Below are 57,671 nucleotides of genomic sequence, written 5' to 3' on the forward strand. Positions count from 1 at the left end.
GGGTGGCGAGTTCGCCGAGGTTGGGGACGAGGACGTCGACGGCGGACAGCACCTCCGGGGCGACCGGCCGGGCCGGGGCCGGGTTGAGGACGACCGTGCCGCCCTGCTCCCTGGCCCGCAGCACGGCGGCGGCGACCACCTCGGCGGCGATCTCGTGCTGCACCAGGACCACCTCGCCCGCCGACCGGGCCAGCCGCTCCGGCAGGTCCGCGACCGACAGCGCGGCGTTGGCTCCGGGGTTGACCACGATGGTGTTCTCGCCGGCCCGGTCGACCACCACCGAGGCGATCCCGGTGGTGCTCTCCGGCTCCGGGCGCACCGCCTCGACGTCCACCCCTTCGGCGGCGAGCGCCCGCAGGATGGTGTCGGCGTCCGCCCCGACCCGGGCGACCAGGCGCACCTGCGACCCGAGCCGGGCCGCCGCGACGGCCTGGTTGGCGCCCTTGCCGCCGACGCCCTCCACGAAGCCCCGCGCGAGCACGGTCTCGCCCGGGCGCGGCAGGTCCCCGACGGTCAGGACGAGGTCGCGGTTGACCGAACCGACGACGGTGATGGGCGGCATCTGGACTCCTTGGGAGATCGATCTCCCACACTGTGGACCAGCCCCCGGAAACCGTCAAGTACCCTCGTGCTGCGCATTCCGCCAGCTCAGCCGAGCCCGATTCCGACCGCGAAGGACCGCCCACGTGACAGCGCCCCGACTCCTCGACGTGGCCGCGGCCGCCGGCGTCTCCCGCGCGACCGCCTCACGCGTCCTGGCCGGCACCCCGCGCAACGTCGACCCCGAACTCGCCCGCCGCGTCGAGGAGGCCGCCCAGCGCCTCGGCTACCGCACCAACCACTCCGCCCGGGCGCTGCGCACCGGCACCACGGGCACCATCGGCGTGGTCGTCCCCTCGCTCGCCAACCCGTACTTCGTCCAGCTCGCCGACGCCATCGCCCAGCAGGTCCGCGCCGCCGGCGGGCAGTTGGTGGTCTCCGACGCCGCCAACGACACCACCGTCGAGGCCGAGCAGATCGAGACCCTGCTCGGCGGCCGCGTCGACGGCCTGCTCGTCGTCCCCGTCTCCGCCGGCGCGTCCGGCCCCGCCATCCGGGCCGCCGCCAAGCGCGCCCCCGTCGTCCTCTTCGACCGCTGGGCCACCGGCTCCGGCACCGTCGCCGTCACCCTCGACAACACCGCCGCGATGCGGCTGCTCCTCGACCACCTCGAAGGCCTCGGCCGCCACCGGATCGCCCTGGTCGCCGCCGACCAGGCCTCCTCCTCCGGCGCGGAACGCCTCGCCGCCTTCACCGAGGCCCGCGGGGCCGACGCCACCACCGTCCTGCTGCCCAGCTTCACCACCGATGCCGGCCGCACCGCGGGCCGCCGCATCGCCGAACGGCACGCCGGGATCGACGCCGTCGTCTGCGGCGCGGACGTCCTCGCGGTGGGGCTGGTCAGCACCCTGCAGCGCTCGGCGGTCCCCGTTCCCGGCCGGATCGCCGTCACCGGCTTCGACGACACCGAGATACTCGAACTCCTCGACCCGCCCATCACCTCCATCCGCCACCCGCTCACCGCCATGGCCGAACGAGCCCTGACGCTCCTTCAGGCCCCCGCCCGCGAAAGGACGGAGCGCGTGGAGCGCTTCGCGCCGCAGCTGGTGGTGCGCTCCTCCACGGACGCGAACGCCTGACCCCGAGCAGCCGGGCACGCCCGCCGGGCCACGGCCGCGCGCACCGGTCACCGCGCCGCGCCGCCTGCGCGACCGACGGACACGTCGAACGGTTCGAGCAACCACGAAGTGGTACCGGTGCGCGGCGAACCGCAACCGGTACCACTTCCCGGCAAGCAGCCTCGACCGGCCGGGACGCTCAGGCCTGCCGCCGCACGGCGATGACCACCGCGCCCAGGACGCACGCGACGGCCGCGGTGACGTAGGCGAGGTGGTAGCCGGCGAGCTGGTCCCCGCTGGTCGCCGCGACCAGGACCATCACCGCCACGCCCGCACTGGCGCCGATCTGCTGCGTCACGACGTTCACCGCGCCGGCGACGGCGTGCTGCCGCTCCGGGACACCCGAGAGGCCGGCGGACGTCATCGAGGGGAAGTTCAGCCCCTGGCCGATGCCGCTGACCACCAGGCCGGGCAGCACGTGCAGCACGTAGCTGCCGTCCTGCGGTGTGCCCAGCCACAGCCCCGTGCCCACTCCGATCAGGACGAGACCGACGGCCATCAGCGTTCGCGGGGAGTACACGGCCAGCAGACGGCCGGTGGCGAAGTTGGCGGTGAGGAACACGGCCAGGGACATGGGCACCAGCGCGACACCGGACTCGAAGGGCGAGTAGTGCAGCATGCCCTGCAGATACAGCGGCGCGAAGAACAGCATCCCGACCGAGCCCATGTACTGGAGGAACGCCGCCAGGCTCGCCTCCCGGACCGAGCCGATCCGGAAGAGGCCGAGCGGAAGCACCGGGTCGGCGGTGCGGTGCTCCCGCACGACGAACAGCACCAGGGAGACCACCGCGGCGCAGAGGATGATCCACGCCGTCGCGCCGCCGGTGCTCACGCCGACGACGAGCAGGGTGAGGCCGAGCGTGCCCGTGATCGCGCCGGGCAGATCCAGCCGACCGCGGTGCCCGGCACCGTCCGGCAGTCCGATGCGCGTCGCGGCCAGCACGCCGAGTCCCAGCAGCACCGAGAACCACAGCACCGAACGCCAGCCGAAGAACTCGGTCAGGACGCCGCCCAGCAGGACCCCGCCGCTGAAGCTCGCGGCGCCGACGGCCGCGTACACCCCGAAGGCCCGGTTGCGCGCCGGACCGGCCGGAAACGTGTCGGTGAGCAGGGCCAACGCGGCCGGCCCGGACAGGGCGGCGCCGATGCCCTGGACGGCGCGCGCCCCCAGCAGCGTCGCGGTGTTCGGAGCCACTGCCCCGACCAGCGCGGACACGGCGAACAGGGCGACACCGACCTCGAACACCCGCCGCCGCCCGAGCACATCGGCCAGCCGGCCACCCACCAGCAGGAAGCCGGCGAACGTGACGGCGTAGGCGGTCATGACCCACTGGAGCGTGGTTTCGTCGAGGTGGAAGCGCTCTCCGACGGACGGCAGGGCGGCGTTGAGCACTCCGAGACCGCTCACGTCCAGTGCGAGCGCCCCGGCCAGCACTCCGAGCGCCAGCCCCGGCCGGCTGACCGACTCGATCGCGGTGTCGGTCATGCGGGCCTGCCCGCGAGGTCGCGGCCGGCGAGTGCCCGGCCAGGGGGGTCGCTTCGCCGCAGCCGGGTGGACGGCACACGGCGCTGCGGGAAACGCCCGGCTAAGGAGCTGTCGGCATTGTCTGATGCTGCATCACGTTTCTCAACTGCCATGCGGCCAGCTTGCATTGGTCGCTCATCCGCTGTCCACCCCGCCCGGCGCGCATGATACCGGCAGTGCGCGCTCCGCGGAATCATTCGCCCACCATCGACCGAGGCCCGACGACAGCGGGCGAGGCACCTCCGAGCCGGGGCGCCTTCGCCCCGGGTGCGGACCGCCGCGGGCGGGACGGCTGATTTCGGCCGCGGGGCCGGGAATTCCGCACATCCGTCCCACCCGAGGAGATCGAATCGGACACTTTGGCGATCAAATCCCGCCACCGCTTCAACCGGCCCTCGAAGTGCGCAATCCTGTAGTCGATGCACTCGTAGTCGATACACCTCTGCGCACCACGGGCGGATGACAGAGAACCAGCGCTGCGCAATCCTCAGCAGCGGAATTGTCTGGCAGGCCGATCGGCAGGAGCCGCACGCGTCGGCGAGAATTCCACAGTGAGCCGCTGACTGGTGAGCCGCCGACGTGCGACCACTCGAACAACCCCGAAGCCCCTGGCCCCCACCCTGCATTGCCGCGTCGCGCGGTCGGCGCCTCAAGCCCTTCTTCCTGCCACGAGAGGAGCAGCGTTGCCCGACCGCAAGCCCATTCATGACATGCCCAGGCCCAGGATCTCGCCGGGCGGACGTCCGCCGTCCCAGACGTGCACCCAGGCCGCCCAGGGACGGTTCGACCACGACATTGACCGCGCGCACCCCGGCCCCGAACTGCCGAAGAAGGCTGCGAGCGCACACCGGATACGGCCTCCCGGTCCTTGACGGGAGCGACGCGCAGAACCAATCATCGAGGGGTTCATCGCCGGCAGCCGGAACGAGCCGCGCCGGCAGGGTGAAACGGCGTCGCCCGAACCGTGATCCCCGCCCGCTTCGCCGGGTTTCCCGTTCGCTCTGAACGCGGAGACAGAAAACACCGGTCCCGTCCTCACGCCGCCCGCCGGCTCCACCACGACAATCGGCGCGGCGAGAGGTCCTTCCACGCCTTGATCCGTCCCTTTTCGGCTGCCCGGACATCGACCTACCCCCCCCCGCTGGCCTGCCGTGAAGCTCCACCGTCCTTTCCATCCGCCCTGCTGAGGGAGTCGCCATGCCCCAAGAGCGCGCAGCGCGAGACATATCCGCCGTAACGGATTTCCTGCTATCCCGTTTTGCCGAGCTGATGGACCTGTCCGCGAACTCGGTGGACCGCTGGGCGCCGATGCACCGCTACGGGCTGGACTCGTTGAAGTCGGTGAACCTCGCGGCCTCCCTGTCCGAGTTCCTCGGCTGGCAGGTCCCGGCCACCTGGATGTGGCAGTACCCGACCGTCGACGGGCTGGCCCGCGCCCTCGTCGACGGTCCGCGTGCCGCGCAGCCCGCCCCTCGCGCCGAGCGCCGCAAGCCCTCGCACGAGCCCGTCGCGATCGTGGGCATCGGCTGCCGGTTCCCCGGAGGACCGGACCCGTCCTCGTTCTGGCGGCTGCTGGTCGAGGGCGGCGACGCCGTCGGGCCGGTGCCGGCCGCGCGCCGCGAGCTCCTGAACGACCGGGTGCGCTGGGGCGGGTTCATCGACGGCATCGACCGGTTCGATCCGCTGTTCTTCGGCATCTCGCCCCGCGAAGCCGTCCAGATGGACCCTCAGCAGCGCCTGGTCCTGGAGTTGTCCTGGGAGGCCCTGGAGGACGCGGGCATCGCGCCGCACAGCCTCGTCGGCAGCGACACCGGCGTGTTCATGGCCTCCTGTTGGGGCGACTACGCCGCCCTGGCGCACTACCGCGGCCCCGACAGCCAGATCACCCCGCACACCGCGACCGGCATGCACGACGGGATCATCGCCAACCGCGTCTCCTACATCCTCGGCCTACAGGGGCCGAGCATGGCCATCGACGCCGCCTGCGCCGGATCGCTGGTGTCGGTGCACGTGGGATGCCAGTCGATCTGGCTGGGCGAGAGCGACCTGGTGCTGGCCGGTGGCGTGAACCTGAGCTTCGTCTCCGACTACTACACCGCCATGGACCAGATGGGCGCACTCGCCCCGGACGGCCGCTGCAAGTCGTTCGACGCCCGCGCCAACGGCTACGTCCGCGGTGAGGGCGCAGGCGTGGTCGTGCTCGCCCCGCTGAGCGTGGCGCTGGAGCGCGACCTGCCGGTGTACTGCCTGATCAAGGGCAGCTCCTCCAACAACGACGGTCTGAGCAACGGCATGACGGCGCCCAACCCCCAGGCGCAGGAGAAGATGCTCCGCACCGCGTACCAGCGGGCGGGCATCGCACCGCACCTCGTGGACTACGTCGAGTGCCACGGCTCCGCGACACCGCTCGGCGACCCGATCGAGGCCAACGCCATCGGCGCGGTCCTGGGCGGCGACCGAGCGGAGCCCCTGCGGCTCGGCTCCGTCAAGTCCAACGTCGGGCACCTGGAGGCGGCCGCCGGCATCGTCGGCCTGGTCAAGCTCGCGATGTCGATGCGCAACGGCGTGCTGCCGCCGAGCCTGCACTACAGCGCGCCGAACCCGCAGATCATGTTCGACGAGTACAACCTGACCGTCCAGGACCGGCTGACGCCGTGGCCGCGGCGGTCCGACGCCCGTCGCGGTGGCGTCAGCTCGTTCGGGTTCGGCGGCGCGATCTGTCACGTGGCCGTCGAGGAACTGCCGCGCCCCGAGGCCTCGCTCCTCCTGCTGGCCGCGGACTCCCCCGAGGCGCTGGCCGAACAGGCCCTGGCGCTGCGCGACGGGAACGACCTGCGCGCGCTCTGCCGCCGGACGCCCGGCGACGGCCCGTTCCGGCTCGCGGCCACCGCCCGCGACATGGCCGAACTGCGCACCGGCCTCGACGCGTTCCGCAGCGGTACGACCGCCCCCGGACTGAGCGTCGGGGAGGAGACCGACGGCAGGCCGCGGGTGGCGTTCCTGTTCTCCGGCAACGGCTCGCAGTGGGTGGGCATGGGCCGGCAACTGCTCGCCGGCCTGCCCGTGTTCCGCCGGTCCATGATGAAGTCCGACCGGCGGATGCGGGAGCTGCTGGGCTTCTCGCTCGTCGAGCAGCTGCTGTCCCCCGAGGGCCGCCTCGACGACATGGACGTCTTCCAGCCGCTGCTGTTCTCCATCCAGGTCGCGCTGGCCGAGACCTGGCGCTCACTGGGGGTGGAGCCGGACGTCGTCCTGGGGCAGAGCGTCGGCGAGTTCGCCGCCTCCCACGTCGCCGGCGCACTCGACTTCGACGACGCCTCCCGCCTGGCCGCCCACCACGGCCGGCTCCTCCAGCAGCTGGCCGTGGGACGCGGCGAGGGCATCGTGGTGATGACCCCCGCGGACGCGGTCCGGCCCCATCTGACCGGCGGGCTCACCGTCTCCGGCTACAACGGCCTGAACTCCACCCTGGTCACCGGCACACCGCAGGAGATCGACGACCTCGTCCGGCGGCTGACCGAAGCGGGCGTCACCAACCACCGGGTGCGGATGGGCCACGCCCCGCACTCGTCGCTGGTCGACCACGTCCTCGCCCCGCTGAAGGTCGAACTGGAGGGCATCCGGCCGCGGACCACCCGCATCCCGATGATCTCGACGGTCACCGGCGAACTCGTCGACGGCGCGGAGCTCGGGCCGGACTACTGGGCGGACAACCTGCGCCGCGAGATCCGGATGGTCGACGCCCTGACGAACCTGCGCCACCACGACATCGACGCGGTGATCGAGCTCAGCCCGCACCCCGTCCTGCTCAAGCCGGTGTCGGAGATCCTGCCGGCGGCCACCCTGCCCTCCCTGCGGCGCGGCGCCGACGAAGCCTCGACCCTGCTCGGCTCACTCGGCGCCCTGTACACCGCCGGGCATCCCGTCGCGGCCCACCCCTTCCTGGCCGGCGACCGGGGACGGCACGTCGCGCCGAGCCCGGGCGACGCCGCGGCCGACGAGCAGCTGCACCTCGTGCCCGTCACGGCCCGCACCACGGGCGCGCTGGCCGACACCTGCCGCGAGCTGTCCAACCACGTCGAGCGCGACCCGGGCCTGCGGGTCTGCGACCTCGCCTACACCCTCGCCGTCAGGCGCACCCACCACAGCCACCGGATCGCGCTGCTCGCCCGCAACCGGCAGGACGTCCTGGACGGGCTCGCCCGGGTCGCCGCCGGCCAGTCGCACCCCGACGTCGTCACCGGCACGGTCTCCGGCAGCACCGACCGGCGGGTGGCGCTGGTGTTCTCCGGCGGCGGCACCCAGTGGGTCGGCATGGGCCGGGAGCTGCTGCGCTCGCACGCCGGCTTCCGCACCTGGATGAACGCCTGCGACGCCGCCGTGCGCGCGGCCGGCGGTTTCTCGGTGCTCGACCACCTCGCCGCCCCCGCGGAGGAGGCCAGGTACGAGGAGATGGACTTCCAGCAGCCGGTGCTGTTCGCCCTCCAGGTCTCGCTGGCGAAGGTCTGGCTCGAACTGGGCATCGAGCCGACGGCCGTCGTCGGGCACAGCCTGGGCGAGGTCGCGGCCGCCTGCGTGGCCGGGGCGCTGTCCCTGGAGGACGCCGCCCGCGTCGTGGTCGCCCGCTCGCACCTGCTGGAGCGCAAGGCCGACGAGGGCGCCATGATCTCGGTCGACCTGCCGGAGGAGGAACTGCAGCCGCGGCTCGCCCCCTACGCGCAGCACGCCGCCATCGCCGTGGTCAACAGCCCCACCAGCGCGGCGGTCTCCGGCTCGCCCGAGGCCGTCGACGCCCTGGAAGCGGACCTCCGGCGGGACGGGATCCCGGTCCGGAGGATCCGGGTCGAACGGCCGGTGCACAGCCCCGGCATGGACCCGCTGATCCGGCCGCTGCGCGAGAGCATCGACGGCATCACCCCGCTGACGCCGGGCATCCCCTTCCACTCCACGGCGCTGGCCGACACGGTGAACCCGGTCACCGACGTCGACTACTGGGTGCACAACCTGCGCAACCAGGTCCGGTTCGCCGAGACGATCGGTGCACTGGTCGAACGGGGCGTCTCCACCTTCATCGAGATCGGCCCGCACGAGACGCTGCGCGGCGCGGTCGAGGAGATCGGGCTGTCCCGCGGTGCCCAGGTGCACGCGGTCAACTCGCTGCGGCGCGAGGAGAGCGACGTCCGCTGCCTGCTGGGCGCAGCCGCCTCGCTGTACGTCAGGGGCCTGCCGCTGACCTTCGACCCGCTGTTCGCCGACGACGTCGAGGTCGTGGAGACCCCGCTCGTCCAGTGGCAGAAGGACCGCTACTGGATCGACACCGAGCCCCGCCGCGAACCCGCGCCGGCCCCGGCCCCCGTCGAAACCCTGCCCGTGGCCTCGGCCGCGGCCACGGCCGCTCCGGTGGAGCCGCAGCCGGTGGCGGACCGGCCGGTGGCGGAGGTCGTCCTCGCCGAACTCGCCGACGCGCTGGGCGTTCCGGTGAGCAGGTTCGATACGGCCGCCGGCCTGCGGGACTTCGGCCTCGACTCGATGCTGGCGATCCGCCTCGTCAACAGGATGCAGGCGCTGTTCGGGCACCGGGTGTCGCCGGTGGTGTTCCTGGACGGCCGCTCCATCTCCGAGGTCGTCGGTCACTTCGTCGAGATCACCGGTGGACCGGCCGCGCCCGCGGCAGCCACCCAGGCACCCCAGGCACCCCAGGCACCGGTCACGGCGGCCCGGCTCGCCCCGGCCCCCGAGGCCGAGCCGATCCGGTCGTTCCTGGAGGACCTGTCCGAACTGGACGCCGAGGAGCTGGTCGAGGAACTGGACGCGCGCGGGCTGCTGGAGGCCACCGACGCACCCGCGATGGACCAGCTCCGGGCCGAGGGCCTCGGTCTCCGGGTGGCACCGGCCTCGCACGGCCAGGCCTCGCTGTGGTTCATGCAGATGGTCGCACCGGACGCCGTGCCCTACAACTTCATGGTGACCGCCCGGATCCGCACCGCGGTCGACGAGGACGCGCTGGAGCACGCCGTCCAGGCCGTGCTGGACCGGCACCCCGCGCTGCGCACCGTCTTCGTGGAGGCGGGCGGCAGGCCGTACCAGGTCATCCTGGACGAACCGGTGTACGAGTTCCTCGTGGTGGACACCTCCGACCTGGACGACGAACAGGCCCGCGAGGAACTGGCCCAGTACGGGCACGAGCCGCTCGACATGGACAACGGGCCGCTCGTGCGGATCGTCCTCATGAGGCGCGGACCGGCGGACCACTACCTGCTGGTGCTCGTCCACCACATCGCGTCGGACGCGGCGTCGGCCGACGTCATGATCCGCGAGCTCCAGGAGTACTACGAGGGCGCCGACCCCGCCCGCAGCGCGCCGGTCGCCCCGTACACCGAGTTCGTCGAGTGGGAGCGGCAGTGGCTGGCCGGGCCGGCGGCCGACGCGGCCCTGGACTGGTGGTCGCGGAAGCTGGCCGACCCGCCCGCCCACCTCGACCTCTCCAGCAAGGAGCGGCCGCCGGGCGTCACCTACGAGGGCCGCGACATCGCGTTCCGCTGGAGCGCCGAGGAGACGCGCCTGCTGCGCGAGTTCGCGGTGCGCGAGGGCGTGTCGATCAGCACCGTCGTCCTGGCCGGGTTCTTCGCCACGCTCAACCGCGCGGCCGGGACCGAGGACTCGGTGCTGGCCACCGCCATCGCCCAACGGGCCGAACCCGGCTGGGAATCCGCCATCGGCTACTACCTCAACACCGTGCTGGTACGCGCGAACCCCGCCGGCGACCGCAGCTTCCGCGAACTGCTGCACGAGGTCCACGCCTTCTCGCTCGGCCTCCTGGAGCACATGAACTACCCCCTCGACCTGCTGGCCTCCCAGCTGAAGCCGCCGCGGGCCGAGGGCCGCTCCCCGTGGTTCGACGTGGTGGTGAACTGGCTGTCCTCGGACGCGTTCCCCCGCTCCGTCAAGCTCTTCCACGGCGTCGGCGAGACCCTCACGCCGGACGGCGCGCTGCCGCTCGAACCGCTTCAGGTGCGCAGGCACCTCGCCAAGTTCGACCTCGAGATCTCGATGGCCGACATCGACGGCAGGGTGGCCGGCCACGTCCAGTTCAAACCGAGCTACCTGGAAAGGCAGACCGTGACGGCACTGCTCGCGCTGTACCGCACCGTGCTCTTCGACTCGATCGCCCGGCCCGACCTGGCCCTCGGCGACATCGCGTCGACCGGCCTCCCCGAGGAGACGGACCGGTGACCGAAACCCTGCACTCCGAGTTCATCGCCCAGGCGGTCAAGAACCCCGACGCGACCGCCGTCTACTCCGACGCCGGCGTCCTGACCTACGGCGAACTGAACGAACGGTCCCGGGTGCTGGCCGAGCGGCTCGTCGCCGACGGCGCGGGCCCCGGCGTCCCGGTCGGCATCTGCGTCGAGCGCACCCCCGACCTGCTCGTCGCCGTCCTGGCGGCCCTGCGCGCCGGGTCCTGCTACCTTCCGCTGGACCCGAACTACCCCGCCGACCGGCTGACCTTCATGGTCCAGGACAGCGGGACCCGCCTGCTGCTCACCACGCCCGCGTCCCGGGCCGGTTGCCCGACCGGCCCGACCGTGGTCGTGCTCGGGGAGGGTGTGACGACCGAGCCCGGCGCGAAGCCGGTGGCGGTCGTGCCCGAGGACACCGCGTACGTCATCTACACCTCCGGCTCCACCGGCAGGCCCAAGGGCGTGGCCGTCCGGCACGCCGGCGCGGTGGCGATGCTCGCCGAGATGGACCGCGTCCTGGAGGGCTGCGACCTGAGCGGAGTCTCGGCGGCGAGCTCGGTCTGCTTCGACCTGTCCGTGATGGAGATCTTCAACGCGCTGTGCCGTGGCGGCGCCGTCGTGCTCGTCGAGAGCGCCGTGCACCTGCCGGAGAGCCCGTACGTGGACCGGATCACCCATCTGAGCGTCGTCCCCTCGGTCATGAACGGCCTGCTCGACGCCGGCGCCCTGCCCCCGAACGTGCGCTCCATCGTGTTCGGCGGCGAGGCGCTGCGCCGCAAGCTGGTGGACCGGGCCTACCGGGAGACCGGCGCCACCCGGGTGTTCAACGCCTACGGCCCCACCGAGGGCACCGTCTTCTGCTCGTTCGGGCTGGTGCCCGAGCACGGGACCGACGAGCCGACCATCGGCCCGCCGACCACCACCGACCTGGTCTACGTGCTCGACGAGAACCTGCGGCCGCTCCCGCCCGGCGCGTCCGGCGAGCTCTACCTCGGCGGCGTCGGCCTCGCGCACGGCTACGTCAACCGGCCGCGCACCACGGCCGAGCGGTTCGTGCCGGACCCGTTCCGCAGCGGCGAGCGGATGTACCGCACCGGGGACGTCGTCCAGTTCACCGAGGACGGCGAACTCCGGTTCCTCGGCCGCTCCGACCACCAGGTCAAGCTGCGCGGCTACCGGATCGAGCTGGAGGAGGTCGAGGCCCGGCTGACCGGCTGCCCCGAGGTCCGGGAGGCCGCCGCCGCCGTCCGGGGCAACCGGCTGGTCGGCTACGTCGTGCCCGCGGGCGACGACGCGCCGCAGGACGGGCCCCGGCTGGACCCCGCGCTCCAGAGCGCCATCACCGGCAGGCTCGCCGTCGAACTGCCCGACTACATGGTGCCCGCGACGCTCGTCTTCCTGGCCGCCCTCCCGCTGGGGCCGGGCGGGAAGCTCGACCGCAACGCGCTGCCCGATCCGCCGGCCGCCGACACCGACGGGCCGCTGACCGCCGCCAGCACGCCGACCGAGGTGGCGCTGTCGGAGATCTGGGGCCAGCTGCTCGACCTCGAACCGTCGAGCATCGACGTGCAGTCCGCCTTCTACGACCTGGGCGGCGACTCGCTGCTGCTCGTCCGCCTCGCCCGGCTGATGACCCGGCGCTTCGACCGCCGCGTCCGGGTGCCCGACCTCTTCAGCTTCCGCGACATCGCCTCCCTCGCCCGCTGGCTCGACGACGACAGCGGCGCCACCCCCGAGGTGGTCCAGTCGGCCCGCCAGCGCGCCGGCGCCCGCCGTGCCGCGCTGCGCGGCCGCGGCGGCGCCACCGGCCGCTGAGTCGCCTGAGCCACCGGAGTACCCGTACCCGACACGAAGCAGGAGCCTTCCCATGACCGACAGCCCCGAGCAGGAGTACGACCCGGGTGACGTGGCCGTCATCGGCATGTCCCTACGGGCTCCCGGAGCCCGCACCAAGGAACAGTTCTGGGACGTCCTCGTCAACGGCCGGGAGACCGTGTCCTTCCTGGCCAAGGACGACATCCACGTCGACGAGACCCTGATCCACAGCCCGTTCTACGTGCGGGCCTGCGGCGTGCTCGACACGTACAACAAGTTCGACCCGTCGGTGTTCGGCATCAGCGACCGGATGGCGGCCGCGATGACCCCGGAGAACCGGCTGTTCCTGGAGAGCGCGTGGGAGTCCCTGGAGGACGGCGGCTACGACCCGGACCGGCTCAACGCCGAGATCGGCATGTACGGCGCCAACAACCCGCAGACCGCCGCGCTCTACAGCTCCCCGCCGGACCGGGTGTCGGTCGGCCCCGAGGCGATCGAGGCCAGCCTGGCGTGGTCGCCGGACACCATGACCTCCAACGCGCTGTACTACATGGGGCTCACCGGCGAGGCCGTCACCGTCGCCACCGCCTGTGCGGGCTTCCACTACGCGGTGCACCTGGCCTGTCAGTCGCTCCTGCTCGGCCAGAGCGACATGGCGATCGCCGGCGGCGCGATGGTCCGCCTGCCGCACCCCCGCGGTCACCTGTGGGAGGAGAACCGCATCCTGTCGAAGGACGGCCACTGCCGCCCGTTCGACGCCAACGGCACCGGCACGGCGCTGTCCAGCGGTGTCGTCACCGTGCTGTTGAAGCCGCTGGGCCGGGCCGTCGCCGACCGCGACCACGTCTACGCCGTGGTCAGGGGCTCGGCCGTCAACAACAACGGCGTCAGCGCGATGGCGTACGGCCTGGCCCAGCCCGAGCGGCTGAGCGCGTGCATCGCCGCCGCCATGGAGGTGGGCGGCGTCACCCCGGACACCGTCTCCATGTACGAGGCCAACGGTCTCGGCCTGCCGATGACCGACGAGCTCGAAGTGCACGCGGCGACCATGGCCTTCGGGAAGCAGACCGCGACCACCTCGATCGGCGGGGTCAAGGGCAACGTCGGCCACGGAGGCGTGGTGTCGGGCGGCTTCGGTGCGATCAAGGCCGCGCTGGCCCTGTACCACAAGACGCTCCCGGCGACGATCAACCTCACGGAGGTCAACCAGGACCTCGACTTCCCCAGCACCCCCTTCGTGCCGCAGATCGAAGGCGCGGACTGGGAGCCGGAGGCCGGCATCCGCCGCGCCGGCATCACCTCGATCGGCGGCGGCGGCTACAACGCGCACCTGCTGCTGGAGGAGGCGCCGGCCGTCGCCGAGCGCGACCCCGAGGGCGAGGGCAGGCCGCGGCTGGCCACCCTGTCCGCCCTGGACGACGACGCGCTGGCCCGTCAGCGCACCCGGCTCCGGGAGTGGCTGGAGGCCGACCCCGGCCTGCGCCTGGACGACGTCTGCTTCACCCTCAACCTCGGCCGCAAGGTGATGGCCCGCCGGTGGGCGGCCGTGGTCCGCAGCCGCGAGGAGCTGATCGCGGCGCTGGCCGACGACGCCCGCGGCCCGGCCACCACGACCGCCGCCGCCCCGCGGACGGACCCGGGTGCCTTCTCGGTCAACGACAACGGGATCGTGCCGTCCGGCCGGGACGCGCGGGCGCTGTCCGACCTGGCCGCCGCCTGGGTGACCGGCCGGCAGGTCGACTTCGACGCCCTGCACCTCGGGGAGGCCAGCCGTCGCGTGCCGCTGCCCACCTACCCGTTCCAGCCGCGCCGGTTCTGGCGCACGGACTGGTGAGCATGAGCACTCCGGCACTGGACACCCTGGACCTGGGCGACCCGGCCACGTTCGCGGACCACGACCTCGACGGGTTCTGGCGCACCCTGCGGGACACTGCGCCGATGCACTGGAACCCTCCGGCCGACGGCCGCCGCGGCTTCTGGGTGCTCTCCCGCTACGACGACATCATGGCCACCTACCGGGACAACGTGAACTTCACGTCCCAGCGCGGCAACGTGCTCGTCACCCTCCTGGAGGGCGGCGACGCCGGGGCCGGCCGGATGCTGGCCGTCACCGACGGGCCCCGGCACCTGGAGCTGCGCAAGATCCTCCAGCGGGTGCTCTCACCGAGGGTGCTGGACGAGGTCGCGCAGACCGTCCGGCTCAACACCCGGCAGTGGATCCGCGAGGCGGTCGAGTCCGACGGCTGCGACTTCGCGGAGCAGATCGCCGGCCGGATCCCGATGACCACGATCTCGAACCTGCTCGGCGTGCCCGAACGGGACCGGGACTACCTGCTCAGCCTGACCAAGACGGCGCTGTCGGCCGACGACGAGGACGTCGACGAGGTCGACTCCGAGATGGCCCGCAACGAGATCCTGATGTACTTCATGGACATCGTCGAGGAGCGGCGCGAGTCGCCGGGCGACGACGTGATCAGCATGCTGATCGGCAGTGCCATCGACGGTGTACCGCTGTCCGACGAGGACGTCGTGCTCAACTGCTACAGCCTGATCATCGGCGGCGACGAGACCAGCCGGCTGACGATGATCGACTGCGTCCGCACGCTCGCGGCCCGGCCCGAGCAGTGGCGGCGGCTCAAGCACGGCGAGGTCGCGGTCGAGACCGCCGTGGACGAGGTGCTGCGCTGGGCGTCGCCCACGATGCACTTCGGGCGCAGCGTCGAACGGGAGACCGAACTGCACGGCGTACGGCTGCGGCCGGGCGAGATCGTCACGCTCTGGCACGCCTCCGGCAACCGGGACGAACGGGTCTTCGCGCGGCCCGAGGTGTTCGACCTCGGCCGCACCCCCAACAAGCACCTGGCCTTCGGCTACGGCCCGCACTTCTGCGTCGGCTCGTACCTGGCCAAGGTGGAGATCGCCGAACTCCTCAAGGCCCTGCGGGACTTCACCCTCGGGTTCGAGCAGACCGCCGCGGCGCGGCCGATCCGGTCCAACTTCCTGACCGGGTTCTCCACCATGCCGGTGCGCTTCCGGCCCGACCGCTCCGGACTGAAGGGGTGCGGATGAACATCTACATGTCAGGACAAGGGGCGTTCGCGGTGCAGGTCGCGGAAGCCCTCCTGGACAAGGGGCACAAGATCGCCGGTGCGGCCGCGCCCCGGCTGCGCAAGGGCAAGTCCGACGAGAGCGACGCGATGTCCTGGGACCGCCTGCGCGCCTGGGCGTTCCCCCGGGACATCCCCTGGACGGACTCGGCCGAACTGCGCGCGATGCACATCCCGGACGGGGTGGACGTCATCGTCGCCGCGCACTCGCACGCCTTCCTCGGCCGCCGGACCCGTGCCAGGGCCGGCATCGCCACCATCGGCTACCACCCCAGCCTGCTGCCGCTGCACCGCGGCCGGGACGCGATCCGGTGGACGATCCGCGACGGTGACAAGGTGACGGGCGGGAGCGTCTACCACCTGACCGAGCGCACCGACGGCGGCCCGCTCGCCGCCCAGGAGCACCTGTTCGTGCCCCCGGGCTCGACCGCGCAGAGCCTGTGGCGTGACCACCTGGCGCCGCTCGGCGTGCGGCTGCTGCTGAAGGTGGTCGACGACCTCGCCGCGGACCGGCGGATCGAGGTCCCCCAGGACGAGAAGCTGGCGACCTGGGAGCCCGCGATGGACACCCAGCCGCTGTTCAAGCCCGAACTCATCGCCCTGCCCGGGTCGGTACGGGTCGACGGCAGTGCGCGGGCACTTCACGAACAGTGACGGCCGCGCGGTGGAAGCCGCACGGTGACGGCCGTCGCGACGGTCGCCCAGTGACGGTTGCCCGACCCGCGAAACCGGGCCCCGCACACAACTCGTGTGCGGGGCCCCGGCGTTTGCTCCGCCGTACGCGTGTCGGCCGGGCCCGAAACCCGCGGGAACCGCGCACCCCTCCCCCGGCGTCCCGTACTCGGGGCACGGCAGTGGCTCACCGCAATCCGCGCCGCCACCCCGGCCGAGCCGCCCCCGCCCGCGACACCCCCGGTGACCAGCACCGACACCCCGGAGGCGCGGCGTTCACCGCCCGCCCCGGCAGCGCGCCGACCGCTCTCTGTCACCGTTCGCCACTGCCGGCCGGGGCCGGAACCGATTCCGAGGCGGCCCCTCATGGCGTGTTTTCCATCACAGGCCATCAGGCATTTTATCCGGTTTTACCTGGACTGCTCCCCATCTGACGATACGTCGACAAGGAAATGCCTCCTCGCTGCTTTCTCCTGGACCTTTGACACTTCGTTGAGGCGTCCATGAAGATCCGCTCGCACTTCCCCACATACCTTGAGTCGGAGCTTACGCACAGTGAGAACAGCAGCAAGACGGTCGGGCAGCCTGCTCGCCGCGGCACTCACCGCGGTCGCGCTGGCCGCGACCGCGGTGGTGCCGGCCGCCGCCGCCACCGGGGGGACACCTCCGCCCGGCGTGACGGATGCCCAGGACACCGCCGAGAGCCTGGCCGTCCACGAGGCCGCCCGAACCGGCAAGCCGGTCGAGGTGCTCGCCAAGCGCAGCGAGACCAGCGAGACCGTCGCCCAGCCCGACGGCAAGCTGAAGACCACCACCTACGTCCAGCCCAGGCGGGTGCGCAAGAACGGCGCCTGGGTGGAGCTCGACCCGACGCTGCAGACGCTGCCCGGCGGCGCCGTCGCCCCCAAGGGCTCCACCGCGGACCTGCAGTTCTCCGGTGGCGGCAGCGCGCCGCTGGTCACGATGGCCCGGGCCGGCAAGGAGCTGAAGCTCAGCTGGCCGAAGCCGCTGCCCAAGCCGGCGGTCAACGGCGCGACCGCCGAGTACGCGTCGATCCTGCCGGACGTGGACCTGCGGCTGACCGCCACCAAGACCGGGTTCACCCAGGTCATCGTGGTGCACACGGCCGAGGCCGCGAAGAACCCCGAGCTCGACCAGCTCCGGCTCGGCCTGCACGGCAACGGCCTGACGTTCAGCCAGGAGGCGGACGGCACCCTCAAGGCGAAGGACCCGTCCGGCGGCGGCACCGTCTTCGAGGCGCCCGTCCCGGTCATGTGGGACTCCTCCAAGCCGGCCGCCGCCGCGCCGAGCGCCCCGGCCGCCGCTCCCAAGGCTCTCAAGGCCGCCCCGCAGGCGGCCCCGCAGGCCGAGGCCGCAGCCCCCGCGCAGAGCGCTCCCGCCGCCGGCCAGGGCGATCCCGCCGCCTACGGCGAGGGCGACGTGCCCGGCGAGGGCGCCAAGATGACCCGGCTCAAGGTCGACCTGCCCAAGGACAGCCTGGTGCTGTCGCCCGACCAGGGCATGCTGGACGCCCCGGACACGGTCTACCCGGTGATGATCGACCCGGCGTGGAACACCCCGCACGCCGGCGACTGGGCGGGCGTCTCGCGCACCTACCCGAACCAGCCGTACTGGCACTTCACGTACAACAGCACCTACGTCCACGACTGGGGCGTCGGCTACTGCGGCGACACCTCGCGGTGCGCGCCGACCGACGTGAAGCGGGCGTTCTTCCAGGTGCCCAACCCGTTCGCCGGCAAGCAGATCCTCAGCGCCACCTTCGGCACCTACGAGAGCTGGTCGTACTCCTGCGACGCCCGGCCCGTCGAGCTGTGGAACACCGGCTACATCTCCTCCGGCCTGACCTGGAACGGCCAGAACGCCTCCGGGTTCTGGGGCCGCTACCTGCAGACGATCAACACCGCGAAGGGCTGGAGCGGCAACTGCCCCGGCGGCTGGCTGGAGTACGGCGAAGACGGCGCGGTGCGGAACCTGGTCCAGGACGCCGCGAACTGGGGCTGGCCGACCATCACCTTCGGTCTGAAGGCCCAGAACGAGGGCGACACCCTTGCCTGGAAGCGCTTCACCGACGACGCCTACCTGTCGGTGTACTACAACCTGCGGCCCAACCAGATCCCGATGTCCGACATGACGATGTCGCCGGGCTCGGTCTGCCAGTACCCGGGCATCAAGATCAACAAGATGCCGCAGGTCACCACCCGGGCCACCGACCCGGACGGCGAGGCGATCGGCGTGCAGTTCGCGGTCGGCTGGGACGACGGCACCGGCCTGCGCCGGCGCTGGTGGTCCACCGGCTCGGAGGACGCCGCACCAGGGTGGGACACCTTCAAGGCCTCCGGCTCGATCTTCTCGTGGCCGCTGCCCACCGGCCTGCCGCAGAACCTCCAGCTCGACTGGGAAGCCCGTGCCTGGGACGGCGCGCAGTGGGGGCCGTGGTCCTCCGACGGTGACCCGACCGGCTGCTACTTCATCGTCGACACCTCCGCACCGGACGGCCCGGCGATCACCTCTGAGTCCTACCCGGGCTCCAAGGACGCCACCGCGGCGCTCCCGTGGACCGACGGCGTCGGCAGGAACGGCTACTTCACCCTGAAGTCGGCTGCCACCGACGTGGTCAAGTACCAGTGGGGCCTCGACACCTCGCCGTCCGCGGCGAACGAGATCGCCACCAGCGGCGGTGCCGGGCAGACCGTGCGCATCCAGCCGCAGACCGCCGGAGTGCACTTCGTCTCCGCCCGGGCCGTCGACGGCGCGGGCAACTCCTCGCAGCCCGAGACGTACTACTTCAACGTGCTCTCCGGGCAGCCGCAGCGCGCCGGCTGGTCGATGGACGACCCCAGCGGCACCACCGTCACCGGCACCGGCGGCAGCTTCGAGGCCACCCTCGGCTCCGGCGCCACCCCGGGGGCTCCCGGCCACGTCAAGGAAGCCCTCGCCCTGGACGGCACCGCCAACGGCTACGCCGAGACCTCCTCGGCCGTGCTGGACACCACCCGCAGCTTCACCGTCTCCTCCTGGGTCCGGTTCGACGGCACCACCGGAACCCGCGCGGCGGTCAGCCAGAGCGGCCCGGACTACTACGCCTTCCACCTCGGCATCGAGAACGTCGCCGGCGTCCCCAAGTGGGGCTTCAAGGTCCAGACCGCGGCCGGCAACCAGGACGCGACCACGATCGGCCTGCAGTCCACCGACCCCGCGACGACCGGCGTGTGGACCCACCTGACCGGCGTCTGGAACGCGGACACGCACACCATCCAGCTGTACGTCAACGGCACCCTCGCCAAGTCGGCCACCGCGAACGCGGTCTGGGACGGACACGGCCCGCTGGAGATCGGCCGCACCCGCTGGAAGGGCCAGTGGACCGACGCCTGGCCCGGAGCCATCGACGAGGTCAGGATCTGGGACCGCTCCCTGAGCACGGCCGAGATCACCGACGTGGCCGCCGACAAGCAGCTCGCCACCGGCCGCCCCGCGAAGGCGGTCTGGCACCTGGACGGCAGCGACGCCAAGCCGGTCGGCATCAGCGAGGTCGACAACCTGACCGCCTACAACGGCGTCGCGCTCGGCCGGCCCGGCATCGCCGACAAGGCGATCCACCTGGACGGCGTGGACGACTACCTGCGCGGCACCCGCCCGCAGGTCGACGGCACCCGGGACTTCTCGGTCTCCGCCTGGGTGAAGCTGCCCGCTCCCACTCCCGGCGACGGCACCGCGAAGATCGCCATCTCCCAGATCGGCCAGCACAACAGCGAGTTCTCGCTGTACTACTCCGCCTACTGGAAGCGCTGGGCCTTCGGCCGCTACAAGGAGGACACCTCCGCCGACACCCTGGTGCGCACCTGGCAGCCCGACTGCACGCCGGGCACCCCGATCAACGGCGTGCCGTGCTTCGCCGGCACCACCGGCGAGTGGACCCACCTGCTGGGCGTCTCCGACACCGCCGCCAAGAAGCTGCGCTTCTACATCAACGGCTTCCTGGTGGGCGAGTCCGACTACACCCAGAACGCGCCGTGGGCCAACCCCGGCCCCATCCAGATCGGCGCGGTCAGCCGGGAGGGCGTCAACGGCGAGTACTTCGGCGGTGACATCGACGACGTGCGGATCTACGACCGCGTCGTCACCGGCCCGGAGGCCAGCGCGATGGTGCAGCAGCGCCCGCAGCTGGCCGGCCGCTGGAAGCTCGCCTCGGCCACCGGCACCCCGGCCGTCACCCCGGACGAGGGCCCGGCCAAGGCCGGCGCCCAGCTCGGCGGCGGCGCCTCGATCAAGGCCGACGGCGGCGTGCTGCCCGTCCCCGGCACCCTGCTGCTGGACGGCTCCACCGGCTACGCGGCCACCGGCTCCGTCCCGCTGCACACCGGCCAGAGCTTCACCCTGGCCGGCTGGGCGAACACCGCCGGCGTCCCGACCCGGGACATGACGGTGCTCTCGGTGGCCGGCACCAACAACAGTGCGGTCACCCTGCGCTGGCACCCCCTGGGCAACGACGCCAACGGACAGCCGACCGGCCAGTGGCAGGCCGAGGTCCGCGACACCGACGCCAACACCGGCGGGACGCGCACCAGGACGGCGCACACCTCGGCCATCTCCGTCATGGAGAACTGGACCCACCTGGCGGTCAGCTACGACGCCTTCTCGGACCGGCTCGCCCTGTACGTGAACGGCCAGGTGGAGAACCAGGGCTGCCCGGACAACTCCACCGGCTGCACCCCGCACATCTCCTGGGCCGGCGGTGTCCCGCAGCCCTACGAGGCAGGCGGCGGCGTGCAGTTCGGCCGGAACAAGGCGTCCGGCGCCTGGGGCGAGTACTTCTCCGGTGAGCTGGACGACGTCTGGCTGTACCAGGGCGTGCTGAGCCCCGCGCAGATCAACAAGCTCGCCGACTACAACGTCGAGCTGGACACCTCCACCGGCGTCTGATCCCCACTCTTCCACGGGCCGGGCGGCAACCAGCCGCCCGGCCCGTGGGCTGCCATATCCAATTGTTCCCAAGGGAGTTGTTCAACCCATGAGCAGGAAGAGGTCGGTGCTGCAGCCGACCCTCACCAGAGTGTCCGCGATCATCGCGGGCACGCTGGTCGGGTCGCTGCTGCCCACCCTGCCGTTGGCGGCCAGCGCGGCCGCCGAACCGTACACCAAGCCCTCCGCGGTCTCCCCCGAGAAGCCGGTCAAGGGCTCGGACGCCAAGACCAAGGGCCGCAAGGCCGACACCACCGTCAGCAGGACCGACGACAAGCACGGCGCCCTGCCCGGCGCGGGCAGTGCCACCGTCGACGTCCCCGCCGAGAAGGGCAAGGCCGTCAAGGCCGACCGGCTGCCGATCGCCGTCTCCTCCTCGGGCTCGGCGGGCAAGGCGAAGGTCGAGCTGCTCGGCCAGGACGCCGCCACCAAGGCCGGCGTCAACGGCCTGCTGCTGACCGTCACCGGCGCCGACGAGAACAGCGGCCTGGCCGTCGACTACTCGTCCTTCGCCCAGGCCGCCGGCTCCGGCTACGGCTCGCGGCTGAAGCTGGTCCGCCTGCCCGAATGCGCGTTGACCACGCCCGACCTGCCCGAGTGCCGGGTGCAGACCCCACTGCCGGGCGGCAACGACGTGGCGAAGCAGACCGTCGCCGCGGACGCCCTGACCACGGCCCCGGCCGGGTCGATGCGCCTGCAGTCCGCGCCCGGTGCGATGGTGCTGGCCGCCACGGCCGGCAGCGCCGGGCCGAGCGGCGACTACAAGGCGACGCCACTGTCGAGTGCGTCGAGCTGGTCGACCGCGCTGAACAGCGGCGCGTTCACCTGGTCGTACGACATGCCGCTGACGGCGATGCCGGGCGGGCTGACGCCGAAGGTCGGCCTGTCCTACAACTCCGGTGCGATCGACGGGCGGACGGCCAACAGCAACAACCAGGCCTCCTGGGTCGGCGACGGCTTCGACCTGTCGCCCGGCTTCGTCGAGCGCAGCTACAAGGCCTGCGCCGACGACGGCGCGCCCAAGACCGGCACGTCGAGCCCGGGCGACCTGTGCTGGGGTACGGACAACGCGACCATCAGCTTCGCGGGGCACTCCGGTGAACTGATCCCGGTCTCCGGCGACGAGTGGCGGATCAAGAACGACGACGCGACGAAGATCGTGCGCGTCCGCGACACCGCTCGCGGCAACGGCGACAACGACGGAGAGTACTTCCGCGCCACCACGCCCGACGGCACCACCTACTACTTCGGCTACAACCGCCTGCCCAACTGGTCGGCGGGCAAGCCGGAGACCAAGTCCGTCTACACCGTGCCGGTCTACGGCAACAACGCCGGCGAGCCGTGCAGCGGCGCCGACTTCGCATCCTCGTGGTGCCAGCAGGGCTGGCGGTGGAACCTCGACCTGGTCGTCGACCCCCACGGCAACGACATCACCTACTGGTACACCCCCGAGACCAACAACTACGGCCGCAACCTGAAGGCCACCGACCGCACCCCCTACATACGGGGCGGGCGTCTGGACCACATCGAGTACGGCCAGCAGCAGGGCGACATCTACTCGGCCACCGTCAAGCCGATGGGCCGGGTCGAGTTCGGCACCGCCGAGCGCTGCCTGGAGACCAACGCCGCGCTCTGCGACCCGGCGAAGATCGACGCCAACCGCCAGTACTGGTACGACACCCCGTGGGACCAGAACTGCGCCGACGGCACCGACTGCACCGGCAAGTACTCTCCCACCTACTTCACCCGCACCCGCCTCACCTCCGTCACCGCCAAGACGCTCCAGGCCGACGGCACCTACGCCGCCATCGACACCTGGAACCTGACCCACAAGTGGGGCACCGCGGACTTCGACTACCAGCTGCTGCTGGACTCCGTCCAGCACACCGGCTCCTCCACCACCCCCTCCGTCTCACTGCCGAAGAGCACCTTCGCCTACAAGCAGCTCGCCAACCGGCTCGACAAGGTCGGCGACGGGCGCGCCCCGTTCATCAAGCAGCGGCTCGGCACCATCACCGACGAGCTCGGCGGCCAGATCGACGTCAACTACTCGGCCCCCGCGTGTGACTGGAACGCCCTGCCCACACCGCAGAGCAACACCACCCGCTGCTTTCCGCAGATGTACCAGGCCTCGCTGGAGAGCCCGGTGACCACGGAGTGGTTCAACAAGTACGTCGTCGACGCGGTCATCGTCACCGACCGCACCGGCGGCGCGCCCGACATGGTCACCCACTACACCTACCTCGGCGACGCCGCCTGGCACTTCGACGACGAGGACGGCCTGACCAAGGACAAGCTCAAGACGTGGTCCCAGTGGCGCGGCTACGCCCGCACCCGGGTGGAGACCGGCGGCGTCGCCGCCATGTCCACCCAGTCCGACCACTACTACCTGCGCGGCATGGACGGCGACCGCTCCGACCCCGCCGACAAGTCCAAGAAGCGTTCCGTGACGGTCGACGACGGCCAGGGCACCGTGATCACGGACGACAACGCCTGGGCCGGCTACGAGTACCGCACCGAGCAGTACGACAAGCCCGGCGGCGCGATCCTCTCCAAGACCGTCAACACCCCCTGGAAGCAGGAGACCGCCAAGCGCGTCCGCGACTGGGGCACCACGACCGCCAACATCACCGCCACCGCCGTCACCCGCGGCTTCACCTCGCTCGACAAGGGCGCGGGCAACGCCTGGCGGGAGACCCGCACCAACACCACCCGTGACGGCTACGGCCGCTCCACGGTGGTGGAGGACCTGGGCGACGTGGCGGTCGCGGGCGACGACAAGTGCACCCGCACCACCTACGCCGACAACACGGCAGCCTGGCTGCTGTCCAGCATCATGCGCGTCGAGACCGTGGCCGCCGGCTGCGGAAGCGACGTCAGCCGGCAGACGCAGGCCGACGGAACCTCCGCCGTCCTGTCCGACAAGCGGGTGCGCTACGACGGTCAGGCGTACGGCGCCGCGCCCACCAAGGGCGACGTCACGCTCGCCCAGACGCTCAAGTCGCAGACCGGCAACAGCGCGACCTACCTGGACAACGCGTTCACGTACGACGGCTACGGGCGCACCCTGACCTCCACCACCCTGGCCTCCACCACCGTCGTCGACGTCACCAACGCGACGGGCCCGGTCACCTCGGCCTCGCCGGACGCCCGAACCACCACCACGGCGTACACGCCGGCCACCGGCCGGCCCACCAAGTCCGCGGTGACCACCCCGCCCGCCAAGGCCGGGGACGCCACCACCGCCCAGACCACCACCACCGACTACGACCTGCTGCGCGGCCTGACGACCGACACCGTCGACACCAACAACCGCCGCACCGACATCCTCTACGACGCGCTCGGCCGCACCCTCAAGGTCTGGCAGCCCAACCGGTCGAAGTCCACCGGGCAGACTCCCAACCACGAGTTCGAGTACAACGTCGCGGACGGCAGGATCGTCGCCGTCGCCGCCAAGACCCTGAACAGCGACGGAACCCAGCAGACCGGCTACACGCTCTACGACGGCCTCGGCCGCGCCCGCCAGACCCAGGACCCGGCGGACAACGGCGGCCGTGTGCTGACCGACACCTTCTACGACGAGCGCGGTCAGGCCGCCCTCGCCTACGCCCCGTACTACGCCACCGGCGCGCCGTCGACGACGCTGCGCAACGTCGACGACACCACCGGGGTGGAGACCCAGACCGCCACCGCCTACGACGGCCTCGGACGGGTCGTCAGCACCACGGCCCTCGCGGGCAACGGCGTCGGAACCCCGCTGTCCACCACGCTCACCGAGTACGGCGGCGACCGGGTCACCGTCACCCCGCCCACCGGCGGCACCCCGACGACCACCATCAGCGATGCGGCCGGCCACACCACCGAGCTGCGCCAGTACAAGTCGGCGACCCCGACCGGCGCCTACGACGCGACCAGCTACGGCTACGACCCGGCGGGCAACCTCACCCAGCTGACCGACCCGGCCGGAACGGCCTGGACCTGGCTCTACGACCAGCTCGGCCGGCAGACCAAGGCGGTCGACCCGGACAGCGGAACCACCGTCAAGACGTACGGCAACCGCGGCGAGCTGACCAGCACCACCGACGGCCGCGGCAGGACGATCGCCAGCGTCTACGACAACCTCGGCCGCCTGATCGAGACCCACGAGGGCTCGGCCACCGGTCCGCTGCTGACCTCGCAGGCGTGGGACCCGGCCGGCAACAAGGGCGTGCTGTCCTCCAGCACCCGCTACAGCACCGTCGGCGGCACCACCTACCAGTACAAGACCGCCTACTCGCTCTTCGACGCCCTCGGCCGGTCCACCCGGACCACCGTCACCGTCCCGTCCGTCCCCGGTCAGGAGGCCCTCGCCGGCAGTTACGTCAGCGGGAGCATCTACCGCCTCGACGGCCTGCCGCAGAGCCTGAGCTACCCGGCGGCCGGCAACCTGCCCGCGGAGTCCGTCACGATGACGTACGACGCGCTGCGCCGGCAGACCGCCGTCGAAGGCCTGAACAAGTACCTGACCAACCAGACCTTCAGCCTCACCGGTAAGCCGCTGCAGTCCACCCTCAGCAACGGCACCGCCGGCAAGGACGTGTACGTCACCAACTCCTACGAGTGGGGCACCCAGCGCCTCGCCTCCAGCCGCACCGACCAGTACGGCATCACCGGAGCCACCCGCGCCACCGGCTACACCTACGACCAGGCCGGCAACGTCACCTCGGTCACCGACACCTCGCGCTCCGGCACCGACCGGCAGTGCTTCCGGTACGACTACCTGGCCCGCCTCACCGAGGCCTACACCCCGAACACCGGTAGCTGCTCGGCCCCCAGCGGTACCCAGCTCGGCGGCCCGGCCCCGTACTGGACCAGCTGGACCTACAACACCAACGGCACCCGGGCCACCGAGACCCGGCACGACACCACCGGCAACACCGCCCAGGACGCCACCACCACCTACACCTACCCCGCCGCCACCGCGGCCCGCCCGCACACCCTGACCGGCACCAGCACCGTGACCGGTGCCAACGGCGCCCCCGTACCGGAGAGCTACGACTACGACGACGCGGGCAACACCACGGGCCGGCACCTCAGGCCGTCCGGCAACCAGACCAGCGACCAGGCCCTGACCTGGGACGTGGAGGGCCGGCTCGGCAAGGTCGTCGACACCGTCACGACCACGGCCGCCACCACCACGACCGCCACCCGGAGCACCGACTACCTCTACGACGCCGGCGGCAACCGCCTGCTCGGCCACACCCTCGACACCGCCAACCCCGCCGCCGAGAACTGGACCCTGTACCTCGGCGCCACCGAGCTCAACCTGGTCAAGGGCGCGGCGAAGCCCACCGCCACCCGCTACTACGCGCTGGGCGGCGCCACGGCGGTGCGCACCGACGACAACAAGCTGACCTTCCAGGTCGCCGACCACCACGGCACCGCCGAGATCGGCATCGACGCCACCACCGGCGCCGTCGCCCAACGCCGCACCACCCCCTTCGGCGGCATCCGCGGCACCGCCCCGTCCAACTGGTCCGGTACCCGGGGTTTCCTCGGCGGCACCGGCGAGGCCACCGGGCTCACCCACCTCGGCGCCCGCGAGTACGACCCGGCCACCGGACGGTTCATCAGCGTCGACCCGGTGATGACCACCTCCGACCCGCAGTCGCTGGCGGCGTACACCTACAGCGACAACAACCCGCTGACCCTCAGCGACCCGACCGGGCGCAACATCCTCGAAGGCCTGTGGGCGACCCTCCGCCAGTTCAAGAAGGAACTCAAGGCGGCCATGAAGGAACTCGGCGTCCCACACCCGAAGGACCGGACGACCGCACACAACAACGCGCAGCGGGTCGCCGCCGGGGAGATCAAGCAACAGGCCGCGAAGATGGGGGCGACCAGCTTCGAGGTCCTGCAGAACGTCGACGTCCCCAACGCCAGCAAGAAGTGCCTGTACGACCCCTCGCTGACGACCTGCAACAAGGGCAACGTCGACATCCTCGGCCACGACCCCAAGAGCGACGTCTACTACGTGTGGGAGGTCAAGTCCGCCGGTGAGGCGTCCAAGGCCGTTCCGGAGGCCGAGTGGTACGTGAAGAAGCTGCAGGAGGACGGCAAGAACGCGGTCCTCGGGTGGATCATCGGCGGCCCCTACGACGTGCCCGACGGCAACATCGTGGTCGGTCCGGCGGAGGGCGCGGTGATCTACGGGAAACCGGACAATGAGAAGATGAAGAAGAACATGCCCGCCTCCGGCACGGCGCAGCAGTCGCAGGCCGCGCGGGTGCCCACCGCCACCCCCGGGCCGGCGCCCGGCAAGTACCCGGGCACTGCGCACCAGCCGGGCCTGGGAACCGTCCCGCTGTCCGACACCGGGGTGAGCCTCGCACCGGTGCTGATCCCGGCCGGGATCCTCGTCATCGCGGGAGTCGTCGTGGGTGCCCCGGTGGAGGCCGGAGCCGCTGCGGGGACGGCGACGACCGTGGCCGTGACGCAGGCACTGTTCGACCTGGCAGCATGACGATTCCCCGACGGAGAAACAGATGACGTCTCTTGAGACATGGACCCGGCGGTACGTGGCGCCGGTGGCGAAGGAGGCCGGCCTGACCCGCAAGGGCCTGGTGTACCGCCTGGCCGGGGAGAACGGCGACCACGCACTGCTGGAGTTCCGGCCCCAGCACCTCGACCCGGCGATGGAGGTGTTCACGGTCAAGGCGTTCATCGTGCCGGCCGCCTCCTGGGCGTGGAGCTACCGCAAGAGCTGGGAGTCCGCCAGGAAGAAGGCCCCGGACGCGTCGGCCGCCCTCGTGCAGTGGAGTGTGGCGGCACCGCAGCAGGTCGCCTACGAGCCCGACAACGTGAGCCCGCTCAACGCGGACTGGGCGTACGGCGGACGGATCGACCCCGATGCCGCCGGCCAGGCCATGGCCGAGGTCCTTCGGGAGCACACCCTTCCGACCATGCGGCGGCTGCTCGACCGTGACGAACTGTTCACGGAGATCTGCAGTCCCAGCTTCGAGTTCCACCGCGGCCGGCCGCCCGGCTGGGCCCGGATGATCCTCCGGGTCGACGAGGCCGCACCGGCCGAACTCGAGGAACTGGTCAGCCAGGTCGAGACGGGCTATCCGGTCGTCGACGAGTTCATCGCCTGGGCCCGGGCACGGGCCGCCGAACACAACGGGTGACCACAGCGAGCGCCCGGCCGGAACCCCGGCCGGGCGCTCGCTCCGTATCCGGCCATCCACCGAGGGGCGGGGCTTCCGCCGGCCCCGCCGGGCCCGTCGGGCGCGGGAAATCCGCTGGCGCGAGGCCCGTCGAACCTCGACCCTGGTCACCGTGCCAGAACCCAAGCGTCAGATCCGCGCTCTCCACACGGCCTCCACGGTGACCGTCTACCAGGCGTACGCGCCGGAGATCGGCCTGCCCGCCGCACGGGACGGTCGTTTCCCGGCGGCATGGAAGCGGGACCGGATGACGTGGATCAAACCGTCGTTCCTCTGGATGATGTACCGCTGCGGATGGGCGAGGAAGGAGGGACAGGAGACCGTCCTCGCGATCGAAATCACCCGCGAGGGCTTCGAATGGGCCCTGGAGAACAGCTGCCTGTCCCACTACGTGCCCGGTCTGCACCCCGAACGGGCGGCCTGGAAGCGCGAATTGAAGCGGTCCCCGGCGCGGGTGCAGTGGGATCCCGAACGCGATCTGCACCTACAGCCGCTGCCCCACCGCTCTCTTCAGCTCGGCCTTGCCGGCGAGGCCGCCGAGCGCTATGCGGACGAGTGGATCATCGCGATCGACGACGTCACCACGCTCGCGCACACGATCCACACCCATGTGCGGGGCAGGGACCTGGACGCTGCCCGGCAACTCCTTCCTGCCGAACGCCCCTACCCGTCGGGCGACACGCTGCTGACCCACCTGGGCGGCTGAACCAAAGGAAGGTGTAGGGCCATGTCTACCGATGCCGCCATCCTGGTAAGACGACCGCCCGGTCCCACTCTCACCACCCGGGAGATCACCGACGTCCTCGCGCTGATCACCGACCCGCTCACCGCTCCGTGGCGCCACGTCGTGGGCGCGGACGGGTCGAAGTTCCGGTTCCGGCTGAGCACCAGGACCGGTGACCTCCCCGGGCCCGCGTTCGACGGACCGTCCAGTGGTGGGGAGCGTGACTACGACTGCTTCATCCACGTGTCAATCCCTGATCTTGCGTGGGTATCCCCGGCTTCAGCCGGGGAGGGAAACGCATCCTTGGGCCGGAGGCGCGGAGCGCCGGAGTGACCGTGCACATTGTCAGTGGCCTGTGGCATGTTGATGACGGAAACCGAAAGGGGGGTGGGCCGGGTGATCCGCGCGTACAAGTTCCTCATGCGGCCCACCGTGGGCCAGGCACAGGCGCTCGCGCAGATGCTGCGGGATCACTGTTCCCTGTACAACGGGGCATTGCAGGAGCGCCGCGACGCCTACCGGCATGTCTCGAAGACGACCGTCCGGTACGGCGAGCAGTCGGCGCAGCTCAAGGAGATCCGGGCGTTCGACCCCGAGCGTCAGGGCCGCTGGTCGTTCAGCTCACAGCAGGCTACGCTCCGGCGGTTGGACAAGGCGTTCGCCGCGTTCTTCCGTCGGGTCAAGTCCGGTGACACACCCGGCTACCCCCGGTTCCGGGGCGTCAACCGGTTCGACACGGTCGACTTCCCGAAGGACGGCGACGGCTGCCGGTGGAACTCCACCCCGCACGACCCGGTCACCCGCGTCCGATTCCAAGGCGTGGGGCACGTCAGGGTCAACCGGCACCGTCCGGTGGCCGGCAAGGTGAAGACCGTCAGCGTCAAGCGTGAGGGCCGGCGCTGGTATGTGGTGCTGACCGTCGAGCAGGCCACGCCCGAGCCGCTGCCCGCGACGGGCAGCGCGGTCGGCATCGACATGGGCATCGCCAACTTCCTTGCCGACTCGGGCGGCGGGTTCGTCACCAACCCCCGCCACGGGGCCGAAGCCGCCGCGAGGCTCGAAGCCGCACAGCAGGCCCTCAGCCGGTGCAAGCGCCGCAGCAACCGCCGACGCAAGGCCGTCGAGAAGGTCGCCGGGCTGCACCGCAAGGTCCGCCGCCAACGCCTCGACCACGCCCACAAGACCGCCCTCGGTCTCGTCCGTGCGCACGACTTCATCGCGCACGAAGACCTCAAGATCCGCACCATGGTGCGCGCCCCCGCACCCAGGCCCGACCCCGACCGGCCCGGAGGCTTCCTGCCCAACGGCGCCGGCGCGAAGTCCGGGCTGAACAAGTCGATCAACGATGCCGGATGGGGGGTGTTCCTGACGATCCTCACCAGCAAGGCTGAAAGCGCCGGCAGGGAAGTGATCGCCGTGGACCCCCGCAACACCTCCCGCGCCTGCCCGCCCTGCGGACACATCGCCAAGGAGAACCGGCCCACCCAGAAGACCTTCCACTGCGTCGCCTGCGGCCACAAGGCCCACGCCGACACCGTGGGAGCCATCAACGTCCTACGGGCCGGGCTGGCCCGTCGCAACGCCCGGAAGGGTTAGCGAGAAGCCCCCGGCCTCCGGGGGAGGAGTCACCTACTGGACGACCGAGGACACCGACGACAGCGTCGGTTCCCTGCGGGCGTTCTGCCGATCCCTCGTCGCCGAGCTGCACACCGCGTGGCCGGAGGCGGAGTCGGTGTTCGACGTCGATGGCGCCTACAGCTACCGGGTTCTCCCGGAGGCGCAGGAGGCCGTGGTCGACCTGAGGCTGGGAAGCGAGGCTTCGCCTGCGGAGTCGGGCTTCTCCCTGGTCGAGGCGGCCAACCGCGCCGCCTCGGGCACCGGACTCGTCTTCACCGAGGACGAGCCCGGCCGGCACCTGGTACCGGCCGATGAGGCGGGCAACTCGGTGACCCAGACCATGGCCTTCCGGGCGGAGGAACTCCCCTTCGCCGCCGGGGCACGCTCCGGCGCCGCCCCGGTCGACGCCCGGCAGTTGGGCGAGTTCACCGAGCGCCTGCTCGCCGAACTCGCCCGGCACACCACTGGCGCCGACCTGGCCTGCTGGGTGAACGACCGGCTCTACCGCTACAAGGTGGAGCTGACGACGCCGCTCGACTGACCGGACGCGCACAGCGGGGCCCCGACCACACCCGTGGTCGGGGCCCCGCGCGTAAAAGGCGGTTGGGGGAATGCCGACCGGGCTGGTAGCTTTCAGTCGACCGTGACACCGCCCGAGGAGGTGAGACCCATGAACGCAGTATCGACGTGGGTGCTCCCCCTTGCGGTCACGGCCGGCGACTGACGTAGGTGTCGCCGGGAGCGCCTCGATCACCAGGCACTCCCGAAAGGCAACAGCCATGCGCTCTCTTCAGTTCACCTCCGAGTCGTCGTCGAACGGCATGATCGAGCGCGACTTCACCGTGGGCGACGTCCCCGGAGTTCTCTGGTCGCCGGCCTCCGGCGCCGATCGCGCGCCCCTGGTCCTGATGGGCCACGGCGGCGGCACCCACAAGAAGCACCCGTCCATGACGGGCCGCGCCGACCGCTTCGTGAACGGCTGCGGCTTCCACGTCGCCGTCATCGACGCGCCCGGTCACGGCGACCGGCCGCGCAGCGCGCAGGACGAGGCGGACATCGCCGAGCTGCGAAAGGCGCAGGCGGCGGGCGAGCCGCAAGGCCCGATCGTCGTGCCGTTCAACGCCCGCCTGGCGGAGCTCGCCGTGCCCGAGTGGCAGGCGACGCTGGACGCGCTCCAGCAGCTTCCGGAGATCGGCGCCGACGGGCCGGTGGGATACTGCGGCATCGCCATGGGCACCGCGCTCGGGCTGCCGCTGGTGGCGGCCGAACCCAGGATCAAGGCCGCGATCCTCGGCATGATGTGGCCTGATGCGTTGGTCGAGAAGGCGAAGCAGATCACCGTCCCGATCGAGTTCGTCCTCCAGTGGGACGACGAACTCATGCCGCGCGAGGCCTGCCTCGCGCTGTTCGACGCCTTCGCCTCCAAGGAGAAGACGCTGCACGCCAACGCGGGCAAGCACTTCGACCTGCCCAGGTTCGAGGCCGACAGCGCAGCCCGCTTCCTCGCCCGACACCTCGGCCGGACGGCGGTCGCCGCACAGGCGTGACCATCGAGCGCCCGGCCGGAACCCCGGCCGGGCGCTCGTTTCGTATCCGGTCAACCGCCGAGGGACGGGGCGCCACCCGACGCCCCGTCCCTCATGCCGCCGAAGTCCGGTCAGCCCTTGACGGTGAACTCGTCTTTCTGGATCGCGGCGATGAAGGAGTCCCATGCGGCGGCGGGGAAGACGAGGGCCGGGCCGTGCGGGTCCTTGGAGTCACGCACGGGGACGAGGCCGGGGAATCCGGGGGCCACTTCGATGCAGTCGCCGCCGTTGCCTCCGCTGTGGCTGCTCTTCCGCCAGACGGCTCTGGCGAGCTCGATCCGCATCATCCATGAACCCTTTCAGCATCCGGTCAACCGCCGAGGGGCAGGGCGCCACCCGACGCCCCGTCCCTCATGCCGCCGAAGTCCGGTCAGCCCTTGACCGGGAACTCGCCTTCCTGGATCGCGGCGATGAAGGAGTCCCATGCGGCGGCGGGGAAGACGAGGGCCGGGCCGTGCGGGTCCTTCGAGTCACGCACGGGGACGAGGCCGGGGAATCCGGGGGCCACTTCGATGCAGTCGCCGCCGTTGCCTCCGCTGTGGCTGCTCTTTCGCCAGACGGTCGTGTCGAGCTCGATCCTCGTCATCCATGAACCCTTTCAGCGCATCGGCGATCAGCGCAAGCGAGTCGGCTACTGGCAGTGCCGCCCCGTGAGCCAGATCATAGCTGCGGCGATGCGCCGCCACGATCGCCGGATCATCGCTGGCATGCCCGCGATCGAGGCTCTCGGAGTACACACAGGTCCGACCATCAGGCATCTCCAGCATCACCATGGACTTGTCGATGATGGCCTGTCGGCAACCGAATGGCGCGACCTGGATGATCACGTTCGGGAGTTCTGCGATAGCCAGCAGATGCTGCATCTGGCGTCGCATGACTCCAGGCCCGCCGAAGACAGTCCGAATGGCGCTCTCATCCAGAATCACCAGCAGAAGCGGCCCTTCCGGATCCAGGAATCGCGTCTGCCTCGCCAGTCGAGCCGCCGTTCGCTCCTCGATCACCTTTGGCTTCCCCGCCGCGTCGCTGACCGCGAAGACAGCCTCCGCATACTCACGGCATTGCAGCAGTCCATGCATGACCGCCAGTTGGAAGATCCGCGCGGCCACGGCCTCGGCTTCCATGTCGACGTGGGTCTGGAACCAGTCAGGGTGTTCAACTTCGGCGTTCCAGTCCACCCGGTCCCAGAGTCGCTTCAACGACCCGCCCGTATCGAGCAGCACGTCGACCTGCTCCACCATGTCCGGCGGCATGCGCCTCTGGCCGGACTCATACCTCGTGATGTTCGGCCTGGTGCAGTGCAGCAGTTTCGCCAACTGCTCCTGCGTGTAGCCGGCCATCTCCCGGTAGAACCGCAGCTCTTCGCCGAAGATCCGCGCCGAACTGGCCGTCACTTCGCTCTTGAGTCGCCGGTGTGCCATGCCCGACCGCCTGACGTACCGCGTGTGCCTGGTACCCGATTTCGGCCATCACCGTACCTCCGCGGGCCGATCATTGATACCGGAACGCGATCATCTGCATGCGCAGCGTGATTGCGCGCTCCATTCACGCTCCCCCTCCGCCCCCTCCGAGGTCCCCGCATGCTCACTGCCCGTCGCCCCCGCGCGTTCGTCGCGCGCCTCGACTCGCGGACCGAATCCACGCCCCTGGCCCGGTACTTGCTCCGGGCCTACCTCTCTGGCCTGTCCGCCGGGGAGCACTACTGCGACACCGCCGAGTTGCTCCTCGGCGAGCTGTTCGCCAACGCCGTCCAGCACTCCGACGCCCCCGCCGACCGCCACATCGAGATCCGCTTCGCCCTCACCGGCGACCGCCTGCGCCTCGAAGTCCACGACGCCGGCAGCGGCCGCCCGTCCCTCCGTACCGCTGCGCCGAACGACGAAAGCGGCCGCGGCCTGTTCCTCGTCAACGAACTCGCCGAACGCTGGGGCTGCGCCACCCGACCCGGCGGCATCGGCAAGTTCGTCTGGGCCCTCGTCGCCCCCGCCCCCACTCCCACCCTCGTCACCGCCTGAAAGCCCAACTCCTCATGCACCTCGCCACCCTGGCCCGCCACGCCCTCTCCCGCGGCACCACCCCCGCCGCCACCTACGCGCTCCTCACCCGCCGCACGCGCAAGCCCCTGCCCTCCGCCCGCGCCGTCTGCCTCGCCCTGACCATCCCCCTCGCCGAGACCACCCGCCGCCTCGACGACTGCTACGACGCCCTGCTCGCCAACCCTCGCCCGGGCTCCGAGACCGACACCGGCGAACTCCTCGAAGCCCTCGGCGTCTTCGACGTCCCCGCCTCCCTCGACGCCACCGGCCTCGCCGTCGTCGAGCTCTTCCTGGTCGCGATCGACGCCATGGGCGGCATCCGCGCCGGCCACCAGCACGGCCTCAGCCGCTGGTTCACCACCGGCAACCTCACCGCCGCCTACCTCTCCCTCGCCGCCGCCCGCCCCCTCCCCCGCACCGGCGACCCCACCCGCTACTGGACCGCTCTCATCACCGCCGGCGAACTCCTCACCACCACACCCAACCCCGACACCCGCATCAAGTACGCCCTCACCCACTGCCGCACCCAAGCCGCCACCCACCCCTGAACCCGCGCACAGGAAGTCGGCCCCACCGACTTCCCACGCACTCCCCGATGCGCGGGCCATCGGCCGGGTGAGCAGCGAGCCCCCAGAATGCCGCCGCAACCAGGCAGGCAGGCAGGCAGGCAGGCAGGCAGGCAGGTCAGTCTTGTGGCCTGACGACCACGCACCAAAAGTCGACCTCACCGACTTCCGGCGCACTCCCTCTCATCGGCCCAACCTCGCCTCTTCCTGCCGTTCACATGAACAGCGGGTCGGCCAGCCTACGGCCATGGGTAGCCCACTTGCTCGGGGTTGTCACCTCCGCAGAGTTCGGCGGTGGCCCGGGGATCGCCTGCGGTCAGCTGCGCTTCAAGGTGTTCGGCCTGGTCCGACGGGTCGTCTGCGGAGACCGGGAGGGTGATCAGGAACTGGGCCCAGGGCAGATCTGTATCGGCCCGGTCAGGGGGATGCCTCAGGAGGACGTGGATTTGATCGGGTTGCTCGCCCCTGGAGGCCCAGACGTCTTCCAACTCGCAGTCCCACCTGACGAGCCAGTCCTCGCGCCCCCTCAGCCCCGCCTCAAGCAGCCGCCTGACCACTGCTGCCGGCCACTCCCAACTACGGTCCTCTCCGGCTCGCAGGACCTCGGCCTCGTACTGACCCGCGGTGAACCGAAGCTCGGGCAGGTGGAAGTCCTGATTGGCCGGGTCGCGCCAGCCCGCCCAGACAACATGCTCCCCGTCACGCCTGACCGTCACGTACAGGGCGCCACAACACATCTCCACGCCGCACCCGGACCAAGCGAGACGAACCTCGTGGGGCGTCGCAGTGGCATGCAACGGCCCGTCCTGGCCCAACAGATACCGGGGGCCCACTCCGAGGTACCGGGAGCCTCCCACGCCACCGGGGAGGACGTCGGCCAGAAGGTCCCGGCCATTGACGATCGGGCGGACCTCGATGCCGCCCTCGCCGGGCGGTGGGCAGACGATGCTCAGGCTGAGAAGGTCTGGTCCTGTGGTCATCGGCCAATGATCGCGGAGCCGGCCGCAGCTGTCATGTGAATTCGCGCGGCCTCCGCTCAGGGCGATAAGGGGCTCCGATGGGGACGGGGCCAGGGGGCGGTGAACGGTCGACATCAACCCGCCAGGTTGCGGGGCGCCGGTAGGATCAGCGCTCCGATGGGGAACACGATGCGATCAGCAGGTCATGGTGGCGAGGGGCAGAAGTACGCTCTGACCTCGGATGAGGACGACGCCGACTTCTGGGGCTTTGCCCATGAGGCCGACGGGTTGTTCACGCCGCTGCCGCAGGAGGAGGGAGCACGGCGAGTGCACCTCACGGGTTGCCTCCCGCAGGGCGGCCTCCTCAAGAGCCTTGACCACGTCGGCAGTCGTCGTGCCATGGCGGGTAACGCCTGGTTCGACGTCCTTGATGCCGACGGTGCCACTATGGGGTCCTACTTCGTCGGAGAGGTCACCGTCGTCGACGTCCGGCCCTCCCCCCGCGGAGCCGGCCTCGTCGACCTCACCGTGACGCTGTGGTGCAAGAACGCCCTGCCCGGGGCGGACGGCATGTGGGACCTGATCCGCATGGGCCGTCTGAACCGCACCGGTATGTGGCACGACCTGGACCGTGAGGGCAGACGAGCGTGGCTGTCGGTGGCGCTGTGGTCCCGTCAGTACCGACGGCAGAGGACGGTCGACACTCCCGCCGGCGGAGTGTTCACGCTGGACGGTCGGTACATCGTTGACGTGGACAGCTTCTACTGCGCGATGGGCGAGGCCGTCAACGGTCCTGGCGGATACTTCGGTTGGAACCTTGATGCTCTCGACGACTGCTTGCGCGGTGGCTGGGGTGCCGCCCCTCCGTTCACGCTGCGGTGGGAGTCCTCGGCCGCGGCCAGGGCGGCGTTGGCCGAGCGCATGCCCACCAGCGACGGCGAGACATCGCTGTTCGACCTGATTGTGGAGATCTTCGAGGGACGAGGTATCAGCGTAGTCCGGCGGTGACGGCTGGTCGCTCGCGAGCGTCGTCGGGCGGCGTCCCGAATTTGCCGTCAACTACACTCGGTTCACAGCGTGTGGCGATGTCGCCCACCCGTTGGAGGGGCAGTGAGGTGGCAGCAGTGATCTACCGCAACCCGGAGAACGTGCACCAGCCGGTCGCGGGCTACACCCATCAGATCGAGGTCCGCGAACCGGCGCGATGGCTGGTGCTGTCCGGTCAGATCGGGATGCGGCCGGACGGATCGGTGCCCGCGGACCCGGTCGAGCAGATCGAGGTCGCCCTGGAGAACCTGCGGCGCAATCTCGACGCGGCCGGCATGGGGGTGCGCGACATCGTGAAGCTGACCTTCCTGCTGGTCGGGGAGATCGAGCCGGTCCGGCGGCGCGCAGCCTTCGACAGCTGGCTGGGCGACCACAAGCCGGCCATGACGCTGTTCTACGTCTCCCAGCTCGCCTCACCGGCTCTGGCCGTCGAGATCGACGCGTGGGCCTGCCGGCACGACGGGGATTCCTGACGACGGCGCCCGACCGCCGCCACGGCCGGGCGGCGGGCAGGTCCGTCCCGCCCGGCCCCCGCGCGCTGCACGCGGCGGCCGGCGGCGTGGGACACGTCGCCGTGCAGATCGCCAAGGCGCGCGGCGCGTACGTCATCGGCACGGCGTCCGCCGCCAAGCACGACTTCGTCCGGGGCCTGGGGGCGGACGAGGTCATCGACTACCGCACCGCCGACTTCGTGAAGGAGGCCCGCGACATCGACGTGGTCCTCGACCCGCTCGGCGGGGAGGACCGGCTGCGCTCCCTGGAGACGCTCCGGCCCGGCGGCGTCCTGGTGTCGATCCTGCCCCAGGGCCTCGACGGACTGGCCGAACGCGCCGCCGAGCTGGGCGTGACGGCGAAGACCTTGCTGGTCGAGCACGACCAGGCGGGCATGGCCGCGATCGCCTCGCTCGCCGAGTCCGGGCGGTTGCGCGTGCACGTCTCCGGCACCTACCCGCTCGCCGAGGCCGCCCGGGCCCACGCCGAGGGCGAGACGGGCCGGGTCACGGGAAAGCTGGTGCTCACCGTCCGCCCGTAACGGCATTCAGCGGTGCGGATCCGATCCGGATCCGCACCGCTGCCGCAGCGTCGATGGCCCCGCGGGCCACTAGGTGACGATGAATGCGAGATCACCAGACGCAGGGAACGGCTTCGAACCATTCACCTCGACCTTTCCCTTGGTCGTACCGGAACTGGCCCCCGGTGTCGGATAGGCCATGAGGGTGATGGCCAGGCGGTTGGTGTCCGCCGACACCGTGTTCAGGCTCGTGGTCACGGCTATGGTCAGCTTGTTGCCCTGGATCGTCGGGGTGACCGTAGTGATCCCGCTGACGACTAGATTCCTCTTGTCGTCGTACCAGTAGTAGTTGGCCCAGGGCTGCCAGATCCAGTTGTCCCCGGCCGTGAACGTGTAGGCCGCCGTCTGCGGCGCCACGATTCCGCCCGGAGGGGTCGTTGCGGTCAGCGAAACAGTGAAAACGTGGAACCCTTGACTGCCGGAAGAACCGATGGGGGCACTTTCCTGCGCGACCGTCACCACTGTCGCCGGCTCTGTTTTTTCGAAGGCCCTCGCTTCCTCATACGCCAGTGTGCCTGTCGGTTGTGCGGGCATCATGGAGATCAACCTGCCTTCCCGTGATGGATTTCCAGTCGAACGGAGGGCAATCACCTACCGTAACAACCTGGTTACGAAGCCCCTTCATCAGGTTCGCACACATGGGTTGTATACGCACCCCACCCCTGGGAGGAGCCCCGCATGCGATCAATCCGTGCCCCTCCTACGATGATCAATGGAGGACACGAACCAGATGGTCACCTACCCCTACGCCTTCCACATCGCCCTGGACGGGAACGGCATGAACGGCCTGGAGGGCGCGGCCGGCGTCTGCGTCTTCCGCTACAACCCGGACAGCGGAGAGTACGCGTACCGGGTGCAGTACTACGACGGTGTGGCCGGCGGCCATGCGGTCAGCGTCACCCCGGACCACAAGTTCGGGTTCCTCGGCAACGCCGGGCAGCAACTCCTCTTCTACGACGTCCAGTCGCTGGACGAGAGCGAGCGGGTCTCCGCCCTGCGCTTCGAACCCCCGGACGCGGCCATCAAGAGCAGCACCCACATGGTGTGGCTGGACGGCACCCACGGGATCACCGCGATCGGTGACGGTCTGTGGCTGTTGGACCTGGACCGCCCCACCGAGGCGCAGCGCATCGGCGACCACCGACTCAAGCTGCCGCACGCCATGAAGCGCACCGCCTCCGGCCGGTACATCGTCTACGGCGGTATGGACCACCCGGGCCGGGGCGAAGCGGCCGAGGTCGGCATCTTCGACCTGGAGAAGCGCGTCGCCCGCCGGGTGGGCCTGCCGACGACCTGCTGGCACGTGGCCTGCCACCCGAGCGACGACCGGTTCTACGCGCTCTCCTTCCGGGTGCTGCCGCAGGAGGGCCGGGACTGGCACGAGTGGGCCATGGCCTACTTCAAGGAGTACGTGTACGAGATCGACGCCGAGACCGGGCAGATCCTGCGCCACTGGGCCTGCGGACAGAGCGTCCCCGCGCACATCAACTCGGACGTCTGCGTCTCGGACCGCGAGCTGATCTACTGCAACGGCGGCAGCGGCACCATCGTCATGATCGACCTCGCCGACTTCGCCTCGTACCGCGTGATTGACGAACGCCCTTGCCTGGCCGCCCAGTTGCGCTCCGCCCGGCAGGCGGCGCGGCAGGTCACCGACGCCTTCACCCGGGGCTCGCCCGGCCCGAGCAGCAAGCACTTCGTCGGCGCCCTGCGGGTCACCCGCGGCACGCTCATCGACGGGATCTACGCCTGCCAGCTCTCCGCCGACCAGTCCCTGCTGTTCACCGCCAACCGGGGGCTCAACACGATCACCGTGTACGACTACCCGGCCAACACCGTGCGGCTGCGGGTCGAGATGCCGGAGCTGCGCACCCACCTGCCCGAGCTGCCCGTCTGGACCGATCCCCGCCTGGGGTTCCACCACAGCACGCTGCTGAGCCCGCAGCCGGCCCGTACCGGAAACCCGACCTGAGGAGTGGCCATGAGCCCCGAGACCCCCGAACAGCTGAACGACGAACTCCGAGCGGGCTGGGAACACCTCCGGTCCACCGCGGCCACGATCGCCGAGCTCCAGACCACGATGTGGGGCGACTGGGCGGAGCTGACGGCCGGGGTGGCCACCGGCAGGCTCGCCTGGGGGAAGGTCTACAGCGAGTACTGCAGGTTCGTCGCCGACGAGGACCTGAGGTTCGCCCTGGAGCTGAGCGGGCTCGGCATCGACTACGCCCGGCGGATGGCGGAGGTCACCCGGGAGCACCAGCAGCGCCTGCGGGACCACCTCGGCAGGACCGCGTGGGGAGACGTCGACGCCACGGACGGTGACGACACCGGCGACGACGACGGGACGGACGGGAAACCCCCCGGTTCGCCCGGCCCCGGGAGGCCGAAGAAGTGAGGGTCAGCGCGGCGCCGGGCCGCCGTCCTCCAGCGGGCGGGGAAGCAGCTCCCGCGCGCTCGTCACCTCCGGATGCGGCCGCAGCCCGGACCTGACCCGGTCCGACAGGTGCGGGCTGGTCACCAGCCAGCCGAGCGCCTCGACCAGCGCCTGCCGCGCGGGCCTCGGCCGGTAGCCGAGGTCCGCCGCCTTGTCGTGCCGGTACCAGTAGAAACGCCCCATCGTCCGGGCCTCCGCCCGGGTGGTCGCCGGGGCCCGTGCGGTCAGCACCGCGCGGATCTCCCCCAGCGTCGCCGCCAGGTACGCGCCTGTGTGACTGGCGGTGGCCCATGGCCCACGGGTACCGCACAGCTCGGAGACGGTCTGGTGGATGGTCCGCCAGGCCCAGTTCTCACCACCGAGCAGGTAGCGCTCCCCGGGCAGGCCCCGCTCGGCGAGCAGCACGTGGCCGGCCGCGACGTCCCGGACGGAGACGATGTTGCAGCCGCCCGGATAGGTGGTGCGCAGCGAGTCGGCCAGGTACCGGGTGATCAGCGCGTTGCTGGGCACCAGCCGCCAGTCGGGGCCGCCGACCACGATGGTCGGGCAGGCCGCCACCACCTCCAGGCCGAGTTCGGCGCCCAGGGCGAAGGCCGTCCGTTCCTGCTCCAGTTTGGTGACGAAGTAGTCCGGCAGGTACTCCTCTCCGGGCGTCCACTGCTCGTCCCGGGCCACCGGGCCGCCCGACGAGCCGCAGGTGATGGACGACGAGGTCACCACCACCCGCCGGACCCCCGCCTCCGCCGCCGCCCGCAGCACCTCGCAGGTGCCCTCCACGTTGGCCCTGGCCAGTTCCTCCCGGTCGGTGTCCCAGTAGGCGAACAGGGCGGCGCAGTGGAACACCGTGTCGCAGCCCTCGAACGCGGACCGCAGGCTGAGCGGGTCGCGCAGGTCGGCGTTGACCAGGGGCACGTCCAGGCCGTGCAGCTGCCGCAGGTCGCTGCTGCGGCGCACCAGTGCCCGCACCTCGTGACCGGCGGCGTGCAGCGTACGCACCACCTGGGACCCGACGAGCCCGCTGGCACCGGTCACGCCCGCCCTCACGGGGTCCGCCTCGACCGCCGGTCCCGGGCCGCGGCCTCGCGCAGTCCCTGCCAGAAGCCGGCCACCGCCGGGCGCAGCGACTCGCGGAACTCCTCCAGCAGGGGGGAGCGGGTCGGGAGGTCGCCGGGCGCGACGTGCCAGAAGCCGTCCGGCCCCAGCCGCCCCGGCGGTGTCGGCACGGTCAGGGTCTGCGAGGCGACGGTCCGCAGCATCCGGGCGGCCTCGGTCAGCCGCTGGGTGGGCAGCTCGGATGCCTCCAGGTCGTCGGACTCCTCCCAGGGCCGGCCGATCCGGTAGGGACGCCCCTCGTACTGCGCCTCGAAGTTGTCGAGGGTGCGGGTGAAGAAGCGCTGGTAGGAGTCCTGCACCAGCGGGTCCCTGAGCTTGGGCCGGGTGTCGGGGCGGATCACCTGCCAGGTCAGCGGCAGGGTGAAGCGCTGGCGCACCCGGATCACGATCCGGGTCCGGACGCCGCCGTCCGCCGGGAGGAAGGTCACCGAGCCGTCGTCGTACTCGGCGGACCCGTTCGGGCTGCTGACCGTCCGCCAGGAGATCCGCTGCCGCTGTTCCCCGTAGTCCACCGACTCCAGCTTGCAGACGTCGATGGGCGGACCGCCGTAGTACGCCAGGTAGTTCGGCTGCGCCAGGTACAGGTTGCGTTCGATCTGGCGGACGGGCCGCCCCTGGGCGTCACGGGACACCACGTGGACCCGTCCGCCGAGGTAGTCGGTCATGTAGCTGATGGACCGGCTGATGTCGACCCGCCGCACGAACTCCCGGTACGGCGCGTTGACGGTGCGTTCGCAGCCGAACAGGATCGAGTGGCCCACGTGCTGCCACCGCATCTGCCAGGCGTCCGCGGGCAGCGCGTCGATCACCGTCTCCAGCGGCCGCAGGAGGTCGGTGATCCGGTCGTAGTCCTCGTGGGTGTAGGCGTCCGGGTCGACCGCGAGGGAGACGTCCCGGCGCCGGAGGTCGTCCTTGGCGTTCCCGGTCCGCCAGGCGCGGACGGTGGAGGAGGCCGACGCCGCCGCGCCGACCACCGCGCACAGGGCGGCGGCGGCCGCCGGGTTCGCGTCCGCGGCGCGGATCAGCGAGGTGAGGAGTCGGGAGAGCCGGGCGAGGGCCGGGTCGGTGACCGCCGTGCCCGGGGCGACGTGCCAGGCGGCGACGCTGAACAGCCGGTGGGCCCGCCCGTCGGGAGCGAGTCGGCGCACCGCCTCGACCAGCGATCTCGGCGGGTTGCGCCAGCCCTGGTAGGGCGTCAGGTCGCCGTCGATCCGGTAGGCGTCCGGCAGGCCCCGGTCGCTGAGCACCCGCGCGTTGAGCGGCGACGAGACGGGGTCGACGCCCATGAGCAGCGCGCCGACCATGTCCGCCAGCACGCCGTCCGGCGCGGCGATCACCGTCTCCGTCCGCAGGGGCCTGCCGACGTGCGATCCGGCGCAGCCGTGGCTGCTCACCACGGCGTCGATGAGGTGGAAGTCCGGCGGGTGGGAGCGCAGCAGGTCCACGACGACTTCGGCGCCGTCCCGTCGGGCGCGGTAGTGGTGGTGCTTGTCGTCCTGCGGGAGCACGCCGAACAGGTTGGCCAGGCACAGGGCGTAGCCGAACTCCGGGTGGGTGCTGTTCTTCGCGATGTTGATCCGGAAGCCCGCGTCCAGCCAGCTGCGCGCCAGGCCGCTGCCGTGCAGCACGGAGGAGTCGGGGAACCCGGCCGGCCCGACTTCCTCCGACAGGTCCACGACGCGGTAGGCGTTGCCCTGCGGGGTGCGCCCGCCGTAGCCGAGGCGGCGGCAGGCTTCGGGGAGTCCGGGGCCGGCCAGCCAGGTGTCCGGGCCGCAGCGGGCGGCGCCGACGGTGGCGTCGCGGTAGCCGCGGTCGTGCAGCAGGTCGATCAGGTGCTCCACCAGGGCGGCGCTGACCGCGGTCACCGGGTCGCCGTACGCGGAGGTGCCCGGTGTCAACAGCACCGCGACCGCCCCCGGGTCGCCGTGCGCCCGCTCGGCGAGCCGCTCCCAGAGCCCGGCCCGGGCGACCGCCTCCGCCAGCAGGTCGGCGGCGGAGAGCGGCCGGACCCGGGTGGAGCGGGCCACGGCGGCGACGACGGTCACATCTCCCCCAACGGCGGCGGACGGTCTTCCTGCGCACGGTCGAACCGTCGCCGATTCACCGGAAAGCATCCCAAAGAGGTTCACAGGGATGCTACTGGCCGGCGGTCGGATGCGGGGTGGGACACGCACTCGTGTCCCGGGCCGGCCGTCGCCGGCGGACGGCGTGCGCGCGGCGGGAAACCGAACAGACCGGGGCACAGTCGGACCGAATCGGGCGGGATGGGACGATACCTGCCATGCCAAGCACGTTTCCCCTGGTCCGGGGCACCGAAGCCCCGCCCGACCCGCTCCGCCGCCTGCTGCTCGAACTGGGCGAAGCCCTGCTGGGCGGTGGCCTGCCCGTCCATGACGTCGAGGAGGAACTCCGCGGACTGGGGCGGGCGTTGGGGGCTCCGGACGTGCGGGTCGCCGCGCTGACCAACGGGCTGTTCGTCGCACTGGGGGCGGACGAGGCCACCCGGTTCCAGCCGGTCGGCACCGCCCTGCGGTTCGAGCAGACGGCCGACGTCCTCCACCTGGTGCACCGGCTGCGGGCGGGCGAGCTCGACGGGCCACGGGCGCTCGCCGAGCTGGAGGGAATCCGGCGGGCACCGGCCCGCCGGCCCGCGTGGGTGGCGGACCTCGGGGCGCTGCCGGTCGGGGTGGGGGTCTGCCTCTTCCTGCAGCCGGCGGCGGCGAACGTGCTGGCGGCCGGGCTCGGCTCGCTGATCGTCGTGGGGCTGACCGTGCTCGCCCGGCGGCTGCCGTACCTGCGTCCGCTGCTTCCCGTCACGGCCGGGTTCCTGGTCGCGCTGCTGGTCCTCCTGCTCGCCCGGGCCTCGCTGCTGGACGGCCCGCTGCGGACCATCGTGGCCACGCTGGCGATCCTGCTGCCGGGCGGGCTGCTCGTCACCGGGCTGTCGGAGATCGCCGCGGGTGCGGCCAGCGCGGGTACGGCCCGGCTGGTGTCCGGCGCGGTGCAGCTGGCGCTGTTCCTCGCCGGGGTGGCCGCGGCCGCGACCGCGGCCGGCATGCCGGCCACCGCGCTGGCCGACGTGCAGGTCGCCAGGCCGAGCTGGTGGGTGATCGGGCTGGGGCTGGCGCTCGCGGTCTTCGGGGTGGTGGTCAACGTGAACACCCCGCCCTCGGCCGTCCCGTGGATCGTCGTGGTGATCGCGGTGAGCGTCACGGTCCAGGTGGTGGTGGGGTCGACGCACGGCGCGGCGATCGGTGGCCTGGCCGGCGCGGTCACCGCCGCGGCCACGGCCACGCTGGTGCACTGGCTGCCGGGCGGTCCGCTCTGGCAGGTGCTCTACCTCCCGGCGTTCTGGATCGTGGTGCCGGGCTCCTTCGGCCTGCTGAACACCGCGCAGATCGAGGTCGGCAACGGCGCGCAGTCCGTGCTGACGGCCGTGTCGGCGGTGTTCGGGGTGTCGATCGGCACTCTGATCGGCGCGGTGATCAGTCGGATACCCCGCCCCTCCCGCACCGTCCTGCTGCCCCGGGCCTGAGCCCGGGGCAGCGGAGGTACGCCCCGGCCGGGCGGGCCGGTCACGGGTGGCGCAGGGCCTCGGTGAGGCGGTGGGCCGCCTCGACGACGGCCTGGGCGAGGTGGGCGCCGGGGTGGCGGGTGAGCCGTTCGATCGGACCGGAGACCGAGACGGCGGCCACGACCCGGTTGGACTGGCCGCGCACCGGCGCGGAGACGGAGGCGACCCCGAGCTCGCGCTCGCCGACGGACTGGGCCCAGCCGCGGCGCCGTACGCCGCTCAGGGCGGTGGCGGTGAACCGGGCGCCCTGCAGGCCGCGGTGGAGGCGCTCGGGCTCCTCCCAGGCGAGCAGGACCTGGGCGGCGGAGCCGACCTTCATGGGCAGGGTGATCCCCACCGGAACCGTGTCGCGCAGGCCGGTGAGGCGTTCGGCGGCGGCCACGCAGATCCGGACCTCGCCCTGCCGGCGGTAGAGCTGGGCGCTCTCGCCGGAGACGTCCCGGAGCTGGGTGAGGACCGATCCGGCCGCGGCCAGCAGCCGGTCCTCGCCGGCGGCCGCCGCGAGCTCGCCGAGCCGGGGGCCGAGCATGAACCGGCCCTGCATGTCCCTGCTGACCAGGCGGTGGTGCTCAAGGGCGACGGCCAGCCGGTGGGCGGTGGGCCGCGCCATGCCGGTGGCGGCGACGAGGCCGCCCAGGGTGGCGGGACCGGCCTCCAGGACGCCGAGGATCGAGGTGACCTTGTCGAGCACGCCGACGCCGCTCGTGTTCTCCATGGGTGGGGTACTCCAGTCTCAAGGCCCGGGAGCAGCGGGTGGGCGCTGCTCACGGCGGCTCCTGGCGGGGAGCCGGGGGGTGGTCAGCGAGGACGGGCCGCAGAAGTCGGCCGATTGCCTGCGCCGGGCACGAGACGGGTACGCGAAAGCGCCGGGGCGGGAAGCGCCCGGGCGAAGGACAGCACAGAGAGCACCGTGTCTCCTCATCTTTCCCGCGCCACAGTGGCGACAGGCCGGAGTTGGCACTGATCCCGGACGGCACGGCGCGTACTTCGGACGCCGGGTCGACCGGGGAGTTGCCGGGGCTTCGTAGGGCCGGTCCCTCCACCCCTCTGGATGATTCGCCTGGAACCATACAAGATTCCCCGGGCTGGTCGCCAAGCCCCCACCCACGCCTGCGGCCGCTCAGCGGTGGCGCGGCTCCGACAGGCCGGTGCACCGGGCCGGGTCCGGGCTGCCGGGGGCGGTCGTGTCCCAGGCTCGCAGGGCGGCGAGGGCGGCGGCGCGTTCGGCCGCCGTCGGCCGGGTGCCCTCCGGGCCGAGCAGGTAGTCGGCGACCGGGGTGAGCAGCAGGCCGGCGTCGCCGGCCGGCAGCAGCAGGGCCTCGTCCCACTGGTGCCGGATGACGGTGCGGCGCAGCAGGGTGCCGTGGCGGGGCCGGAGCGGGCGGGCGAGGGTCCGGCGGCGGCGCAGTTCGGGCGCGACCTCGGCCTCCAGGACGGTGCGCACGTCCCGCAGGGAGCCCAGCGGCACGTGCTCGGCGGCGAGGTCGAGAAGGGCCGCGGCCTCCGGGGCGAGCCGGTAGGCGGCGACCACCGCGGCGGTCTCGACGGGTTCGAAGGGCTGCCCGGCGAGGTGGGCCACGTCGATCACGTCGCCCGCGAGGAAGGCGCGCCCGAGCCCTTCCTCGGCGAGGGCGATCAGGCACTCCACGTGGTCGTCGGCGGCCAGGTAGGGGCGGACCGGGACGGTGGCGAGGTCGCCGGTGAGCGCGGCGGTCGCGACCCGCACCTCGTACCACGGGTCGAGCAGCGGGTCCTCGGCCGGCCAGCGCAGGGTGACGGCGGTGTGCCGGGGCCGCTCGCCGAGCAGGGTGACCTCCACGGACTCCACCGGGTGGTCGGTGACCAGCCGGTTGACGGCCTGCCAGAGCGTGGCCTCGGTGGGGCTGACGAGGCTGAGCCCGCCCAGCGGCCGGGGCAGGTCGGGCGGGTAGTAGCCGGCCAGCGGCAGGTCGCGGATCGGGCGGACCCCGGTGGCGTCGGCGAGCTCGCGGGCGACCCTGGCGTAACAGTCGGCCCGGTCGCGGGCGCGCCGCAGCTCGGCCCGGGCGTGCTCGCCCATCCGGACGCCGTCCCGGGCGAGCGCGGCGAGCACCAGGTACGGGAGGTGGCGGTCGCCGCGGGCACGGTGGAGCAGTTCGACCGGTCCGGCGACCGGGTCGACGTCGAGCAGCCGGTGGAGCAGGTCGGTGTTCATGGGCGTCCGCCTCCGAGAGCCGTGGTGGTCGCCCGGACGGCGGCCGGGCGGCCGGGGACGTGGCGGGTCCGACGGTTGGTGCCGGGCCGACTGCGGGCGCCACACCACCGATTGTGGTGACGGCCGATCAACACCGGATCACCGCCGGGTCGACGATCCCTCGACATCCCACCGGGTGCCGTGGGTTGATAGGGGCTCATCAATTCGGGGGGCGGCACGTGCGCGGGCGGGGGCGAGCACATGAGGCGGGCAGGTGCAGGAATGGATGATTTCCGGTTCTCGGTCCTGGGTCTGATGCGGGCGCAGCGCGGGGTGACCGTGCTGAAGGTGGGCAGCCCCCAGCAGCAGGCCATGCTGGCGGTGCTGCTGCTCCGGCCCGGACACGGTGCGAGTGCCACCGATCTGATCGACGCCCTGTGGGGTGAGGAGCCGCCGGGCACCGCGATGACGACGGTGCGCACCTACGCCTGGCGGTGGCGCAAGATCCTGCACGGCGAGGAGCCGGACGCGCCGACCGTGCTGACCTCGGTCGGGGACGGCTACCGGCTGGTGCTGCCCAAGCACGCGGTGGACGCGGCGCAGGCGGAGGAGCTGGCCGCACAGGCCGAGCGCACGGCGGCCGCCGGAGAGCCGCAGCAGGCGCGCGACCTGCTGAACCGGGCGCTGGAGTTGTGGCAGGGCGAGCCGCTGGCCGGCATCCCCGGTCCGTTCGCGCAGCGGCAGCGCCAGCGGCTCCAGGAACTGCGGCTGACCCTGCTGGAGGAGCGGATCGCCCTGGACCTGGCGCTGGGGCGCTACTCCCGGTGCATTCCGGAGCTGACCTCGCTGACCACCGAACACCCGCTGCACGAACGGGCGTACGGGCTGCTGATGCGCGCGCTGTACCAGGCCGGGCGGCAGGCGGACGCGCTGGCGGTGTTCCGGGGCGCGCGTCAGCTGTTCCTGGCCGAACTGGGGGTGGCGCCCGGCGCGGAGCTGGACCTGCTGCACCAGCGGATCCTGGAGGGCGACCCGTCGCTCGCCGCCCCGACGCCGTCCGTCGCGCTCCTCGCCGGCAGTGCGGAGCCCGCCGCGCCCGGGGTCGAGTCGCCGGACCCGCCCGCCGGACCGACGGTGCCGGAGGTACCCGCCACCGCCCCGGCCGGGGCCGCCGCACCGACCCCGAGACCGGCCCAGCTTCCGCCCGACGCGGCCGACTTCACCGGCAGAACGGTGCTGGTGGAGCGGCTGGGCGGGGCCCTCGGCGCGCCGGGCCAGCAGGCGCTGGTGATCGCGACCGTGGTCGGCATGGGCGGGGTCGGCAAGACCGCGCTGGCCCTGCACGTCGCCCACCGGGTCCGCGAGGCCTACCCGGACGGGCAGCTCTACGTCGACCTGCGGGGCGCCGACGCCACCCCGGCCGATCCGGAGGCGGTCCTCAGCGGCTTCCTGGTCGCGCTCGGCGTGCCGGCCGACGCGGTGCCGGACGGGCTGGACGCCCGCTCGGCGCTGTTCCGCTCGGTGGTGGACGGCCGGCGGCTGCTGCTGGTGCTCGACAACGTCCACGACACCGCGCAGATCAGACCGCTGCTGCCGGGCGCGGTCGGCTGCGCCGTCCTCACCACCAGCCGCACCCGGCTGTCCGGCCTGCCCGCGACCGTCCAGGCCGACCTCGGCGTCTTCGAACCCGAGGAGGCGCTCGAACTGCTGGGCCGCACCATCGGCGCCGAGCGGCTGGCCGCCGAGGCGGGGGCCGCCCGGGAGCTGCTGCTCGTCTGCGGCCACCTCCCGCTCGCGGTCCGGATCGTGGCGGCCCGACTGGCCGCCCGGCCGAGCTGGACGGTGCAGACGCTGGGCCGCCGGCTGGCGGTCGAGCGCCGGCGGATCGACGAGCTGCGCATCGGCGACCTGGAGGTGGCGGCCGCCTTCGAACTGAGCTACCGCCAGTTGACGCCCGCCCAGGCCCGCGCGTTCCGGCTGGCCGCCTCGGTGGACGGCCCGGACCTCGGGTTGCAGGCCGCGGCCGCCCTGCTGGACCTGGACGAGTACGACGCCGAGGACCTGCTGGAGGCCCTGGTGGACGTGGCGATGATGGAGTCGCCCTTCCCCGGCCGCTACCGCTTCCACGACCTGTTGCGCGCGTTCGCCCGGCGCCGTCCGGACGATCCCGGCGCGGCCGTGGCGGCCCGCGACCGGATGCTGGACCACCTGCTGGCCACCGCGTGCACGGCCTTCCAGCACGCCGTTCCCGGGGATCCGGCGGCCGGTGCGCTCGGGCCGGCGCGCAGCGCGGGCGTCCCCCTGGACGGCCCGGACGGGGCGCGGGCCTGGGCCGAGGCGGAGGGCTCCGGGGCGATCGCGCTGGCCGCGCAGGTGGCGGGCTGGACGGTCACGGACGACGACGCCACCGCCCCTTCGGCCCCGGCCGACGGTGCGGCGCCGGAGCCGCTGCGCGCCGCGATCGACCTGCTGATCGCGCTCACCCCGTTCCTCCTCGCCCCGCCCAGCCGCCAGCTGGCCACCACCGCGGAGGCCCTGGCCGCGGCCGCGGCCCGTCGCGCCGACCACCGGGCAGCTGGTCGGGCGCACTTCCTGCGCGGCAACGTCGCCCTGGCCGCCACCCGCCTGGAGGAGGCGGAGGCGGCCTCCCGGCTGGCGGTGGCCGCCTCCCGCTCGGCGGGCGACACGGTGATCCTGCGCCAGGCGCTGAACGACCTCGGCCTGGTCTGCCAGTTCCTCAGCCGTTACGACGAGGCCGTCGGGCACTACGACGAGGCGCTGTCGCTGGCCCGCGAACTCGGCCACCGCTCCGGGGCGCTGGTGACGACGGTCAACGCCGCGCTGGCCCGGGTGCGCAGCGGGCGGGCCGCCGAGGCGGTACCGATCTGCCACGAGGTGCTGGCCGAGCTGCGGACCCGGCACGACGATCCGGGCCGGGCGTACACGCTGTACGTGCTGGGGCTGGCGCTGCACGGGCTGGAGCGGCACGAGGAGGCGGTCACCTGGTTCGGCGAGTGCCTGGCGGTGGCCTCGGCGGCCGGTCTGCGGGCCCGGGCCGCGCACGCCCGCTACCGGATGGCGGACAGTCTGCGGTCGCTGGGCCGGACGGACGAGGCCCTGGAGCACGCCGGGCAGGCGCTGGAGCTGTGCGAGGAGCTGGGTGCCGAGCGGGACCAGGGCCACGCGCTGGTGGTGCTGGGCCGGACACTGGCCGACCTCGGGCGCGAGGCCGAGGCGTACGGCCGGCTGCGGGAGGCCCATCGGATCTTCCTCCGGCTGGGGCTGCCGGAGGCCCGGGAGGTGGCGGGGCTGCTGCCCCGGGGGGAGGGTTCGGCCGCCGAGGCCCCGTCGCTCCCGGATGGGTGGCGGGCGGCTGACCGGTTGTCCTCGGGCTGCTGAGGAATCGATCCTGCTGCCGGTTCCGGTGTGTTCAGGAACCGGTGTGCTCAGGAGCCGGTGCTGTTCCAGTCGCCGGTGCCGCCGGTCGCGGTCGGGGTGGGGGTCGGGGTGGGCGTCGGCGTCGCGTCGCCGCTCACCACCGTCGCCGCGCCGGCGTCGGCAGCCTCCGCCACGGCGACCGTGGCGGACAGGCCGGTGCCCAGGGCGACGACCACCCCGAGGCCGACCGTGAACATCCGGAGGCGGGTGCGGGCGGTGGCCGGACGCTGCGTCATCTCTGGTGCTCCCTTGACTCGCTTCCCCGGTGGGAAGGGGTTCCGTCGTGGTGTGGCACCAGTCTGGCCGGGCGCGTTCAACGGCCGATCTACAGCCGAGCACCGGTGGTCACCGGTGCTCGGCGCCGCCCGCTCAGGGCGCCGAACGGATCTCCAGGGTGCAGCACTTCACGCTGCCACCGCCCTTGAGCAGCTCGCTGAGGTCCATCCCGATCGGCCGGAAGCCGCGCTCGCGCAACCGCGCGGCCAGGCCGACGGCCGCCTCCGGCAGCACCACGTGCAGGCCGTCGCTCACCGCGTTGAGGCCGAACACCTCCGCGTCGGCGCCGTCCACCGGCAGGGCGTCCGGGAACAGCCGGCGCAGGACGGCACGGCTACCGGCCGAGAAGGCCTCCGGGTTGTACATGATCTCGTCGCCGTCGAGCACGGCGAGCGCGGTGTCCAGGTGGTAGTAGCGCGGGTCGACCAGCTCCAGACCGACCACGGGCCGCCCGAAGAACTCCTGGGCCTCCGCGTGCCCGTCGGCCACACTGCGAAAGCCCCGCCCGGCCAGCACGAAGCCCGCGGTCAGCAGCAGGTCCCCCTCGCCCTCGTTGACGTGCTCCGGATCGCGCGTCTCGAAGCCCCGGGCGCGGAACCACTCCAGGTAGGCCGGGCCCTCGGCGGCCCGCTCGGCGTTGCGGAAGCGCGCGCCGAGCACCTTGCCGTCCACCACGGTGGCGCCGTTGGCCGCGTACACCATGTCGGGCAGGCCGGGCAGCGGGTCGATCAGGTCGACCCGGTGGCCGAGCTCGCCGTAGAGGGCGTACAGCCGCTCCCACTGGGCGACCGCGAGGTCGGTGTCCACCGGCTTGGCGGGGTCCATCCACGGGTTGATCGCGTACGTGACGTCGAAGTGGGTCGGACGGCACATCAGGTAGTGGCGCGGGCGGGCGGTGCGGGTCATCGGGGTCCTCCGGGTGGGGGCGGGTCGGGAGGTGGCGCGGGCGGGGCGGCGCGGTCAGGCGGCGGGGGCCGACGGCCGGGACGGGAAGTCGCGCAGGCCGCGCAGCGGACTGGCCAGCAGCACCCCGCCGGCCGAGAGCAGCACGCCCGCCATCAGCCAGATGGTGCCGCGGGCGCCGATCACCTCGCCGAGGTAGCCACCGAGCAGGGCGCCCACGGGGATCGCGCTGTAGTTGAGGGTCGCGGAGCTGGCCCGGATCCGGCCGATCATCTCGGGCGGGCAGTAGGCCTGGGAGAAGCTGCCGGCCAGGACGTTGCCCGCCACCACGCCGCAGACCGCGACCGCCCAGGCGAGCGCGCTGACCACGAGCGGCAGCCGCTCGCCCGCCAACGGCAGCAGCAGGATGAAGGGCGCGACCACCAGCTCGCAGACCAGCAGCCCGCGCGCGGTGCCCAGCCGGCGGGCGATCCGCCCGGCCAGCACCGCACCGGCCAGCCCGCCGACGCTCACCAGCGCGAACACCGCGCCCACCTCGCCCGGTTCGATCCCCACGCTGCGCACCAGGAAGACCGTCTGCACCGCCTGGATGCCGTTCAGTCCCAGGTTGCCGACCGCCGCGAAGCAGGCCAGCGTGCGCAGGTAGGGATCGCGCAGCAGGAACCGGACGCCCTCGCCGATCTCGCGCGGGATGCCGCGCCGCTCGGACACCGGCGGGGGGCGTTCCTCCGTCCTGATCCGCCGCAGGCAGAGCGCCGACACCAGGTAGGTGAGCGAGTCCGCGAGCATCCCGCTGGCGGCGCCGAAGGCCTGCGCGAGCAGACCGGCCACGCCCGGGCCGGCGATGTCCGCCGCCGAGGCCCCGGAGCGCAGCTTGACGTTGGCCTCCAGCAGGTCGGCCTTCGCCACCAGGGTGGGCAGCACCGCCCCGTAGGCGGTGGAGAAGAACACCTTCACCGCCCCGGTCAGCAGGGCCACCACCACCAGCTGGGCGAGGGAGAGCGCCCCCAGCCAGGCGGCCACCGGGACGCTGCCGAACAGGAGGAGCAGCAGCAGGTCGCAGACCAGCATCACCCGCAGCCGGGGCCAGCGGTCCACCCAGGCACCGGCCGGCAGGCCGAGGAACAGCCAGGGCAGCCAGGCGGCGGCGTTGATCACGCCCACCGCGAAGGGGCCGGCGCCCAGGGTGACCACGGCCACCAGGGACAGCGCCACGCTCCCGACGGCCGTGCCGAGGGTGCTGGTGGTCTCACCGATCCAGAGCCGGCGGAAGTCCCCCTGGGCCCACAGGCCCCACCGGCTGCGCGGCCGCTCCGGCGGCGCCGGTGACTCGATCGGGACGGTGGTGGTCATCGCGGGTCACGCTCCAAGCTTCTCGGCCAGCACGGCGGCGATCCGTGCGAGGGGTTCCGGCTGGGTCAGCTCGCCGTGGGCGCAGGCGAGGCGGTGGCTCTCGATCCGGCCGTCCAGGTACGGCCGCCAGGCCTGCTCGTACGGCCAGTCGGCGGGCTTGCCGGTGGTCGCCCCGAAGAAGACGGCGTCCCCCCGGTAGCGGTCGGGCACGTGCTCGGCCATCAGCTTGCGGTGCCGGTCGAAGACCTCCGGCAACACGGCCACGGCCTCCCCGAGCACGGCCCGCAGATCGGCGAGGCCCCGTCCGTCGGCCGGGTCGTAGCCGAGCGAGTGCAGCAACTCCGCGAGGGTGTCGGCGGCTTCGACGGGCGGGGCGTCGGCGCTGCGGGCCGCCGGGGCGCCGTCGAGCAGGGCCAGCAGGCCGACCTCGGCGCCCTCGGCCCGCAGCCGCGCGGCCATCTCCTGCGCGACCACCGCACCGAAGGACCACCCCAGCAGGTGGTACGGGCCGTCGGGACGCACCGCGCGGATCTGCCGCACGTAGTCCTCGGCGATCTCGGCGACGCTCGCCGGTGCGTCGCCGCGCAGGCCTCGGGCCTGGAGGCCGTACACCGGCTGCTCGGGGCCGAGGTGGCGCAGCAGCCCGGAGTAGACCCAGCTGATGCCGGCCGCCGGATGGACGCAGAACAGCGGGGCCCGGTCGCCGCCGGTGCGCAGCGGCAGCAGGACGTCCAGCGCGTCGGCCGCCGGGCCGTGGTCGAGCCGTCGGGCTAGCCCGGCCACGGTGGGTGCCTCGAACAGCGCCCGCATGCCGGGGTCCGCGCCGAGGGCGGTGCGGACCCGGGCGAGCAGCTTCATGGCGAGCAGGGAGTGGCCGCCGAGGTCGAAGAAGTCGTCGTCGATGCCGACGCCCTCCAGGCCGAGGGTCTCGGCGAACAGCGCGCAGAGGAGCTCCTCCTGCGGCGTCCGGGCGGCGCGGCCGCCGGCGAGCCGTCCGAAGTCCGGTGCGGGCAGCGCCGTCCGGTCGAGCTTGCCGCTGTCGGTGAGGGGCAGCGCGGCCAGCGGGACGACGGCGGCGGGCAGCATGTAGCCGGGCAGGTGGCCGGCGGCGAAGGCGCGCAGTTCGACGGGGTCGAGCGGGCCGTCGGCGACCACGTACGCGACCAGGCGCAGCCCGTCCTCGTCGGGCAGGACGGCGGCCTGGAGCACCTGCGGGTGGAGCGTCAGCACGTGCTCGATCTCGCCGAGTTCGATGCGGAAGCCGCGGATCTTCACCTGGTGGTCGGTGCGGCCCAGGTACTCCATGCCGCCGTCGCGGGTGCGGCGCACCAGGTCCCCGGTGCGGTACATCCGCCCTCCTTGCCCGCCACCGGGCTGGGGGTACCTCCCGGCCGCCAGGCTGGGGGCGAGGGGCCCAACGCCCGGCTCGAAGGGGCAGGCCACGAAGCGCTCCGCCGTCAGGCCCGGACGACCCAGGTAGCCGCGGGCCAGACCGGCGCCGGCCAGGTACAACTCCCCCGGCACACCCGCCGGAACGGGGTTGAGGTACTCGTCCAGCACGTACGCCCGCACGCCGGCGATCGGACCGCCGAGCCCCGGGCGCTCCACCGCGTCGACGGGCCGGCCGAGGGTGTAGACGGTGGCCTCGGTCGGACCGTACAGGTTGTGGGCGGCGGTGTCCGGCGCCTCGCGCAGGGCGGTCCAGAGCTGCTGCCCGACGGCTTCGCCACCGAGCACCAGCACCGACGGAGCGGCCTCCTCCAGCAGGCCCTCCGCGAGGAGTTGTTCGGCGTAGGAGGGGGTGACGTCCATGGCACCGATGCCCGCCGCGCGCACGTGCCGGACCAGGGCGGCCGGGTCGCGGCGCAGCTCGTCGCCGATCAGGTGCAACTCGTGCCCGGCGAACATCCAGAGCAGGCTCTGCAGTGATCCGTCGAAGGACAGCGAGGCGGTGAGCGCGACGCGCAGTCGGCCGTGTGCGGCCTCGGCGGTGGCGATCAGCCCGCCGCGGTGGGCGGCCAGCAGGGCGGCGACGGCGCCGTGCGGCACGACGACGCCCTTGGGGCGGCCGGTGGAGCCGGAGGTGTAGATGACGTAGGCGGCGTTGTCGGCCGAGACGCGCGGCGCCGGGTCGGTGTCCGGTCCGGTCGCCTCGGCGACGTCCAGGGTGGGCACGCCGGCCAGCGCCTCGGGCTTCGGCCAGCCGCCGTCGGTGAGGACGAGGGCGGGGGCCGCGTCGGCGAGGGTGTCGGCGGTGCGGTCGGCCGGGTGGTCGGCGTCCAGCGGCAGGTAGGCGCCACCGGCCTTGAGGACGGCCAGGATCGCGATGACGCTCTCGGCCGAACGCGGCAGGGCGAGGGCGACCACCGATTCGGGGCCGACGCCCTCCCCGATCAGCCGGTGGGCGAGCCGGTTGGCCCGGGCGTTCAGCTCGGCGAAGGTCAGCCGGGTGTCGCCGCAGACCAGTGCGACGGCCTGCGGACTGCGGGCGGCCTGGGCCGCGAAGGCCGCCGGGAGCAGCGGGACTCCGTCCGGCAGCGCGCCCCCGGCGGTCGGGAGCGCGGCGCGCTCCTGGGCCGACAGCAGCTCGATCCGGCCGATCGGCAGCTCGGGCCGGGCGGCCACCGCCGCCAGCAGCCGGCCGAAGCGGACGGCGACGGCCTCGACGGTCTCCCGGTCGAAGAGGTCGGTGGCGAAGTCGATCGCGCACTCCAGGCCTGCGGGCGCGCCGTCCGCGTCGAAGGACTCGCCGAGGCCCACGCTCAGGTCGAACTTGGCGACCGCCCCGGCGGAGGACTCCACGGAGGCGTCCAGGCCGGCCGGGGCGAGCGGCGCGCAGTCGCCCTGGCCCTCCAGCAGCAGTGCCACCTGGAAGAGCGGGTGGCGGGCCAGCGAGCGGGCCGGGTTCAGCTCCTCCACCAGGCGCTCGAAGGGCACGTCCTGGTGGGCGTGGGCGTCGAGTTGGGTCTCCCGGACGCGGGCCAGCAGCTCGGTGAAGCTCGGGTTGCCGGACGTGTCGGTGCGCAGCACCAGGGTGTTGACGAAGAAGCCGACCAGGTCGTCCAGCGCCTCGTCGCAGCGCCCTGCCACCACCGAGCCGATCGGGATGTCGGTGCCCGCGCCGAGGCGGGTGAGCAGCGCGGCGAGGGCCGCCTGCACCGTCATGAACATCGTCACCCGGTGCTCGCGCGACAACTCGCCGAGCGCGCGGTGGAGTTCCGCGCCGTAGGGCACGACGACCCGCTCGCCGCGATGGGAGGCGGCTGCGCGGCGCGGCCGGTCGAGGGGCAGTGACAGCTCCTCGGGCAGGCCGGCCAGCGCCTCGCGCCAGTGGGCGAGTTGGCGGGAGAGCAGGCTCTCCCCGCCCTCCTCCTCGCCGAGCAGCTCGCGCTGCCAGAGCGCGTAGTCGGCGTACTGGACGGGCAGCGGCGCCCACTGCGGGGCCGCGCCGCCGGTGCGGGCCGCGTAGGCCGTGGCGAGGTCGCGGAGCAGCGGGCCCATCGACCAGCCGTCCCCGGCGATGTGGTGCAGGACGAGCGCGAACAGGTGCTCCCCGGGCCCGGCCGGGATGACGTGGGCGCGGACGGGAAGGTCGGCGGCCAGGTCGAAGGGGCGGGCCGTGCAGCTCGCCGGCTCGGTGCCGGGCGGCAGCAGCTCGACCCGGACGCAGGCCTGCTCGGCGGGCAGGATCCGCTGGTACGGGGTGCCGTCCTCCTCGGCGATCAGCGTGCGCAGGCTCTCGTGCCGGGCCACCACGTCACCGAGGGCGAGCTCCAGCACGGCCGTGTCCAACTCCCCTGCCACGCGGAGGACCAGCGGCAGGTTGTAGAGGGCGCTGGGGCCTTCCATCCGGTCGATCAGCCACAGGCGCTGCTGGGCGAAGGACAGCGGCACCCGGGCCGGGCGCTCACCTCCCGCGCTCAGCGCCGCCCGCTGCGAACCGGCACCCAGCCGTACGGCCAGCCCCGCCACACTCGGCGCCTCGAAGACGTCCCGGATGCCCAGCTCCGTACCCAGCGCCGCCCGCACCCGGCTGAGCAGCCTGGTGGCCAGCAACGAGTGACCGCCCAGGTCGAAGAAGTCGTCGTCGATCCCGACCGCCTCCAGACCGAGCACCTCCGCGAACAGCCCGCACAGGATCTCCTCCTGCGGGGTACGCGCCGCACGACCGGCCGACAGCGCACCGAAGTCCGGTGCCGGGAGCGCCCGGTGGTCGACCTTGCCGCTGCCTGTCAGGGGCAGGGTGTCGAGCAGGACGACGGCGGCCGGCACCATGTGGCCGGGCAGCGACTCGGCGGCGAACCGCCGCAGTTCGACGGCGAGTTCGGGCGACTCCTGGCCCACGGCGCAGTGGGCGACCAGTCGCCGGTCACCGGTGTCGCTCTCGCGGACGGTGACCACGGCCTGGCGGACGGCGGGGTGGCGGGCCAGCACGTGCTCGATCTCGCCGAGTTCGATGCGGAAGCCGCGGATCTTCACCTGGTGGTCGGTGCGGCCCAGGTACTCCATGCCGCCGTCGCGGGTGCGGCGCACCAGGTCC

The 57,671-nt window shown here is 72.4% G+C and carries 36 protein-coding genes, 1 pseudogene and 1 riboswitch (2 of these 38 cut by a window edge); of the genes and pseudogenes, 22 read left to right on the plus strand and 15 right to left on the minus strand.

The genetic code is table 11. The features are described from left to right. Window positions 1-562: the 5' portion of a ribokinase gene (locus ACIRRH_RS10870; protein ID WP_403064865.1), read on the minus strand. The gene continues 374 nt to the left of window position 1, outside the view; 562 of the gene's 936 nt are visible here — the first part of the coding sequence; its start codon is at window positions 560-562; its stop codon lies off the left edge, out of view. Window positions 563-686: 124 nt separating this feature from the next. On the opposite strand from ACIRRH_RS10870, the gene ACIRRH_RS10875 reads away from it, so the two are divergent. After that, window positions 687-1,679 carry a LacI family DNA-binding transcriptional regulator gene (locus ACIRRH_RS10875; protein ID WP_403064868.1) on the plus strand — a complete coding sequence of 331 codons (993 nt, stop codon included), beginning with the start codon at window positions 687-689 and terminating at the stop codon, window positions 1,677-1,679. A 178-nt stretch (window positions 1,680-1,857) separates the two neighbouring features. Here ACIRRH_RS10875 and ACIRRH_RS10880 read toward each other — a convergent pair whose 3' ends face one another. Further along, a complete protein-coding gene (locus ACIRRH_RS10880) occupies window positions 1,858-3,204 on the minus strand; it encodes an MFS transporter (protein ID WP_403064871.1) in 1,347 nt (448 codons plus the stop codon). Window positions 3,205-4,440: 1,236 nt separating this feature from the next. On the opposite strand from ACIRRH_RS10880, the gene ACIRRH_RS10885 reads away from it, so the two are divergent. The 12 genes from ACIRRH_RS10885 to ACIRRH_RS10940 all read left to right on the plus strand — a co-directional run bounded on the left by ACIRRH_RS10885 (window position 4,441) and on the right by ACIRRH_RS10940 (window position 32,151). Next, entirely contained in the window at window positions 4,441-10,476 is a 6,036-nt protein-coding gene (locus ACIRRH_RS10885; protein ID WP_403064874.1) for an acyltransferase domain-containing protein, read from the plus strand. After that, window positions 10,473-12,299, plus strand: coding sequence for an amino acid adenylation domain-containing protein (locus ACIRRH_RS10890; RefSeq protein WP_403064877.1), 1,827 nt, complete (start codon window positions 10,473-10,475; stop codon window positions 12,297-12,299). The genes ACIRRH_RS10885 and ACIRRH_RS10890 overlap by 4 nt, the downstream gene beginning before the upstream one ends. A gap of 52 nt (window positions 12,300-12,351) precedes the next feature. Further along, complete coding sequence (locus ACIRRH_RS10895) at window positions 12,352-14,133, plus strand: beta-ketoacyl synthase N-terminal-like domain-containing protein (protein WP_403064880.1); 1,782 nt, start codon at window positions 12,352-12,354, stop codon at window positions 14,131-14,133. Continuing rightward, window positions 14,130-15,368, plus strand: coding sequence for a cytochrome P450 (locus tag ACIRRH_RS10900; protein WP_403064883.1), 1,239 nt, complete (start codon window positions 14,130-14,132; stop codon window positions 15,366-15,368). The genes ACIRRH_RS10895 and ACIRRH_RS10900 overlap by 4 nt, the downstream gene beginning before the upstream one ends. Beyond that, entirely contained in the window at window positions 15,365-16,060 is a 696-nt protein-coding gene (locus ACIRRH_RS10905) for a formyltransferase family protein (RefSeq protein ID WP_403064886.1), read from the plus strand. The genes ACIRRH_RS10900 and ACIRRH_RS10905 overlap by 4 nt, the downstream gene beginning before the upstream one ends. A gap of 573 nt (window positions 16,061-16,633) precedes the next feature. Next, window positions 16,634-21,019, plus strand: coding sequence for a LamG-like jellyroll fold domain-containing protein (locus ACIRRH_RS10910; RefSeq protein WP_403064889.1), 4,386 nt, complete (start codon window positions 16,634-16,636; stop codon window positions 21,017-21,019). Between the two features lie 88 nt (window positions 21,020-21,107). Then, window positions 21,108-27,560, plus strand: coding sequence for an RHS repeat domain-containing protein (locus tag ACIRRH_RS10915; RefSeq protein WP_403064892.1), 6,453 nt, complete (start codon window positions 21,108-21,110; stop codon window positions 27,558-27,560). 22 nt (window positions 27,561-27,582) lie between these two features. Next, window positions 27,583-28,224 (plus strand): hypothetical protein, encoded by a 642-nt coding sequence (locus ACIRRH_RS10920; protein WP_403064895.1) that lies wholly within the window; start codon window positions 27,583-27,585, stop codon window positions 28,222-28,224. 151 nt (window positions 28,225-28,375) lie between these two features. Further along, a complete protein-coding gene (locus ACIRRH_RS10925) occupies window positions 28,376-28,969 on the plus strand; it encodes a DUF4291 domain-containing protein (RefSeq protein WP_403064898.1) in 594 nt (197 codons plus the stop codon). A gap of 414 nt (window positions 28,970-29,383) precedes the next feature. After that, a complete protein-coding gene (locus tag ACIRRH_RS10930; protein WP_403064901.1) occupies window positions 29,384-30,583 on the plus strand; it encodes an RNA-guided endonuclease InsQ/TnpB family protein in 1,200 nt (399 codons plus the stop codon). A 136-nt stretch (window positions 30,584-30,719) separates the two neighbouring features. Continuing rightward, window positions 30,720-31,145: a hypothetical protein gene (locus ACIRRH_RS10935; RefSeq protein WP_403064904.1), complete on the plus strand. Its 426-nt coding sequence runs from the start codon at window positions 30,720-30,722 to the stop codon at window positions 31,143-31,145. A gap of 238 nt (window positions 31,146-31,383) precedes the next feature. Beyond that, window positions 31,384-32,151, plus strand: coding sequence for an alpha/beta hydrolase (locus tag ACIRRH_RS10940; protein ID WP_403064907.1), 768 nt, complete (start codon window positions 31,384-31,386; stop codon window positions 32,149-32,151). A gap of 110 nt (window positions 32,152-32,261) precedes the next feature. Here ACIRRH_RS10940 and ACIRRH_RS10945 read toward each other — a convergent pair whose 3' ends face one another. From ACIRRH_RS10945 to ACIRRH_RS10955, 3 genes are all read right to left on the minus strand, one after another. Next, window positions 32,262-32,477, minus strand: coding sequence for a DUF397 domain-containing protein (locus tag ACIRRH_RS10945; RefSeq protein ID WP_403064910.1), 216 nt, complete (start codon window positions 32,475-32,477; stop codon window positions 32,262-32,264). An 83-nt stretch (window positions 32,478-32,560) separates the two neighbouring features. After that, a complete protein-coding gene (locus tag ACIRRH_RS10950; protein ID WP_403064913.1) occupies window positions 32,561-32,698 on the minus strand; it encodes a DUF397 domain-containing protein in 138 nt (45 codons plus the stop codon). Further along, window positions 32,661-33,608: a helix-turn-helix domain-containing protein gene (locus tag ACIRRH_RS10955; RefSeq protein WP_403064916.1), complete on the minus strand. Its 948-nt coding sequence runs from the start codon at window positions 33,606-33,608 to the stop codon at window positions 32,661-32,663. The genes ACIRRH_RS10950 and ACIRRH_RS10955 overlap by 38 nt, the downstream gene beginning before the upstream one ends. Window positions 33,609-33,767: 159 nt before the next feature. Here ACIRRH_RS10955 and ACIRRH_RS10960 point away from each other — a divergent pair, with 159 nt between their 5' ends. Both ACIRRH_RS10960 and ACIRRH_RS10965 read left to right on the plus strand, forming a co-directional pair. Next, a complete protein-coding gene (locus ACIRRH_RS10960) occupies window positions 33,768-34,202 on the plus strand; it encodes an ATP-binding protein (protein WP_403064919.1) in 435 nt (144 codons plus the stop codon). A 14-nt stretch (window positions 34,203-34,216) separates the two neighbouring features. Beyond that, window positions 34,217-34,771, plus strand: coding sequence for a hypothetical protein (locus tag ACIRRH_RS10965; protein ID WP_403064921.1), 555 nt, complete (start codon window positions 34,217-34,219; stop codon window positions 34,769-34,771). Between the two features lie 257 nt (window positions 34,772-35,028). Here ACIRRH_RS10965 and ACIRRH_RS10970 read toward each other — a convergent pair whose 3' ends face one another. Continuing rightward, a complete protein-coding gene (locus ACIRRH_RS10970; protein WP_403064924.1) occupies window positions 35,029-35,769 on the minus strand; it encodes a hypothetical protein in 741 nt (246 codons plus the stop codon). Between the two features lie 156 nt (window positions 35,770-35,925). Here ACIRRH_RS10970 and ACIRRH_RS10975 point away from each other — a divergent pair, with 156 nt between their 5' ends. From ACIRRH_RS10975 to ACIRRH_RS10985, 3 genes are all read left to right on the plus strand, one after another. Beyond that, window positions 35,926-36,756 (plus strand): barstar family protein, encoded by an 831-nt coding sequence (locus ACIRRH_RS10975; protein WP_403064927.1) that lies wholly within the window; start codon window positions 35,926-35,928, stop codon window positions 36,754-36,756. Between the two features lie 107 nt (window positions 36,757-36,863). After that, window positions 36,864-37,268: a RidA family protein gene (locus tag ACIRRH_RS10980; protein ID WP_403064930.1), complete on the plus strand. Its 405-nt coding sequence runs from the start codon at window positions 36,864-36,866 to the stop codon at window positions 37,266-37,268. Then, entirely contained in the window at window positions 37,238-37,828 is a 591-nt protein-coding gene (locus ACIRRH_RS10985) for a zinc-binding dehydrogenase (RefSeq protein ID WP_403064932.1), read from the plus strand. The genes ACIRRH_RS10980 and ACIRRH_RS10985 overlap by 31 nt, the downstream gene beginning before the upstream one ends. A 69-nt stretch (window positions 37,829-37,897) precedes the next feature. Here ACIRRH_RS10985 and ACIRRH_RS10990 read toward each other — a convergent pair whose 3' ends face one another. Next, entirely contained in the window at window positions 37,898-38,413 is a 516-nt protein-coding gene (locus tag ACIRRH_RS10990; protein WP_403064935.1) for a hypothetical protein, read from the minus strand. A gap of 166 nt (window positions 38,414-38,579) precedes the next feature. Between ACIRRH_RS10990 and ACIRRH_RS10995 the strand changes: the two genes are divergently transcribed. Next, complete coding sequence (locus ACIRRH_RS10995; RefSeq protein ID WP_403064938.1) at window positions 38,580-39,839, plus strand: hypothetical protein; 1,260 nt, start codon at window positions 38,580-38,582, stop codon at window positions 39,837-39,839. Between the two features lie 9 nt (window positions 39,840-39,848). Then, entirely contained in the window at window positions 39,849-40,262 is a 414-nt protein-coding gene (locus ACIRRH_RS11000) for a hypothetical protein (protein WP_403064941.1), read from the plus strand. 3 nt (window positions 40,263-40,265) lie between these two features. Here the strand turns inward: ACIRRH_RS11000 and ACIRRH_RS11005 are convergent, their stop codons facing one another. Continuing rightward, on the minus strand, window positions 40,266-41,333 hold the full coding sequence (locus tag ACIRRH_RS11005; protein ID WP_403064944.1) for an NAD-dependent epimerase/dehydratase family protein: 1,068 nt from the start codon (window positions 41,331-41,333) through the stop codon (window positions 40,266-40,268). An 8-nt stretch (window positions 41,334-41,341) separates the two neighbouring features. After that, entirely contained in the window at window positions 41,342-43,459 is a 2,118-nt protein-coding gene (locus ACIRRH_RS11010) for a DUF362 domain-containing protein (RefSeq protein ID WP_403064947.1), read from the minus strand. A 236-nt stretch (window positions 43,460-43,695) separates the two neighbouring features. Here ACIRRH_RS11010 and ACIRRH_RS11015 point away from each other — a divergent pair, with 236 nt between their 5' ends. Then, entirely contained in the window at window positions 43,696-44,949 is a 1,254-nt protein-coding gene (locus ACIRRH_RS11015) for a threonine/serine exporter family protein (RefSeq protein ID WP_403064950.1), read from the plus strand. A gap of 40 nt (window positions 44,950-44,989) precedes the next feature. On the opposite strand, the gene ACIRRH_RS11020 is transcribed toward ACIRRH_RS11015, so the two are convergent. Both ACIRRH_RS11020 and ACIRRH_RS11025 read right to left on the minus strand, forming a co-directional pair. Then, on the minus strand, window positions 44,990-45,703 hold the full coding sequence (locus tag ACIRRH_RS11020; RefSeq protein ID WP_403064953.1) for an IclR family transcriptional regulator: 714 nt from the start codon (window positions 45,701-45,703) through the stop codon (window positions 44,990-44,992). A gap of 200 nt (window positions 45,704-45,903) precedes the next feature. Beyond that, a riboswitch (SAM riboswitch) is annotated at window positions 45,904-46,046 on the minus strand. Between the two features lie 62 nt (window positions 46,047-46,108). Then, window positions 46,109-47,182 (minus strand): hypothetical protein, encoded by a 1,074-nt coding sequence (locus ACIRRH_RS11025; protein ID WP_403064956.1) that lies wholly within the window; start codon window positions 47,180-47,182, stop codon window positions 46,109-46,111. 261 nt (window positions 47,183-47,443) lie between these two features. On the opposite strand from ACIRRH_RS11025, the gene ACIRRH_RS11030 reads away from it, so the two are divergent. Beyond that, a complete protein-coding gene (locus ACIRRH_RS11030; RefSeq protein ID WP_403064959.1) occupies window positions 47,444-50,560 on the plus strand; it encodes an AfsR/SARP family transcriptional regulator in 3,117 nt (1,038 codons plus the stop codon). A 47-nt stretch (window positions 50,561-50,607) separates the two neighbouring features. Here the strand turns inward: ACIRRH_RS11030 and ACIRRH_RS11035 are convergent, their stop codons facing one another. The 4 genes and pseudogenes from ACIRRH_RS11035 to ACIRRH_RS11050 form a co-directional block, all read right to left on the minus strand. After that, window positions 50,608-50,835, minus strand: coding sequence for a hypothetical protein (locus ACIRRH_RS11035; RefSeq protein ID WP_403064962.1), 228 nt, complete (start codon window positions 50,833-50,835; stop codon window positions 50,608-50,610). Window positions 50,836-50,968: 133 nt separating this feature from the next. Next, a pseudogene (gene ddaH / locus ACIRRH_RS11040) lies at window positions 50,969-51,793 on the minus strand (dimethylargininase); the annotation flags it as partial. Window positions 51,794-51,835: 42 nt separating this feature from the next. Continuing rightward, window positions 51,836-53,131 (minus strand): MFS transporter, encoded by a 1,296-nt coding sequence (locus tag ACIRRH_RS11045; protein ID WP_403064965.1) that lies wholly within the window; start codon window positions 53,129-53,131, stop codon window positions 51,836-51,838. 6 nt (window positions 53,132-53,137) lie between these two features. Then, window positions 53,138-57,671, minus strand: the 3' portion of a protein-coding gene (locus ACIRRH_RS11050; RefSeq protein ID WP_403064968.1) for an amino acid adenylation domain-containing protein. Its footprint extends 8,882 nt past the window's final position; the window shows 4,534 of its 13,416 coding nt (coding positions 8,883-13,416); the start codon falls outside the window, past its right edge — the gene reads right to left on this strand; its stop codon occupies window positions 53,138-53,140.

The sequence above is a fragment of the Kitasatospora sp. NPDC101235 genome, assembly GCF_044767505.1.
Classification (GTDB): domain Bacteria; phylum Actinomycetota; class Actinomycetes; order Streptomycetales; family Streptomycetaceae; genus Kitasatospora.

Bases quoted from the DNA above. Each gene is read 5' to 3' on its own strand.
- ACIRRH_RS10960 (WP_403064919.1), top strand. From the start codon at position 33,768: ATGCTCACTGCCCGTCGCCCCCGCGCGTTCGTCGCGCGCCTCGACTCG.
- ACIRRH_RS10920 (WP_403064895.1), top strand. From the start codon at position 27,583: ATGACGTCTCTTGAGACATGGACCCGGCGGTACGTGGCGCCGGTGGCG.
- ACIRRH_RS10975 (WP_403064927.1), top strand. From the start codon at position 35,926: ATGGGGAACACGATGCGATCAGCAGGTCATGGTGGCGAGGGGCAGAAG.
- ACIRRH_RS11020 (WP_403064953.1), bottom strand. From the start codon at position 45,703: ATGGAGAACACGAGCGGCGTCGGCGTGCTCGACAAGGTCACCTCGATC.
- ACIRRH_RS10880 (WP_403064871.1), bottom strand. From the start codon at position 3,204: ATGACCGACACCGCGATCGAGTCGGTCAGCCGGCCGGGGCTGGCGCTC.
- ACIRRH_RS10970 (WP_403064924.1), bottom strand. From the start codon at position 35,769: ATGACCACAGGACCAGACCTTCTCAGCCTGAGCATCGTCTGCCCACCG.
- ACIRRH_RS11000 (WP_403064941.1), top strand. From the start codon at position 39,849: ATGAGCCCCGAGACCCCCGAACAGCTGAACGACGAACTCCGAGCGGGC.
- ACIRRH_RS11045 (WP_403064965.1), bottom strand. From the start codon at position 53,131: ATGACCACCACCGTCCCGATCGAGTCACCGGCGCCGCCGGAGCGGCCG.
- ACIRRH_RS10895 (WP_403064880.1), top strand. From the start codon at position 12,352: ATGACCGACAGCCCCGAGCAGGAGTACGACCCGGGTGACGTGGCCGTC.
- ACIRRH_RS10940 (WP_403064907.1), top strand. From the start codon at position 31,384: ATGCGCTCTCTTCAGTTCACCTCCGAGTCGTCGTCGAACGGCATGATC.
- ACIRRH_RS10945 (WP_403064910.1), bottom strand. From the start codon at position 32,477: ATGATGCGGATCGAGCTCGCCAGAGCCGTCTGGCGGAAGAGCAGCCAC.
- ACIRRH_RS10905 (WP_403064886.1), top strand. From the start codon at position 15,365: ATGAACATCTACATGTCAGGACAAGGGGCGTTCGCGGTGCAGGTCGCG.
- ACIRRH_RS11035 (WP_403064962.1), bottom strand. From the start codon at position 50,835: ATGACGCAGCGTCCGGCCACCGCCCGCACCCGCCTCCGGATGTTCACG.
- ACIRRH_RS10965 (WP_403064921.1), top strand. From the start codon at position 34,217: ATGCACCTCGCCACCCTGGCCCGCCACGCCCTCTCCCGCGGCACCACC.
- ACIRRH_RS10995 (WP_403064938.1), top strand. From the start codon at position 38,580: ATGGAGGACACGAACCAGATGGTCACCTACCCCTACGCCTTCCACATC.
- ACIRRH_RS11015 (WP_403064950.1), top strand. From the start codon at position 43,696: ATGCCAAGCACGTTTCCCCTGGTCCGGGGCACCGAAGCCCCGCCCGAC.
- ACIRRH_RS11030 (WP_403064959.1), top strand. From the start codon at position 47,444: ATGGATGATTTCCGGTTCTCGGTCCTGGGTCTGATGCGGGCGCAGCGC.
- ACIRRH_RS10955 (WP_403064916.1), bottom strand. From the start codon at position 33,608: ATGGCACACCGGCGACTCAAGAGCGAAGTGACGGCCAGTTCGGCGCGG.
- ACIRRH_RS10915 (WP_403064892.1), top strand. From the start codon at position 21,108: ATGAGCAGGAAGAGGTCGGTGCTGCAGCCGACCCTCACCAGAGTGTCC.
- ACIRRH_RS11025 (WP_403064956.1), bottom strand. From the start codon at position 47,182: ATGAACACCGACCTGCTCCACCGGCTGCTCGACGTCGACCCGGTCGCC.
- ACIRRH_RS10885 (WP_403064874.1), top strand. From the start codon at position 4,441: ATGCCCCAAGAGCGCGCAGCGCGAGACATATCCGCCGTAACGGATTTC.